This is a genomic window from Terrabacter sp. NPDC000476, from assembly GCF_040300125.1.
Lineage (GTDB): Bacteria > Actinomycetota > Actinomycetes > Actinomycetales > Dermatophilaceae > Terrabacter.
Window position 1 is genome coordinate 1,570,879 of the sequence record NZ_JBEPDF010000001.1, and the last position, 56,608, is coordinate 1,627,486.

Annotated in this window: 51 protein-coding genes and 1 tRNA gene (2 of these 52 running past the window's edge); 23 read left to right on the plus strand and 29 right to left on the minus strand. The window is 74.3% G+C overall.

What is annotated here, in order from left to right; all coding sequences use genetic code 11:
* Nucleotides 1-935 carry the 3' portion of a coenzyme F420-0:L-glutamate ligase gene (gene cofE / locus ABT295_RS07270; RefSeq protein WP_352393728.1) on the plus strand. The gene continues 109 nt to the left of window position 1, outside the view, so 935 of the gene's 1,044 nt are visible here — the last part of the coding sequence; the start codon falls outside the window, past its left edge; the stop codon is at nt 933-935.
* A 36-nt stretch (nt 936-971) separates the two neighbouring features.
* Here the strand turns inward: cofE and ABT295_RS07275 are convergent, their stop codons facing one another.
* Nucleotides 972-1,946: a zinc-binding dehydrogenase gene (locus tag ABT295_RS07275; RefSeq protein ID WP_352393729.1), complete on the minus strand. Its 975-nt coding sequence runs from the start codon at nt 1,944-1,946 to the stop codon at nt 972-974.
* A gap of 90 nt (nt 1,947-2,036) precedes the next feature.
* Here ABT295_RS07275 and ABT295_RS07280 point away from each other — a divergent pair, with 90 nt between their 5' ends.
* From ABT295_RS07280 to ABT295_RS07290, 3 genes are read left to right on the plus strand one after another with little or no spacing between them, the layout of a single operon-like run.
* Entirely contained in the window at nt 2,037-2,705 is a 669-nt protein-coding gene (locus tag ABT295_RS07280; protein WP_352393730.1) for a biotin transporter BioY, read from the plus strand.
* Nucleotides 2,702-3,412 (plus strand): energy-coupling factor ABC transporter ATP-binding protein, encoded by a 711-nt coding sequence (locus ABT295_RS07285; protein ID WP_352393731.1) that lies wholly within the window; start codon nt 2,702-2,704, stop codon nt 3,410-3,412. Before ABT295_RS07280 ends, ABT295_RS07285 begins: the two co-directional genes overlap by 4 nt.
* Entirely contained in the window at nt 3,409-4,032 is a 624-nt protein-coding gene (locus ABT295_RS07290; RefSeq protein ID WP_352393732.1) for an energy-coupling factor transporter transmembrane component T family protein, read from the plus strand. The genes ABT295_RS07285 and ABT295_RS07290 overlap by 4 nt, the downstream gene beginning before the upstream one ends.
* Before the next feature lie 18 nt (nt 4,033-4,050).
* Here ABT295_RS07290 and ABT295_RS07295 read toward each other — a convergent pair whose 3' ends face one another.
* The 3 genes from ABT295_RS07295 to ABT295_RS07305 form a co-directional block, all read right to left on the minus strand.
* A complete protein-coding gene (locus tag ABT295_RS07295; RefSeq protein ID WP_352393733.1) occupies nt 4,051-5,256 on the minus strand; it encodes an NAD(P)-dependent malic enzyme in 1,206 nt (401 codons plus the stop codon).
* Nucleotides 5,257-5,473: 217 nt separating this feature from the next.
* Nucleotides 5,474-6,769: an HD-GYP domain-containing protein gene (locus ABT295_RS07300; RefSeq protein ID WP_352393734.1), complete on the minus strand. Its 1,296-nt coding sequence runs from the start codon at nt 6,767-6,769 to the stop codon at nt 5,474-5,476.
* Nucleotides 6,766-8,082: an HD-GYP domain-containing protein gene (locus ABT295_RS07305; protein ID WP_352393735.1), complete on the minus strand. Its 1,317-nt coding sequence runs from the start codon at nt 8,080-8,082 to the stop codon at nt 6,766-6,768. The genes ABT295_RS07300 and ABT295_RS07305 overlap by 4 nt, the downstream gene beginning before the upstream one ends.
* Before the next feature lie 453 nt (nt 8,083-8,535).
* On the opposite strand from ABT295_RS07305, the gene ABT295_RS21165 reads away from it, so the two are divergent.
* The gene (locus ABT295_RS21165) at nt 8,536-8,610 is read left to right on the plus strand and encodes a 50S ribosomal protein bL37 (RefSeq protein ID WP_369791897.1); all 75 of its coding nucleotides are present in this window, start codon (nt 8,536-8,538) and stop codon (nt 8,608-8,610) included.
* Nucleotides 8,611-8,717: 107 nt separating this feature from the next.
* On the opposite strand, the gene rsrA is transcribed toward ABT295_RS21165, so the two are convergent.
* The 4 genes from rsrA to ABT295_RS07325 are packed head-to-tail and all read right to left on the minus strand — an operon-like array spanning nt 8,718 to nt 11,315.
* Complete coding sequence (gene rsrA, locus ABT295_RS07310; RefSeq protein WP_345507504.1) at nt 8,718-8,996, minus strand: mycothiol system anti-sigma-R factor; 279 nt, start codon at nt 8,994-8,996, stop codon at nt 8,718-8,720.
* Nucleotides 8,993-9,826 (minus strand): sigma-70 family RNA polymerase sigma factor, encoded by an 834-nt coding sequence (locus ABT295_RS07315; protein WP_352393736.1) that lies wholly within the window; start codon nt 9,824-9,826, stop codon nt 8,993-8,995. Before ABT295_RS07315 ends, rsrA begins: the two co-directional genes overlap by 4 nt.
* 17 nt (nt 9,827-9,843) lie before the next feature.
* Nucleotides 9,844-10,485, minus strand: a complete 642-nt coding sequence (locus ABT295_RS07320) for an alpha/beta hydrolase family protein (RefSeq protein WP_352393737.1) — start codon at nt 10,483-10,485, stop codon at nt 9,844-9,846.
* Entirely contained in the window at nt 10,482-11,315 is an 834-nt protein-coding gene (locus ABT295_RS07325; protein WP_352393738.1) for an SOS response-associated peptidase, read from the minus strand. The genes ABT295_RS07320 and ABT295_RS07325 overlap by 4 nt, the downstream gene beginning before the upstream one ends.
* Before the next feature lie 152 nt (nt 11,316-11,467).
* Here ABT295_RS07325 and ABT295_RS07330 point away from each other — a divergent pair, with 152 nt between their 5' ends.
* From ABT295_RS07330 to ABT295_RS07350, 5 genes are read left to right on the plus strand one after another with little or no spacing between them, the layout of a single operon-like run.
* On the plus strand, nt 11,468-11,998 hold the full coding sequence (locus ABT295_RS07330; RefSeq protein ID WP_345507500.1) for a DoxX family membrane protein: 531 nt from the start codon (nt 11,468-11,470) through the stop codon (nt 11,996-11,998).
* A 31-nt stretch (nt 11,999-12,029) separates the two neighbouring features.
* Complete coding sequence (gene aroA, locus ABT295_RS07335; protein WP_352393739.1) at nt 12,030-13,367, plus strand: 3-phosphoshikimate 1-carboxyvinyltransferase; 1,338 nt, start codon at nt 12,030-12,032, stop codon at nt 13,365-13,367.
* Nucleotides 13,364-14,407 carry a ribosome small subunit-dependent GTPase A gene (gene rsgA, locus ABT295_RS07340; RefSeq protein ID WP_352393740.1) on the plus strand — a complete coding sequence of 348 codons (1,044 nt, stop codon included), beginning with the start codon at nt 13,364-13,366 and terminating at the stop codon, nt 14,405-14,407. Before aroA ends, rsgA begins: the two co-directional genes overlap by 4 nt.
* A gap of 35 nt (nt 14,408-14,442) precedes the next feature.
* Nucleotides 14,443-15,231: a histidinol-phosphatase gene (gene hisN / locus ABT295_RS07345; protein ID WP_352393741.1), complete on the plus strand. Its 789-nt coding sequence runs from the start codon at nt 14,443-14,445 to the stop codon at nt 15,229-15,231.
* A gap of 21 nt (nt 15,232-15,252) precedes the next feature.
* Nucleotides 15,253-15,804, plus strand: a complete 552-nt coding sequence (locus ABT295_RS07350; RefSeq protein WP_352393742.1) for a GNAT family N-acetyltransferase — start codon at nt 15,253-15,255, stop codon at nt 15,802-15,804.
* Between the two features lie 45 nt (nt 15,805-15,849).
* Here the strand turns inward: ABT295_RS07350 and ABT295_RS07355 are convergent, their stop codons facing one another.
* Nucleotides 15,850-17,238: a M16 family metallopeptidase gene (locus ABT295_RS07355; RefSeq protein ID WP_352393743.1), complete on the minus strand. Its 1,389-nt coding sequence runs from the start codon at nt 17,236-17,238 to the stop codon at nt 15,850-15,852.
* On the minus strand, nt 17,235-18,539 hold the full coding sequence (locus ABT295_RS07360) for a M16 family metallopeptidase (protein WP_352393744.1): 1,305 nt from the start codon (nt 18,537-18,539) through the stop codon (nt 17,235-17,237). The genes ABT295_RS07355 and ABT295_RS07360 overlap by 4 nt, the downstream gene beginning before the upstream one ends.
* A gap of 116 nt (nt 18,540-18,655) precedes the next feature.
* Here ABT295_RS07360 and ABT295_RS07365 point away from each other — a divergent pair, with 116 nt between their 5' ends.
* The 3 genes from ABT295_RS07365 (at nt 18,656) to ABT295_RS07375 (ending at nt 21,776) form a co-directional block, all read left to right on the plus strand.
* Nucleotides 18,656-19,054: a hypothetical protein gene (locus ABT295_RS07365; protein ID WP_352393745.1), complete on the plus strand. Its 399-nt coding sequence runs from the start codon at nt 18,656-18,658 to the stop codon at nt 19,052-19,054.
* Nucleotides 19,055-19,137: 83 nt separating this feature from the next.
* The gene (locus ABT295_RS07370) at nt 19,138-20,835 is read left to right on the plus strand and encodes an aminotransferase class V-fold PLP-dependent enzyme (protein ID WP_352393746.1); all 1,698 of its coding nucleotides are present in this window, start codon (nt 19,138-19,140) and stop codon (nt 20,833-20,835) included.
* Between the two features lie 68 nt (nt 20,836-20,903).
* Entirely contained in the window at nt 20,904-21,776 is an 873-nt protein-coding gene (locus ABT295_RS07375) for a helix-turn-helix transcriptional regulator (RefSeq protein WP_352393747.1), read from the plus strand.
* 18 nt (nt 21,777-21,794) lie between these two features.
* Here ABT295_RS07375 and ABT295_RS07380 read toward each other — a convergent pair whose 3' ends face one another.
* From ABT295_RS07380 to ABT295_RS07390, 3 genes are all read right to left on the minus strand, one after another.
* Complete coding sequence (locus ABT295_RS07380) at nt 21,795-22,550, minus strand: SDR family NAD(P)-dependent oxidoreductase (RefSeq protein WP_352393748.1); 756 nt, start codon at nt 22,548-22,550, stop codon at nt 21,795-21,797.
* A 205-nt stretch (nt 22,551-22,755) separates the two neighbouring features.
* A tRNA-Met gene (locus tag ABT295_RS07385) sits at nt 22,756-22,832 on the minus strand.
* 138 nt (nt 22,833-22,970) lie between these two features.
* Complete coding sequence (locus ABT295_RS07390; protein WP_352393749.1) at nt 22,971-26,009, minus strand: UPF0182 family membrane protein; 3,039 nt, start codon at nt 26,007-26,009, stop codon at nt 22,971-22,973.
* 221 nt (nt 26,010-26,230) lie between these two features.
* Between ABT295_RS07390 and ABT295_RS07395 the strand changes: the two genes are divergently transcribed.
* The gene (locus tag ABT295_RS07395; RefSeq protein WP_352394697.1) at nt 26,231-26,779 is read left to right on the plus strand and encodes a PPA1309 family protein; all 549 of its coding nucleotides are present in this window, start codon (nt 26,231-26,233) and stop codon (nt 26,777-26,779) included.
* 18 nt (nt 26,780-26,797) lie between these two features.
* On the opposite strand, the gene ABT295_RS07400 is transcribed toward ABT295_RS07395, so the two are convergent.
* Both ABT295_RS07400 and ABT295_RS07405 read right to left on the minus strand, forming a co-directional pair.
* Nucleotides 26,798-27,913 carry a YlbL family protein gene (locus ABT295_RS07400; RefSeq protein WP_352393750.1) on the minus strand — a complete coding sequence of 372 codons (1,116 nt, stop codon included), beginning with the start codon at nt 27,911-27,913 and terminating at the stop codon, nt 26,798-26,800.
* Between the two features lie 14 nt (nt 27,914-27,927).
* Nucleotides 27,928-28,386: a molybdenum cofactor biosynthesis protein MoaE gene (locus ABT295_RS07405; protein WP_352393751.1), complete on the minus strand. Its 459-nt coding sequence runs from the start codon at nt 28,384-28,386 to the stop codon at nt 27,928-27,930.
* 119 nt (nt 28,387-28,505) lie between these two features.
* Between ABT295_RS07405 and ABT295_RS07410 the strand changes: the two genes are divergently transcribed.
* Together ABT295_RS07410 and ABT295_RS07415 are read left to right on the plus strand one after the other, a co-directional pair.
* On the plus strand, nt 28,506-30,311 hold the full coding sequence (locus ABT295_RS07410) for a zinc-dependent metalloprotease (protein WP_352393752.1): 1,806 nt from the start codon (nt 28,506-28,508) through the stop codon (nt 30,309-30,311).
* The gene (locus tag ABT295_RS07415; protein ID WP_352393753.1) at nt 30,308-30,940 is read left to right on the plus strand and encodes an NUDIX hydrolase; all 633 of its coding nucleotides are present in this window, start codon (nt 30,308-30,310) and stop codon (nt 30,938-30,940) included. Before ABT295_RS07410 ends, ABT295_RS07415 begins: the two co-directional genes overlap by 4 nt.
* Before the next feature lie 187 nt (nt 30,941-31,127).
* Here ABT295_RS07415 and ABT295_RS07420 read toward each other — a convergent pair whose 3' ends face one another.
* Nucleotides 31,128-31,679: a M48 metallopeptidase family protein gene (locus ABT295_RS07420; RefSeq protein WP_352393754.1), complete on the minus strand. Its 552-nt coding sequence runs from the start codon at nt 31,677-31,679 to the stop codon at nt 31,128-31,130.
* Nucleotides 31,680-31,857: 178 nt separating this feature from the next.
* Here ABT295_RS07420 and ABT295_RS07425 point away from each other — a divergent pair, with 178 nt between their 5' ends.
* The 3 genes from ABT295_RS07425 (at nt 31,858) to ABT295_RS07435 (ending at nt 34,985) form a co-directional block, all read left to right on the plus strand.
* Nucleotides 31,858-32,019: a DUF5679 domain-containing protein gene (locus ABT295_RS07425; protein WP_020143053.1), complete on the plus strand. Its 162-nt coding sequence runs from the start codon at nt 31,858-31,860 to the stop codon at nt 32,017-32,019.
* Between the two features lie 214 nt (nt 32,020-32,233).
* The gene (locus tag ABT295_RS07430; RefSeq protein ID WP_352393755.1) at nt 32,234-33,457 is read left to right on the plus strand and encodes a hypothetical protein; all 1,224 of its coding nucleotides are present in this window, start codon (nt 32,234-32,236) and stop codon (nt 33,455-33,457) included.
* A gap of 196 nt (nt 33,458-33,653) precedes the next feature.
* Nucleotides 33,654-34,985: an ABC1 kinase family protein gene (locus tag ABT295_RS07435; protein WP_352393756.1), complete on the plus strand. Its 1,332-nt coding sequence runs from the start codon at nt 33,654-33,656 to the stop codon at nt 34,983-34,985.
* A gap of 12 nt (nt 34,986-34,997) precedes the next feature.
* Here ABT295_RS07435 and ABT295_RS07440 read toward each other — a convergent pair whose 3' ends face one another.
* The 6 genes from ABT295_RS07440 to ppk2 form a co-directional block, all read right to left on the minus strand.
* On the minus strand, nt 34,998-35,231 hold the full coding sequence (locus ABT295_RS07440; RefSeq protein ID WP_352393757.1) for a hypothetical protein: 234 nt from the start codon (nt 35,229-35,231) through the stop codon (nt 34,998-35,000).
* A gap of 134 nt (nt 35,232-35,365) precedes the next feature.
* Nucleotides 35,366-35,500 carry a hypothetical protein gene (locus tag ABT295_RS07445; RefSeq protein WP_345507481.1) on the minus strand — a complete coding sequence of 45 codons (135 nt, stop codon included), beginning with the start codon at nt 35,498-35,500 and terminating at the stop codon, nt 35,366-35,368.
* A 74-nt stretch (nt 35,501-35,574) separates the two neighbouring features.
* Nucleotides 35,575-35,862, minus strand: coding sequence for a WhiB family transcriptional regulator (locus ABT295_RS07450; protein WP_345507480.1), 288 nt, complete (start codon nt 35,860-35,862; stop codon nt 35,575-35,577).
* Between the two features lie 294 nt (nt 35,863-36,156).
* On the minus strand, nt 36,157-36,417 hold the full coding sequence (locus ABT295_RS07455; RefSeq protein ID WP_352393758.1) for a hypothetical protein: 261 nt from the start codon (nt 36,415-36,417) through the stop codon (nt 36,157-36,159).
* Between the two features lie 143 nt (nt 36,418-36,560).
* Entirely contained in the window at nt 36,561-38,702 is a 2,142-nt protein-coding gene (locus tag ABT295_RS07460; protein WP_352394698.1) for an ATP-dependent DNA helicase UvrD2, read from the minus strand.
* Nucleotides 38,699-39,538, minus strand: a complete 840-nt coding sequence (gene ppk2 / locus ABT295_RS07465) for a polyphosphate kinase 2 (protein WP_502991077.1) — start codon at nt 39,536-39,538, stop codon at nt 38,699-38,701. The genes ABT295_RS07460 and ppk2 overlap by 4 nt, the downstream gene beginning before the upstream one ends.
* Before the next feature lie 92 nt (nt 39,539-39,630).
* On the opposite strand from ppk2, the gene ABT295_RS07470 reads away from it, so the two are divergent.
* Nucleotides 39,631-39,900: a mycoredoxin gene (locus ABT295_RS07470; protein ID WP_345507477.1), complete on the plus strand. Its 270-nt coding sequence runs from the start codon at nt 39,631-39,633 to the stop codon at nt 39,898-39,900.
* A gap of 62 nt (nt 39,901-39,962) precedes the next feature.
* Here ABT295_RS07470 and nudC read toward each other — a convergent pair whose 3' ends face one another.
* Nucleotides 39,963-41,072 carry an NAD(+) diphosphatase gene (nudC, locus tag ABT295_RS07475; RefSeq protein ID WP_352393759.1) on the minus strand — a complete coding sequence of 370 codons (1,110 nt, stop codon included), beginning with the start codon at nt 41,070-41,072 and terminating at the stop codon, nt 39,963-39,965.
* Nucleotides 41,073-41,157: 85 nt separating this feature from the next.
* On the opposite strand from nudC, the gene ABT295_RS07480 reads away from it, so the two are divergent.
* Nucleotides 41,158-42,723 (plus strand): phosphotransferase, encoded by a 1,566-nt coding sequence (locus ABT295_RS07480; RefSeq protein ID WP_352393760.1) that lies wholly within the window; start codon nt 41,158-41,160, stop codon nt 42,721-42,723.
* A 45-nt stretch (nt 42,724-42,768) separates the two neighbouring features.
* On the opposite strand, the gene ABT295_RS07485 is transcribed toward ABT295_RS07480, so the two are convergent.
* Nucleotides 42,769-46,338, minus strand: coding sequence for an ATP-dependent helicase (locus ABT295_RS07485; protein ID WP_352393761.1), 3,570 nt, complete (start codon nt 46,336-46,338; stop codon nt 42,769-42,771).
* Entirely contained in the window at nt 46,335-49,556 is a 3,222-nt protein-coding gene (locus ABT295_RS07490; RefSeq protein ID WP_352393762.1) for an ATP-dependent helicase, read from the minus strand. The genes ABT295_RS07485 and ABT295_RS07490 overlap by 4 nt, the downstream gene beginning before the upstream one ends.
* A gap of 264 nt (nt 49,557-49,820) precedes the next feature.
* On the opposite strand from ABT295_RS07490, the gene ABT295_RS07495 reads away from it, so the two are divergent.
* Nucleotides 49,821-50,372, plus strand: coding sequence for a DUF1062 domain-containing protein (locus ABT295_RS07495; protein ID WP_352393763.1), 552 nt, complete (start codon nt 49,821-49,823; stop codon nt 50,370-50,372).
* Nucleotides 50,373-50,470: 98 nt separating this feature from the next.
* On the opposite strand, the gene katG is transcribed toward ABT295_RS07495, so the two are convergent.
* Together katG and ABT295_RS07505 are read right to left on the minus strand one after the other, a co-directional pair.
* The gene (gene katG / locus ABT295_RS07500; RefSeq protein ID WP_352393764.1) at nt 50,471-52,747 is read right to left on the minus strand and encodes a catalase/peroxidase HPI; all 2,277 of its coding nucleotides are present in this window, start codon (nt 52,745-52,747) and stop codon (nt 50,471-50,473) included.
* A 19-nt stretch (nt 52,748-52,766) separates the two neighbouring features.
* Entirely contained in the window at nt 52,767-53,264 is a 498-nt protein-coding gene (locus ABT295_RS07505) for a Fur family transcriptional regulator (RefSeq protein WP_352393765.1), read from the minus strand.
* A gap of 200 nt (nt 53,265-53,464) precedes the next feature.
* Between ABT295_RS07505 and ABT295_RS07510 the strand changes: the two genes are divergently transcribed.
* A complete protein-coding gene (locus ABT295_RS07510) occupies nt 53,465-54,802 on the plus strand; it encodes an FUSC family protein (protein ID WP_352393766.1) in 1,338 nt (445 codons plus the stop codon).
* On the opposite strand, the gene ABT295_RS07515 is transcribed toward ABT295_RS07510, so the two are convergent.
* Nucleotides 54,799-55,578 (minus strand): MGMT family protein, encoded by a 780-nt coding sequence (locus ABT295_RS07515; protein WP_352393767.1) that lies wholly within the window; start codon nt 55,576-55,578, stop codon nt 54,799-54,801. The two genes, ABT295_RS07510 and ABT295_RS07515, sit on opposite strands and share 4 nt — an antisense overlap.
* 10 nt (nt 55,579-55,588) lie before the next feature.
* Nucleotides 55,589-56,608, minus strand: the 3' portion of a protein-coding gene (moeB, locus tag ABT295_RS07520; protein WP_352393768.1) for a molybdopterin-synthase adenylyltransferase MoeB. The gene runs 159 nt beyond the window's last position; the window shows 1,020 of its 1,179 coding nt (coding positions 160-1,179); its start codon lies beyond the right edge, outside the window; the stop codon is at nt 55,589-55,591.

Below are 56,608 nucleotides of genomic sequence, written 5' to 3' on the forward strand. Positions count from 1 at the left end.
GCGACGTGCTCGTCGTCTCGAGCAAGATCGCGAGCAAGTCGCTCGGTCTCGTCACCGACGACACCGACAAGGACCGCGTCGTGCGCGAGCAGAGCCGGCGCGTCGTGGCCGAGCGCACGGTCGGTGACCGCGTGACCCGGATCGTCGAGGCGACCGCCGGCCCGGTCATGGCCGCCGCGGGGGTCGACGGGTCGAACACCGGCGACCGGGGCGGCTGGCTGCTCCTCCCCCACGACCCCGACGATGTCTGCGCGCGCCTCTGCGCGTCGCTGCGGGCCCGGCACGGCGTCGCCGTCGGGGTGGTGCTCAGCGACACCGCCGGGCGCCCGTGGCGCGTCGGCCAGGTCGACTTCGCGCTCGGCGCCCACGGGATGCACGTGCTCGACGACCTGCGCGGCGGCACCGACGCCGACGGCCGGCCGCTCGAGGTGACGAGCCGGGCCGTGGCCGACGAGGTGGCCGCCGCCGCCGACCTCGTCAAGGGCAAGGTCGCGGCCGTGCCGGCCGCGGTCGTGCGGGGGCTGCGTGGTGCGGTCCTCGACGGCGCCACCGACGGCGCCCCGGGCGGCCGCGACCTCGTGCGCACCGGCCCCGGCGACTGGTTCGGCCTCGGCCGGGTCGAGGCGGTGCGCGCCGCGCTCGGCGTGGAGCCGGGCAGCCCCGAGTCCGTCGCCGTCGGCATCGCGCCCGTGGCGCCCGACACGCGGGTGGCCGCCGTCTCGCGGGCCGTGCGCCTCGCCCTGCACGACCGCGAGGGCGCGACGGCCGACGTGGGACCCGACACGGTGACGCTGGGCGCCGACACGGCATACGACCTCGGGGCGCTCGTCACCCGGCTGCGGGCGGCGCTGTGGTGCGAGCGGCTCGTGGGTGAGCCGCGCACGCCCGCGGCCGACGGGCTCTCCGTCGTCGTGGGCGTCACCGAGCAGGCCTGACCGGCGCCCGCCGGCTACCCGCCGGCTACCCGCCGGCTACCCGCCGACGGTGAAGACGACCTTGCCGAAGACGTCGCCGTCGACCATCCGCGCGAAGCCGTCGCGGGCCTGCGCGAGCGGCAGCACCGAGTCGACGACCGGCTCGATGCCCGCCTGCCCGACGAACCGGGCCAGACGCCCGAGCTCCTCACGCGTGCCCATCGTCGAGCCGACGACGCGCAGCTGCTTGAAGAAGATCTTGGTCAGCTCGGCCTTGGCGGGCGCGTCGCCCGACGTCGCGCCGGAGATGACGATGGTGCCGCCCGGGCGCAGCGCGTTGACCGAATGCGACCACGTCGCGGCGCCCACGGTCTCCATGACGGCATCGACGCGGTCGGGCAGGCGCTCCCCCGAGGCGAAGACGCGGTCGGCGCCGATCGCGAGCGCGCGCTGGCCGCGGGCCTCGTCGCGCGAGGTCGCCCACATCCGGTAGCCGGCCGCGGCGCCGAGCTGGAGCAGCGCGGTCGCGACGCCGCCGCCGGCGCCCTGCACGAGCACGGTGCCCCCGGGCTGCACGCCCGAGTTCGTGAAGAGCATCCGGTATGCCGTCAGCCACGCCGTCGAGAGGCACGCCGCGGTCTCCCACGCCATCCCCTCCGGCTTGGGCACGACGTTGCCGGCGGGCACGAGCACCTTCTCGGCGAGCGTGCCGTCGTGCAGCTCCGAGAGCAGGGTGCGCCTCGGGTCGAGCGTCTCGTCGCCCTGCCAGCCCTCGGAGGGCACGACGGCGTGCACGATGACCTCGTTCCCGTCGGCGTCGACGCCTGCGGCGTCGCAGCCGAGCACCATCGGCAGCCGGTCCGCCGGCAGACCGACCCCGCGGAGCGACCAGACGTCGTGGTGGTTGAGCGCGGCGGCCCTCACGTCGACGAGGGTCCAGCCGGGGCGCGGCTGCGGGTCGGGGCGCTCCCCGACGACGAGGCCGGAGAGCGGGTCGGAGGCGGACTGACTGACGGCGTGGGCAGCGAGCATTCCAGCACCCTAGTGACCGGCGCGGTCGCACGGGCGGAGCGGGCGGGCGCGCGTCCGGCGGGTCGCGACACCCCCGGTAGGGTCCTGCCCGTGACCGACAACACCCACGTCCGCCGGGAGCCGACCGGCACCGCGACGGCTGCCGCACGACCGGGCCCCGGCGACGCGCGACGGTCGCGTGGCGTCGACCCCCGCTCGGTGGCGCTCGTCGCCGTCTTCACCGCCCTGCTCGTCGCCGCGGCGGTGGTGCCGGGCATCCCCGTCGGCGGGTTCGGCGTGCCGATCACCCTGCAGACGCTCGCCGTGCTGCTCACCGGGCTCGTGCTGGGCCCGGGCCGCGGCGGCGTCGCCGTCCTCGTCTACCTCCTCCTCGGCTTCGTGGGGCTGCCCGTCTTCAGCGCCGGCCAGTCAGGGCTGCAGGTGCTGAGCGGGCCGACGGCCGGCTACCTCCTCTCGTTCGTCGTCGCCGCCGTGGTCGTCGGCCTCGCGGCGCGCACGGTCGTCCGGCGCGCGCGCCGCTCCCTATGGGCGCCGCTGCTCGTCGCCGCGTCGGTCGTGACCTCGGTCGTCGTCGTGCACGCGCTCGGCGTCGCCGGTCTCATGGTCAACCTCAGGCTGCCGCTCTCGGCCGCGATCGGCGCCGACCTGCCCTTCCTGCCCGGCGACCTGCTCAAGGCCGTCGTCGCGGTCGTCGCGGCCGTCGCCGTGCACCGCGCCTTCCCCGACGTCCTCGTGCGCCCAGCCCGCCGCCGCGCGTGACGACGGTCCGGGTCGTCGGGGCGCGCGTCGACGTGCCGTCCGACGGCGCCCCCGACCGTCGCCCCCGCACCATCCTCGGACCGCTCGACCTCACGCTCACCGAACGCCGCGTCACTGTCGTCGGCGCCAACGGCTCCGGCAAGTCGACGCTGCTCCGCCTGCTCAACGGGCTCGTCGCGCCCACGTCGGGCCACGTCACGGTCGACGGGCTCGACACGGTGCGTGACGGCGCCGCCGTCCGCCGCCGCGTCGCCTTCGCGTTCACCGACCCGCTCTCGCAGCTCGTGCTGCCCACCGGCCGGGAGGACGTGGAGCTCTCGCTGCGCCGCGTGCACCGCGACCGCACGGCCCGCCGCGCCGCGGCCCGCGACGTGCTGGACCGCTTCGGCCTGACCGCCCTCGCCGACCAGAGCGTCTACGACCTCTCGGGCGGCGAGCGCCAGCTGCTCGCGCTCGCCGTCGTCCTCGCGACCGACCCCGCGCTGCTCGTGCTCGACGAGCCGTCGACGCTGCTCGACCGCCGCAACACCCTGCGGCTGCGGCGGGTGCTCGAGGCGCTGCCGCAGACGGTCGTGCTCGCGACGCACGACCTCGACCTCGCGCTCGTGGCCGACCGCACCCTCGTCGTCGACGGGGGCGCGGTCGTCTTCGACGGCGACCCGGCCGACGCCGTCGACCACTACCGCGGCCTGGTCGACGAGCCGTGACCGCACCGGGGCTCTTCACCACGCACGTGCCCGGCACCTCGGTCGTCCATCGGATGCCGTTGTGGCCCAAGCTCGCCGGCGTGGTGGTCGTGGGACTGCTGCCGTGGTTCGTCTCGTCGCCGTGGCCGCTGGCGCTCGTCACCGCCGCCCTCGCGGGGGTCGTCGTCGTCGCGCAGCTGCCCGTGCGCCGGCTGCTCCGCTCGATGCGCGGGCTGGCCCCGGTGATCGTCGTCCTGCTCGCCTTCCAGTGGTGGTCGACGGGCCTGCCGTATGCCGTCCGCGTCGTGCTCGGCATCGTCAACGCCTTCGTCGCGGCCGGCGTCCTCACCGCGACGACGCCGGTGACCGACCTGCTCGACGGCGCGGTGCGGGCGGCCCGGCCGGCGCGTCGGTTCGTCGACCCGGAGGTCGTCGCCCTCACCCTCGGGATCGTCGTGCGGTCGGTGCCGTGGGTGCTCGGGTCGTTCTCGGCGGTGCGCGAGTCGGCCCGGGCCCGAGGGCTCGAGCGCGACCCGCGCGCCGTGGTCGTGCCGACCGTCGTGCACGTCGTCGGCTACGCCCGCGCGACGGGAGAGGCCCTCACGGCCCGGGGCCTCACCGACCCGGCCGAGGACGCCTGACGCGCGGCCGGGCGGACGTCACCGCACGGCATACGGCCCCGGACGGGAGGCTCCCGCCGACGACGAGGGCGCGAGGGCGGCGACTGCGGCGGCCACGGCGGGCGCCACCCGCTCGTCGAAGACGCTCGGCACGATCCGGTCGGCCGTCGGGTGCTCGACGAGCGCGGCGATGGCGGCAGCCGCCTCGAGCTTCATCGCCTCCGTGATGCGGCGGGCACCCGAGTCGAGGGCGCCGCGGAAGATGCCCGGGAAGGCCAGCACGTTGTTGATCTGGTTCGGGAAGTCCGACCGTCCGGTCGCCACGACCTCGGCGAAGCGCGCCGCCACGACCGGGTGCACCTCGGGGTCGGGGTTGGCCAGGGCCAGGATGACGGCACGCGGCGCCATCCGGATGAGGTCGCGCTCGGCGACCGTGCCACCGGACACCCCGATGAAGACGTCCGCGCCCGACAGCGCCTCGCCGAGCGCGCCGGTCACCCCACGCGGGTTCGTCGCCGCGCGCAGGTCGGCCTTGTGCGGCGCGAGCCCGTCCCGGTCGGGACCCAGCACGCCCTGCGAGTCGGTGACGACGACGTCGGTCACCCCGGCCGCGAGCAGGATGCGGCTCACCGCCACGCCCGCCGCGCCCGCCCCGGCCACGACGACGCGCAGGCCGGTCAGCTCCTTCTCGACGACGACGGCCGCGTTGCGTAGCGCGGCGAGGGCGACGATCGCCGTGCCGTGCTGGTCGTCGTGGAAGACCGGGATGTCGAGGCGCTCCTGCAGTCGGCGCTCGATCTCGAAGCAGCGCGGCGCGGAGATGTCCTCGAGGTTGATGCCGCCGTACGTGGGGGCGATCCGGGCCACGGCGTCGACGATCTGCTCGATGCTGCCGGTCTCCATGCAGACCGGCACGGCGTCGACACCCGCGAATTGCTTGAAGAGCACGGCCTTGCCCTCCATGACGGGCATCGCCGCGAGCGGCCCGATGTCACCGAGGCCGAGCACCGCGGTGCCGTCGCTGACGACCGCGACCGTGTTGCGCCGGCTCGTGTACGCCCGGGCCAGACCCGGGTCGGCGGCGATGGCGAGCGACACCTCGGCGACGCCGGGGGTGTAGAGCAGCGAGAGGTCGGCCGCGTCGCGCAGCTGCGAGGTCGCGTGCACGGCGAGCTTGCCGCCCTCGTGCACGCGGAAGACCTCGTCACTCGGGTCGAAGGGTCGGCGGGTCGGCAACGCACTCATGGGAGAGACACCTCGTTCGCGGAGGGAGGAAGGGCAGGGGCCCTGGCTGGTGGAACAGAGCCGGGGGTCTGGCCTGCGTGCTTCGGTCTCGCGACGGGGGTTGCCCGAGCCCCCACTCTCGCACGGCGGGGGTGCACCACGGCAAGGCCCGCAGGCCCGGTGTGACGGGCCTCTCACGGCCCGTCACACCGCGCAATCACACCGGGCCGGGGCGCCCTCAGGCGCTCGCGCCGGAGCTGCTCGTCGACTTGAGCAGCGCGTCGACGACCCTCGGGTCGTACTCGTAGCCGAGCCCGAGGTAGATCCGCTCGACCGCCGCCTCCCGGGCGCGGGCGCTGCGGGCTCCCGCGGTGAGGTCCTCGTAGGCGTTGGCGACCTTGACGATGCGGCTCGTCAGCGGGATCTCCTCCCCCAGCTCGCGCACCTGCCGATAGGGCGTCGTCTGGTGCTCGAGGATGTGCGCGACGCCCTCGAAGACGCCCGTCTCGCGGACGATGGCGACGGTGTCGGCCTCGATGCGGCGCTGGTCGGCCGGCGCGGCGAGCACCGTGGCACCGCCGGGGATGGGCTCGACGAGCGCCACCTGGCCGATGTCGTGCAGCAGCGCGGCGTACTCGAGGTCGAGCAGCTCACGCTCCGACAGTCCCAGCTCGCGGCCGATCCGCACGGCGAGCTCGGCGACCCGCTCCGAGTGCCCCGACGGGGTGTAGCCCGCAGCGTCGGTGAGGCGGGAGAGGGTTCGGATGCTCTGCAGGTAGGTCGCGCGGATGCTGACGTAGCGACGGAACGCGAAGAGCGTCAGCACGAGCGGCATGAGGAAGAGCGGCAGCGCCGCGATCCCGAGGGACGGCGCCGCGAGCGCGACGAGCACGCCGGTGACGGCGACCGCGGTCGACATGGCGAGGGAGGAGCGCAGCTCCTCGACGAGGGTGCGCCGCACGTTGGCCGTGGCCGAGACGGCGCGCAGCAGCGAGGTGAAGACGGCGTCGGCGAGCAGGGCCACGGCGCAGAGCGCGAGCATGAGCAGCGCCCGCTGCCACGGCACGAGCGCGTCGACGGGCGCGATCGCGCCCGGGGACTGGCCGAGGTGGACGCCGCGGTAGAGCACGGTGAGCACGGCGATCGCCACGAAGCGCCCCGTCGTCTCGACGATGCTCACCTCCCGACCGGCGAGCACTCGCGTGGCGGTCCCGAGCGTCATGGCGACGGCCGTGACGGCGAGCACGAAGGCACCGCCGTAGGCCACGCGCTGCCCGGCGGACACCTCGGTCGTCAGGGCCAGCGCGAAGGCCGCGGCAGCGGCGATGGGGGCCGAACCACGAAAGCCCGGAGCCGAGAGGTGGAACCACTCCCCGAGCACGATGGTCAGGGCGAAGACCGCGACCACCCCGAGACCGACCTGGTCGTCCATGCCCGGCACGTCTCCGGTGGCGACGGTGACGACGACCGACGTGACGAGGCCGAGCAGACCGATCCCCAGGGCGATCGGGTCGCGGCGCACGACGCCGTTCACGCGACCGCCTCCGTGGACAGCACGACCGACGGCCAGCCGTGCTTCTCGAGCACGGCCACGGTCGCGAGCACGACGGCGGGGTCGTAGCGCCCGACATCGGCCTGCAGGGCGCGGGCCACGTCGGCGACGAGCTCCTGGCGGTGGTCGGGCGTTCCGGCCCCGGCCACCTCCTCGACGGCCGCGGCGACGGCCACGACCCGCGCCGCGATGGGGATCTCGGTGCCGACGAGGCCGTCGGGGCGCCCGCCGCCGTCGAAGCGCTCGTGCTGGTGGCGGATGCCGGAGCGCGCGTCCTCGAGGAAGTCGATGCCCTCGAGCATGCGGGCGCCGAGCACGCAGTGCCGGTCGATCGTGCGCCGCTCGGCCGGGCTCAGCGCCTCGGGCGCGCGGCGCAGCAGGCGGGTCGGCACCCCGAGGTGGCCGATCTCGTGGAGGGTCGCGGCGTACCGCACCGTGCCGATCTGGTGCGGGCCGAGCCCCAGCTCCTCCGCGACCCACTCGGCGAGACCGGCCGCACGCCGGCTCCGGGCGATGGCGGGCGGCTCCTTGGTGCCCAGAGCGGTGACGAGGGTGTCGATGGTGCGCTCGTGCGACCGCAGCTCCTCGCCGTACTGGATGAAGGCCCAGCGCGCCGCGAGGAGCGGCACCATGACGAGCAGGGCGCTGAAGGCGCCGAGGTCGACGGGGTACCAGAGCACGACGAAGAGGAAGCCGATGATCCCGTAGCCGATGTAGGCCACCCCGGAGCTCGCGAGCACGCGGCGTGCGAAGACGCCGAACGGCACGCGTTCGGCCAGCGTGATGGCGCCGGCGAGCAGCACCGCGTTGGTCAGGCACTGGACGACGTCGGCCACGATGAGCGGCAACCCGACGAGCGCGATGATCGACCCGAGCCCCGACACCGACTCGAGGTTCTCGACGCCACCGACGAACATGTACGCGTACGCGCCCACGGCACCGATGGTGCTCGTCATCGCGAAGTTGAAGACGCGCTGGAACCAGCGCACCTTGCGATCGCGCTCGATGAGCTGCGACGCGAGGCCGACGCACCAGGCACCGAAGGGTCCGAGGATCGCACCCGACGCGAGCAGGATGATCGAGAGGAACGAGAACCCGATCCGGGTCGTGACGGTGGGCTCGCGCAGGTTGTAGCTGAGCACCCCCATCGCCGCGAGCAGGAGCAGCGGCGCGATCTGAGGGTGACGCCCGCCGAACCACGAGAGGACACCGAGAGCGATCGAGAGCAGGCCCACGACGCCGATGTAGTACGGCAGGAGCGGCGAGGCCGAGGGCTTCTCGAGAGGACTGGTCACGACCTATTCATGCCTGACAGCAGTTCGGTCCCGCAACCATGGAAGTGGCAGGACCGAACTGGGACGGGTCTGTGGGTGAGGTTCAGCTACCCCACGTCCAGGTGCTGGCGAAGTAGGCGACGGCACGCGTGGCGTAGTCGTTCGTGGCGAGGGCAGACAGCAGAGCAGCAAACATTGGGGGGCTCCTTGATACTCGGTGTTCCGGATGCGTGCGCCATGGAGGGGCGTGTTGCGGCAGCACAGAACGATTGAGGTTTCCCTCAGCGCGTAGCCTGCCTCACCGAGACATCGAGGAACAGCGGATATACCCCCGGGTGGGCATATCTATACCAAGATTTTAACGTCGCGAGCGTATCAGCGCAGCCGATTGGGTGGGAGCGAAGCGATGTGGAAGAATCTGTGTTTCGTGCCCGGACGGGCGCGATGCAACCGCAGGACCAAGGAGAGCCGACGATGAGCAAGCGCGCCCGCAAGCGCCGCTCCCGCAAGGGCAACGCCGCCAACCACGGCCGCAAGCCCAACGCCTGAGCCGCAGACGTCAAAGGCCCGCACCCGAGAAGCTCGGGGCGGGCCTTCGTCGTGTCCGGGGACGCGGGCGCCCTCCGACGCGGTATGCCGTCGTCCGACGCCGCCGGTCAGCCGCGGTCGACGCGGATGACCGTCGTCGAGATGCGCGACATGATCGTCAGCCGGAGCGTCTCGGGCGCCTGCTCGCTCCCGCACGAGCGCTTGATGAGCGACTTGAGCGTCGTGTCGAGGTCGTACTCCTTGAGGCACGGGCCGCACTCGTCGAGGTGCGCCTGGATCTTCGCGCAGTCGTCGGGGCCGAGCTCACCGTCGAGGTACTCGTAGACCCGCAGCAGCGCCTCGGAGCAGTCGGTGCGCGCGTCCGCACCCGTCGTCGGCTCGTTCATGACCGGGCTCCTTCCGTCCGTGCGCCGGACGCGCTCGCCGTGCTGGTCGCGTTCGTGGCTCCCGCGGCGACGAAGCCGCGGTCGGCGGCATACTCCGAGAGGAGCTCACGCAGCTGGCGGCGACCACGGTGCAGCCGGCTCATCACGGTGCCGATCGGCGTGTCCATGATCTCGGCGATCTCCTTGTAGGCGTAGCCCTCGACGTCGGCGAAGTAGACCGCGAGGCGGAACTCCTCCGGGATCTGCTGCAGGGCACGCTTCACGTCGCTGTCGGGCAGGTGGTCGAGCGCCTCGGCCTCGGCCGAGCGCAGGCCCACCGACGTGTGCGACTCGGCGCGCGCGAGCTGGTAGTCCTCGATCTGCGCGGCGTCCGACTCGAGCGGCTGGCGCTGCTTCTTGCGGTAGCTGTTGATGTAGGTGTTGGTGAGGATGCGGTACATCCACGCCTTGAGGTTGGTGCCGGGCTTGTACTGGTGGAAGGCCGCGTAGGCCTTCGCGAACGTCTCCTGGACGAGGTCCTCGGCATCGCTCGGGTTGCGCGTCGTGCGCAGGGCCGCGCTGTAGAGCTGGTCGAGGAGCGGCATCGCCTCGCGCTCGAACCGCGCGCGGCGCTCGTGCTCGGCCTCGGCCGTCACGTCGACCGTCGCGTCGCGCGTGGCGACGTCGTCGGGGTCGGCTGCGGGCGCGGCGGCCAGCACCGCGGCCGTCGGGTCGGTCTTCTTGTCCTTTGCCATCGCCTCCCAGCCTAGACCGGCTGGTTGCGGCACCGGACCCAGCCGGGACGGCGGGGTCGTCGCGCGCTCGGGAGCGGGGAGGGAGCAGGTGACCATGTGCGGTCCAACGACCCCTAGCCGGGCAGCATTCCCGCGACCTGCGTCACGGCGGCGGTGAGCGCGCTGCGCGCCCCCTTCGGGAAGCTGTGGCCGCCGGGCACCTCGATGAGGGTGGTGCCCGGCGCGAGGTGCTCGCGCAGCTCGGCCGGGGTGCCGAAGGCGTCCGCGGCGCCCTGCACGACCCACGAGGGGTCGGGGGCGAGGGCGAGCTCGTCGGCGCGCAGCCTCTCGGGCCGCGCCGGCAGGTGGAGCGGGAAGCTGAGGAGCAGGGCGGCATCCGCCTCGAGGGGGCCGGCCGTGCGGCACGCGACCCGGGCGCCCGCGCTGCGGCCGCCCACCACGAGCGGCCGCGGCAGCCGGCCCCGGCCCGTCACGAGGGACTCGACGATCGGCACCCAGGCGGCGTCGAGCGTCGGCGGTCGACCAGCCACACGGCGTCCGGCCACGAGCCACGGCTGCTCCACGAGGGCGACCGCCCACCCGGCGCCGACGAGCACCTCGCGGGCGATGGCGAGGTCGATCGCCCCGAGCCCTCCCCCGGCCCCGTGCCCGAGCACGACGGTGCCGCGGGGGTTGGGCGGGCGCTGCACGTGCACCCGCCCGGGGCCGCCGGGCGTCTCGACCTCCCGGACGGTCTCGCGGTTCGCGCCGCTCACGTGCCGATCACCTCACCCGTCATCGGGTCGACGACGCCCTCGAGCTCCTCCGCCGCCACGGGCTCGACGAGCCCCGGCCCGTTGTTGCGCGTCGCGCCCACGCCCCGGCCCACCGGGTGGGCCTCGAACCGCCCGGGGCTCGCGAACTCGAGCAGGTGCCGCACGACCTCGGGGTCGGTCTCCGTCGGGTCGAGCCACTGGTCCCACTGGTCGGGCTCGAGCACGAGCGGCTGCCGGTCGTGGATCCGGTCCATGCCGGGGTCGGCGGCCGTCGTGACGATCGTGAACGTCGTGAGCCAGGCGCCCGGGTCGTCCTCGGGCAGCTCGCGGTCCCGCCAGAACTCGTAGAGCCCGGCGAAGGCGACGGGGGCGCCGTCGGCGCGGTGGATGAAGAACGGCTGCTTGCGCGGCTTGCCCTTGGTGTCGACGGCCGTCGGCGACACCTGCCACTCGTACCAGCCGTCGGCCGGCACGAGGCACCGCCGCGACCGGGCCGCCCGGGCGAAGGCGCCCTTGCCGAGCACCGACTCGGCGCGGGCGTTCGTCATGCGCAGGCCCATCTTCACGTCCTTGGACCACGCCGGCACGAGGCCCCAGGTGAGCAGCCGCAGCTGGCGCCTCGGCTCGGCGTCGGCGTCGTCCCTCGGCGCCCGGGTCAGCACGACGGGCGCCTGCTTCGAGGGCGCCATGTTCCAGTCCGGGGCCCCGGCCGGTGGGTCCTGCGGGTTCTTGAGCACGCTGCGGGTCGGCTCGTCGGTGTGGTCCTCGTCCACGTCGAAGGCCTCGATGAGCTCGTCCGGCCGCGCACTCGCGGCATACCTCCCGCACATGCGCCACAGCGTATGCGGCGGGACGCCCGCCCGACGGCCCCCGACGGCGGGCGCCGACGCCCGCGCCCGGGGTATGTCGCTACCGTAGGTCCCCACTCGTCCACAGGGGCCCGGCGGACGCCCGTCCGCCGCCGGCCAGAGGAGGAACATCCATGATCGTCCGTCGTCTCGCCCGTCCGCTGCTCGCGTCCGTCTTCGTCGCGGCGGGGGTCGACGCGCTGCGCCACCCGGCCGAGCGCACCGACCAGGCCGCCCACCTCCTGCAGAAGGTGCCCGGCCAGGTGCCGGGCGCCGAGGTCGCCGCCAAGGACCCCGACCTCTTCGTCCGCGTCAACGGCGCCGCCCTGCTCGGCGGTGGCCTCCTGCTCGCCACCGGACGGATGCCGCGCCTCGCCTCCACGGTGCTCGCCGCGTCGATCGTGCCGACGACCGCCATCGAGCACGCGTTCTGGGAGGAGGGCGACCCGACGCGCAAGGCCGCGAGCCGCAGCCTCTTCCTCAAGAACGTCGGCCTGCTCGGCGGGCTGCTCCTCGCCGCCGTCGACACCGAGGGCAAGCCCGGCCTCGCCTGGCGCGCCCAGCACGCGACGAAGACCACGCGCCGCGAGGCCCGCCACGCCCAGCGCACCGCCAAGCGGGAGGCCCGCCTCCTCGCGCACCGAGCCCAGGACGTCGTGAGCTGAGTTGAGTCCCGCCGATCCATCGCCCCACCCCGTGCCCACCGACGCGGACTGGTCCGCCCCGCTGGCCCCCGGCCCGCTCGACGCGACGGTCGTGCTCCCCGGGAGCAAGTCGCTGACGAACCGCTACCTCGTGCTCGCCGCGCTGGCGAGCGACCGGTCCCGGCTCCGGTCGCCCCTCCGGTCGCGCGACACGCTGCTCATGGCGCAGGCCCTGCGCTCGCTGGGCGTCCGGATCGACGACGTCGCCCCGGAGGGTGAGGTGGCACCCGGGGCCGTCGCGGACTGGGTGGTCACGCCGCCCGAGGCGCCGGCGTCGCTCCGGGGCGACGTGACGGTGGACTGCGGGCTCGCGGGCACCGTGATGCGCTTCCTGCCGGCCGTGGCCTCCCTCGCCGACGGGCCCGTGCGTCTCGACGGGGACCCCCAGGCGCGCGTGCGGCCGATGGGTCCGGTCGTCGACGCGCTCCGCACGCTCGGTGTGACGATCGACGACGAGGACGGCCACCTGCCGCTCACCGTCGCGGGTCGGGGCCGGGTGCGGGGCGGCGCGGTGACGATGGATGCGTCGGCGTCCTCGCAGTTCATCTCCGCCCTGCTGCTCGCGGGCGCCCGCTACGACGAGGGCGTCACCGTGCACCACGACGGCACGCCCGTGCCGAGCGAGCCGCACATCCTCATGACGGTCGAGACCCTGCGCGACGCCGGGGCGATCGTCGACGACAGCGAGCCGAACACGTGGCGGGTCGAGCCCTCGGAGATCAACGCCCTCGACGTCTCGGTCGAGCCCGACCTCTCCAACGCCGGGCCGTTCGTGGCCGCCGCGCTCGTCGCCGGCGGCACGGTGCGCGTGCCGGGGTGGCCGCAGCACACGACCCAGGCCGGTGACCTGCTCCGCGAGATCCTCGACTCGATGGGGGCGGACGTGCGGCTCGACCGCTCGGGCCTGACCGTCGTCGGCGGCGACGAGCTCGTCGGCATCGACATCGACCTGCACGACGCCGCCGAGCTGACGCCGACCGTCGCGGCGCTCGCCGCGCTCGCGTCCACGCCGACGTGGATCCGCGGGGTCGCGCACATCCGCGGCCACGAGACCGACCGTCTGGCGGCACTCACCGCCGAGCTGAGCGGCATCGGGTCGGCCGTGACCGAGACCGAGGACGGCCTGCGGATCGCCCCGGCCGCCCTGCGCGGCGGTCGGTTCCGCAGCTACCACGACCACCGCATGGCGACGGCCGGCGCCATCCTCGGGCTGCGCGTGCCGGGGGTGCTCGTCGAGGACATCGGCACGACGGGCAAGACGCTGCCCGACTTCGTCGGGCTGTGGACCGGCATGCTCGAGGGCGCGGCACCGGTGGTGCCGGTCCGATGAGCTGGCGCGACCTCGACGAGGGTGACGTCCGGGTCCGCCCGAGCCGCAAGGGATCGCGGCCTCGCACGAAGGAGCGGCCGGCGCACGCCGACGCCGTCGTCGCGATGGTCATCGGCGTCGACCGCGGCCGCTACACCTGCCTCATCCCGAAGGGTTCGCTGGGCCGCAAGGAGCCCGAGCGCGTCGTCACCGCCATGAAGGCGCGCGAGATCGGCCGCACCCGGGTCGTCGTCGGCGACGACGTCGCGCTCGTCGGCGACCTCGCCGGTGGACCGGACGCCCTCGCCCGCATCGTGCGCATCGAGGAGCGGCGCTCGGTCCTGCGCCGGACGGCCGACGACACCGACCCCTACGAGCGGATCATCGTCGCCAACGCCGACCAGCTCGTCATCGTCACCGCCCTCGCCGACCCGGAGCCGCGCCCGCGCATGGTCGACCGCTGCCTCGTCGCGGCCTACGACGCCGACCTCGAGCCGCTGCTGGCCCTGACGAAGGCCGACCTCGTCGACCCCGCACCGTTCCTCGCCAACTACGCACCGCTTGAGGTCGAGCACGTCGTCACCTCGCACGCGGACGACCACTTCACCGGCCTCGAGCAGCTGCGGGAACGCCTCTCCGGCAAGGTCTCCGTGCTCGTCGGGCACTCCGGCGTGGGCAAGAGCACGCTCGTCAACGGCCTCGTGCCGGGCGCGCTCCGCGCCACAGGCGTCGTCAACGACACCACCGGACGGGGTCGGCACACGTCGACGAACGCCGTGGCGCTGCGGCTGCGCGGGCCCGACGGCGCCGACGACGGGTGGGTCATCGACACCCCCGGCATCCGCTCGTTCGGCCTCGCCCACATCGACGTCGACCGCATCATCGACCACTTCCCCGACCTCGCGGCCGGCACGGACGGCTGCCCGCGCGGCTGCACGCACGACGAGGAGGAGTGCGCCCTCGACGCGTGGGTGGCCGACGGCAGGGCCGGGGCCGCCGGCCCCTCGCGCCTAGCCTCGCTGCGCCGTCTCCTCTCGAGCCGGGCCGGCGAGGAGCACTGACCACGCGGCGCGCGGCGGTTCGCTAGGTTGACCGGGTGACCTCCTACGACGACGACCTCCGGCTGGCCCACGTCCTCGCGGACGCCGTCGAGCGCGTGACGATGTCACGGTTCCGGGCCGCCGACCTGGTCGTCGAGAGCAAGCCCGACCTCACCCCGGTCACCGACGCCGACCGGGCGGCGGAGGAGCTCGTGCGCTCGCAGCTGAAGCGCACCAGACCCCGCGACGCCGTGCAGGGCGAGGAGTTCGACACGACGGGCCACGGCCCGCGGCGCTGGGTCGTCGACCCCATCGACGGGACGAAGAACTTCGTGCGCGGGGTGCCGGTGTGGGCCACCCTCATCGCCCTCGTCGTCGACACGACGCCGGTGCTCGGCCTCGTCGCGGCGCCGGCCCTGCAACGCCGTTGGTGGGCCTCGACGGGCTCGGGCGCGTGGACCGGACGCTCGATCTCGTCGGCCCGGCGGATCTCCGTCTCGCAGGTGGGCCGGCTCGGTGACGCGTCGCTGTCGTACTCCTCCCTGTCCGGGTGGCGTGTGCGCGGCCGGCGGGACGACTTCCTCGACCTCATGGACGACTGCTGGCGCACCCGCGCCTACGGCGACTTCTGGTCCTACATGCTCGTCGCCGAGGGCGCGGTGGACGTCGCCGCGGAGCCCGAGCTCGCCGTCCACGACATGGCGGCGCTCGTGCCGATCGTCGAGGAGGCGGGGGGCCGGTTCACCGGCCTCGACGGGCGCGACGGGTGCTGGAGCGGCAACGCGGTCGCGACGAACGGGCTGCTGCACGACGAGGTGCTCTCCCGCATCGGGACGCGGTCGTAGGTGGGTGCGGCACCGAGGGACGTGGCTCCCGCTGCGGCGACCGTCAGGACGGCGACCGCCGACGACGTGCCGGCACTCGCCGACGTCGCCGCGCGCACCTTCGCGCTGGCGTGCCCGCCGTCGATGACCCCGGATCGCATCGAGGCGTTCGTGGCCGACGTGCTCTCGGCCGAGCGGTTCGCCGACCACGTGGCGGACCCCGGCCGACTCGTGCTCCTCGCGGAGTCCGGCACCGGGCCGCTCGGCTACGCGGTGCTCGTCGACGGCGAGCCGTCGGACGACGACGTGCGCCGGGTGATCCGGCACCGGCCCACGGTCGAGCTGTCCAAGATCTACGTCGTCCCCGAGGCGCACGGGTCGGGCGCCGCGCGGCTGCTCATGGAGGGGTCGCTCGCCTGGGCGCGCTCGCGGGGGGCCGCCGGGGTGTGGCTCGGCGTCAACCAGCAGAACGAGCGGGCCCAGCGCTTCTACGGCAAGAGCGGCTTCGAGCGGGTGGGCGTCAAGCGCTTCCTCGTCGGCGGCGCGTACGAGGACGACTTCGTTCTCGAGCGCCCGCTCGCCCTCGACGACTGACGAGCGACGACGGCCGACCCGGGAGGGCGGCCGGCCGGGTGCGCGTCAGGCGTCGGTCACGACGGTGACGTCGCCGAGGCCGAGGGCCTCCACCGCGGCCAGGTGCGCAGCCGCGTCGCCGACCATGACGACCGTCCACCCGGAGCCGGGCCCCGTCGCGCCCACCCCTGCACCGTCGGCGAAGCGGGCGTAGGCCGCTTCGACGCGCGCGCGGTCGACGGTGGCGAGGTCGCGCAGGTTCGTCGTCGTGAAGTCGGTCGTGCGGCCGTCCAGCGCCATGCCCACGGCCTCGTCGGCGATCGTGTCGGCCGTCGCGTAGCGGCCCGGGGCCGTCTTGGAGATGAAGTCGACACCAGAACGGATCTCCTTGTCGGAGAACCCTTCCCGGCCACTCTCGAGGATCTCGAGGAGCAGGCGCAGCGACTCCGCCGTGGAGTCCGCGCGCACGGAGCCCGACGTGAGGAAGACGCCACCGCGCCGCCGGGGGCGAAAGCTCGACCGGATGCCGTAGGTGTAGCCCTTCTCCTCGCGCAGCACCGCGTCGACCCGGGCGTTCGGCGAGCCGCCGAGCACGAAGCCGAGCACGGGGTAGGGCGCCCAGCCGCCCTCCACGGAGCGGTCGGGTCCGGGCGCGCCCACGACGAGCTCGGTCTGCACCGAGCCCGGCCGGGAGACGAGGACGATGCGGCCGCGGTCCGGCGCGAGCGCGGCCGCGTGGGTGAGGAAGTGGCCGCGGTCCTGCGGACCGGACGCCCACTCCCCCAGCGCGCCCTCGACGAGGGCTCGCACGTCGAGGCCCTCGAGGTCCCCCGCGACGACCATGGTGACGCCCGAGGCGACGACGTGCCGGGCGTGGAAGGCGACGACGTCGTCGCGGCTGATCGCCGAGACCGTCTCGCGCGTGCCCGCGGTCGGGCGCGACGACCGGTCGCCGGGGGCGTAGAAGGTGCGCACGAACTCGAGCCCGGCGCGGTGCGAGGCGACCGAGCGCTCCTGCTCGATCTCCGCGATCCGCGTGCGCACCTGCCGGGCCACCTCGGACTGCGGGAAGGCCGGCTCGGTGAGGATCTGGCGGAGCAGGTCGAGGGCCGGCACGACGTTGCCCTTGACGACGTCGAGGTCGATCGACAGTCCGGCGTCGGCCATCCCGGCACCGAAGCTCACGCCCTTGCGTTCGAGCAGCCGGGCGAACTCCTCCGCCGTGTGGTGCTCCGTGCCCTCGTCGAGGGTGCGCGCCATGATCGAGGCGACGCCCTCCCGCTCGCGCGGCTCGTCGCGCAGCGACACGGGCAGGCCGAGCCGCACCGAGAGGACGTACTGGCCGGGCACGTCGTAGGTGACGAGGCGCAGCCCGTTCGGCAGGTCGTGCGTCGTCGACGGCGGGAAGGCCCACGGCTCGGGCGGGGCCACGACGGGACGGTCGACGGCGGTCATGCGACCTCCTCCGGATCGGTCTGGTCGCCGCCGTCGGCGGCGAGGTAGCGCACGACGGCACGCGACCCCGGGTCGAGCCAGCGGGCCGCGGCAGCGCGCGCCTGCTCGGCCGTGACGGCCCGGATGCGGTTGACGAAGGTGTTGACGTAGCCCGGGTCGCCGGTGAGCATCGCGTGGTGGCTGATGTGGTCGGCGCGCTCCTCGATGCTCGCCAGGGCGCTGAGCCACGACCGCTCCGTGTCGGCGATGACCGACTCGAGCTCGGCGGCGTCGGGGCCCCCCGACACGAAGCGCTCGATCTCGTCGCACACGGCGGCCTCGACGGCGTCGACGTCGGCGCCCGCCGACACGTCCACGGTGATCGTGCCGAGGCCGACCCCGTCCACGAGCCCCATCGTCCAGCCCCCGACCGCGACCGCGGTCTCGTCGGTGCGGACGAGGCGGCGCATGAGCCGCGAGCTCGCCAGGCCGCCGAGCACGTCGACGGCGACCTGGCACGCGAGGTAGTCGGGGGTCGTGTCGACCGGCAGCCGGAAGGCGATGTAGAGACGGTCGTTGGGCACCTCGCCGAGGCGGTCCACGCGCAGGGGGCCGTCCAGCGGCGGCAGCTGGTCGTGCCGGGGCCGGGAGTCGAGCTCGATCGCGGGCAGCCCGCCGAAGTAGCGCTCGGCGGCCGCGAAGCCCTCCTCCGGCGTCACGTCGCCGACGAGCGAGAGCACGGTGTTGTTGGGCCCGTAGTGCGCGCGGTAGAAGGCGTGCACGTCCTCGAGCGTGGCGGCGTCGAGGTCCTCCATGGAGCCGATGGTCGGGTGGTGGTATGGGTGGTCCTCAGGGAACACCGTCGCGTAGATGTCGATGAGCGCCGAGCCGTAGGGCACGTTGTCGTAGCGCTGGCGCTTCTCCTCCTTGACGACGTCGCGCTGGTTGTCGAGGTTCTCCTGCGTGACCGCGTCGAGCAGGTGCCCGTGCCGGTCGGCCTCGAGCCAGAGCGCCAGCTCGAGCGCGCCCGTCGGCACCGTCTCGAAGTAGTTCGTGCGGTCGAACCACGTCGTCGCGTTGAGGCGTGCCCCCTCGTCCATGAGCGCCGAGAAGTGCTCCCCCGAGGCGACGTTGCGGCTGCCCTGGAACATCAGGTGCTCGAAGAGGTGCGCGAAGCCGGTGCGACCCGGCGTCTCGTGGCGCGACCCCACGCCGACCCACAGGTTCACGGCGACGTTGGGCACCGTGTGGTCCTCGCTGACGATGACGCGCAGGCCGTTGGCCAGCGTGCGCTCCGCGAGCGGGTAGGAGATCGCTGTCACGGGCTCGACCCTATGCGACCGGGGCCGGTCGTGAGCACGGACGGGTGTGCGTGCCGGTGGCGGCCTCGGCGAGAATGCGGGTCCACCCGTCCGCCGGAGCCCGAGGAGCCGCACCGATGAGCACACCCGCGCCGGGTCCCGACCAGCCGCACGAGCCTCAGGGGACGTCGGGGCCGCCCGGGACGTTCGCCCACCGGGTCGGCGCGGGGGCGCGCCGGTACGGGATCCTCGTCCTCGCCGTGCTCGCGTTCCTCGTGGTCCGGGCGCTCACCGACGACGACGGCACCGGTGACGTCCGCGTCGGCCAGTGCGTGGCGGCCGGCGACGGTGGCGACGTCCGGGTCGTCGACTGCTCGGACGGCTCGTCGGCGGGCCGGGTCGTGCTCGTCGAGCGCGACGTCTTCACGGACGAGACGAGGGTGCGCGCCCTCTGCGCCGCGCACGGCTCCGACCGGGCCTTCACCTCGGCCCTCGCCGCCGGCGACCGCGGGACGGTGCTCTGCGTGCGTCCGTGAGACAGCGCTCGCCGCCGTTCTCACGGCGATAACTTAAAGTTATCCAACTGCGGATTAGCATCATCCTGCGCTATGTTCGGGGCATGAGCGCACCTTCGAGCGACCTGCTGGCGATGATCCGCGCGAGCGTCATCGGCGACGACCAGGTGATGCACGGGCCCTACGGGCCGCGCCGGGTCACGTATGCCGACTACACGGCATCCGGCCGCGGGCTCGGCTTCATCGAGGACTTCATCCGCGACGAGGTGCTCCCCCGCTACGCCAACACGCACACCGAGAGCTCGGGCACGGGCCTGCAGACGACGCGCCTGCGCGAGGACGCGCGGCGCACCATCCGCGACGCCGTCGGCGGTGACGACGAGACCGTCGTCGTCTTCGCCGGCTCGGGGTGCACCGGCGCCATCGACAAGCTCGTCGGCATCCTGGGCCTGCGCGTCCCGTCCGCCTTCGAGGACCGCTGGCACGCCTCGCGGCTCGTCCCGCGCGACGAGCGGCCGGTCGTCTTCATCGGGCCCTACGAGCACCACTCCAACGAGGTGATGTGGCGCGAGTGCGTGGCCGACGTCGTCGTCATCCCCCAGGACCTCGACGGCCACGTCGACCTCGACGTGCTGCGCCGGCGCCTGGCCGACCATGCGCACCGCCCGCTCCTCGTCGGCTCGTTCTCGGCGGCCAGCAACGTCACCGGGATCGTCACCGACACCGACGCCATCTCCTCGCTCCTGCACGAGTTCGGCGCCCTCGCCTTCTGGGACTTCGCGGCGGCCGGCCCTTACGTCGAGATCGAGATGTACGGCCGCGGCGGGCGCGGGGTCGCCGACCCGACGGCCTACAAGGACGCGGTGTTCCTCAGCCCCCACAAGTTCATCGGCGGCCCCAGCACCCCGGGCGTGCTCGTCGTGCGCCGCGAGCTCATGACCAACCGCGTGCCCGACGTGCCCGGCGGTGGCACCGTCGCCTACGTCAACCCCGCCGGGCACGACTACCTCACCGACCCGGCGCACCGGGAGGAGGGCGGCACCCCGGCGATCATCGAGTCGATCCGGGCCGGCCTCGTCTTCAAGCTCAAGGAGGCGGTCGGGACCCCGACGATCCGCGCCCACGAGGACCGCTTCCTGCGCCGCGCCGTCGAGGCCTGGAGCGAGGAGCCGGCCATCGAGATCCTCGGCAACCTCGACGCGGAGCGGCTCTCGATCGTCTCGTTCGTCGTGCGCTCTGACCGCGGACGCCACCTGCACCACAACTTCGTCGTCGCCGTGCTCAACGACCTCTTCGGCATCCAGGCGCGCGGCGGCTGCTCCTGCGCCGGCCCCTACGGCCACCACCTGCTCGGCATCGACCTCGAGCGGTCGCACGAGTTCGAGCGCGAGATCGGCCGTGGCTGCGAGGGCATCAAGCCCGGCTGGGTGCGCGTCAACTTCAACTACTTCATCTCCGACGTCGTCGCCGACTACGTCATCGAGGCCGTGCGCCTCGTGGCCCGTGAGGGCTGGCGCCTCCTCGGCGACTACACCTTCGAGCCGGCGAGCGGCCTGTGGCGCCACCGCAACGGGCCGGTGGAGCCGCCCCTGCGCCTCGACGACGTGTCGTTCTCCGGCGGTCGGCTGACGCACCCGGCCCGCACCGAGGTGGCCGGCGAGGAGATCCTCGCCGAGCACCTCGCCGAGGCCCGGGCGGTCCTCGCGGCCGCGACGCCGGAGCGCTGCGACGCGGCGCACGTCAACGCCGACTTCGACCACCTGCGCTGGTTCGAGCTACCCGTCGCGAGCCTGTCGCGCTGAACCCGAGGCCTCGGGGCACACGACGGGGCGTTTCTCCCGCGCGGCCCGGGTGTCCAGCATCGGGAGACGTGAGCCGGACAGCACTCGGGGACTACCTCAAGGCCAGACGGGCCCGTCGCTCCCCCGACGACGTCGCCGTCGTGCAGCACGGCTCGCGCCGGGTGCCGGGCCTGCGGCGCGAGGAGGTGGCGATGCTGGCCGGCGTCAGCGTCGACTACTACACGCGTCTCGAGCAGGGACGAAAGCGCCACCCCTCCCCGCAGGTGCTCCGGGCCCTGGGCGGCGTCCTCGGGCTCGACGACGAGGCCCCGATGCACCTCTTCCGCGTCGCCGGTCTCGCCCCCGGCACGTGGCACGGCGACACGACCGAGAGGGTGGACCCACAGCTGTTGCGCCTGCTCGAGGCGTGGCCCGACCACCCGGCCATCGTGCTGGGCCGCGCCTACGACGTCGTGGCGGGCAACCAGCTCGCGCTCGCCCTCTTCGAGGGCTTCGGCCAGGGCCCCAACCTCATGCGGAAGATCTTCCTCGATCCCGATGCGCACACCTTCTACCGCGACTGGGAGCTCGTCGCGACCTACACGACCGCCGGGTTCCGCATCCTCCAGGGGCGCTCCCCCGACGACCCCAGGGTCACGGAGGTGCTGGCGTCGCTGCTGCGCGAGAGCCCGGACTTCGAGCGCCTCTGGGCGCAGCACGACGCCCGCGGAGAACGACTGCGCAGCAAGCGGTTCCGGCACCCACGAGTGGGTGACCTCGAGCTGGGCCTGCTCGCCTTCGACGTGAAGTCGGCGCCGGGGCAGGAGCTCGTCGTCTACCAGGCCGAGCCCGGTTCACCGAGCGAGGCCGCCCTCGACCGGCTGCGCGAGCTCGCCGTGGCCGGCACGCCGCCCGCGGACGGGGCCGCCGGCACTGGCGGCACGGCAGGCCCCGCCAGCTGAGCCCGACCGGCCAGGCGCTCACTGCGCGGTCCAGCCACCGTCCACGGCCAGCAGCGCGCCGGTGACGAACGACGACGCGGGCGACGCGAGGAACACCACGGCCTCGGCGACCTCCTCGGGCCGCCCGATGCGGCCGATGGGGTGGGCCGGGCCGAAGCTCGCGAGCATGGTGCGCCCGTCCTCGACCACGCCCTCCATGATGTCGGTGTCGATGACGCCCGGCAGGACCGCGTTGCTGCGGATCCCGTGCGGGCCTCCCTCCACGGCGAGCACCCGGGCCATCTGGACGAGCGCACCCTTGGACGCGGCATACGCCGTCTGGGTCTCGAAGGCGACGACCGAGGACACCGAGGCGATCGACACGATCGAGCCGCCACCACCGCGCTGCATGACCCGGAACGCCTCACGGGCGTGCAGGAAGTTGCCGCGCGCGTTCGTGGCCAGGATGCCGTCGAACTCCTCCACGCTCGTCTCCGTGACGAGCTTGTTGAGCGTGCGCCCCGCGTTGTTGACGAGGATGTCGAGCCGGCCGAACCGCTCGACCGCGAGGTCGGTCGTGGCGCGGGCCACGCGCTCGTCGGCGGCGTCGCCGACGAGCGTGGCCGTGCGTCGGTCCTCCTGCTCGCGCACGGCCTCCGAGACGTCGCTGGCGACGACGAGGGCGCCGCGAGACCTCAACAGGTCGGCCGTGGCCAGCCCGATGCCTCGGGCGGCGCCGGTGACGACGGCCACGCGGTCGGTGAGGTCGTGGGCGGGGACGGTGCTGGTCACCATGGTGACGGACTCCTTCGTTGCGGTGGTGCTGACCCCGCAACGATGCGGCGGCTCCCACGACCGGGGAAGGCCGCGCCGGTCCGGGGTGCAGCGCACCCACCCTCGGCGGGCTCACCGGCGACGTCGTGACCCCGCGGGCATGCAGAAACACCGATGGCCCCACATCTCTGTGAGGCCATCGGTGTCGATGTCTGCCGACATCATCTGGTAGCGGGGGCAGGATTTGAACCTGCGACCTCCGGGTTATGAGCCCGGCGAGCTACCGAGCTGCTCCACCCCGCGTCGGCAAGAGCAACGTTACGCGAAAGGGCGCGGAGGTCCAAATCGAGGCGCTCCGACCCACCCGAGCTCGGCGCGAACGACGAGCGGCAGCACGCGGATCGCGTGCTGCCGCAAGTCGATTCGACTCCTTGCCCTGGCTCAGTTGCCTGAGCCGGCCGAGCGCGGCGACGCCTCCACGGCCCGCTCGAGCGCCGCCTTGAGGCGCGTCTGCGCCTGCCCGTAGGCGGTGAAGTCGCCGCGCTTCAGGGCGGCCTCCCCCTCGGTGTAGGCCGACTGCGCGTCCTTCAGCGCCTGGGTGAGCGCGGCCGAGTTCGGGGTGCCCGTCGCTCCGGACGTCGGCGTCTGCGACGGCGTCGCCGACGGGGTGCCGCCCGTGCTGCCCGGGGTCGGCGTCGAGCCCGGCGTGGGCGTCGTGGGGGCCGACGCGCCGTTGTCGCCGGCCTGGGCGCCCGACGATCCGCCGAAGAGGTCGTTGAGCGCGGCGTCGAGCGAGCCCGCCCAGGCGATCTTGTCGCCGAAGGCGACCGCGACCGCCGACAGGCGCGGGTAGGTGCCCGACCCGGTCGACCGCGCCTGGACGTAGATCGGCTGCACGTAGAGCAGCCCACCGCCGACGGGCAGGGTCAGCTGGTTGCCGAAGATGACGTTCGCGCCGGTCGACGACGTCGTCGAGATGAACTGAGCGAGGGTCAGCTGTCGACCGAGCGAGGCGTCGTTCGACGTCACCGCCGAGGTGCGCATGTCGTTGTAGACCTGGCCCGGGCCGTTGACCGAACCGCCCGTCGTCTCGAGCAGCCGCATGGTCCCGTAGGTCGACGACCGCTTGCCGTCCGCGCTGCCGGCGTCGCCGTCGACGGCGAGGAAGCCGGAGAGGACGTTGCGGTCACCGGTGGGCATGAACGTCGACGTCAGCGAGAACGCCGGCGCGGGCTGGCCCGGCATGGCGAGCGACAGGTAGTAGGGCGGTTGGAGCAGGTCCGCGCCCTGCTGGGTCGGGTCGTCCGGCACGCGCCAGAAGTTCTGGCCGCCGTAGAACGAGGCGGCGTCGGTGTCGTGGTACTTCTCGAGCAGGCTGCGCTGGACCTTGAAGAGGTCCTCCGGGTAGCGCAGGTGCTCCATGAGCGAGCCCTTGATGTCGGCGAGCGGCTTGACCGTGCCGGGGAAGATGGACATCCAGGCCTTGAGCACGGGGTCGGTCTCGTCCCACTGGTAGAGGTTCACGGTGCCGTCGTAGGCGTCGACGGTCGCCTTGACCGAGTTGCGCACGTAGTTGACCTGCCCGCCCTGCACCGCGCGCACCGAGGTGCGCGTGCTCGTCACGGCGTCCTCGGTCGCGGTGTCGAGCGTCGTCATCTCGGAGTACGGGTAGTTCGCCGACGTCGTGTAGCCGTCGAGCACCCAGAGCACCCGGCCGTCGACGACGGCGGGGTACGCGTTGCCGTCGAGCGTCAGCCACGGGGCGACGCGCTGGACGCGGTCCCGCGGGGTGCGGTGGTCGAGGATGCGCGAGTCGTTGGTCACCGCGTCGGAGAGGAGGAAGTTGATCTCGCGGTACTTGACGGCATACGCGAGGCGACGGACGGCGTCGAGGGCCACACCGCCGGTGCCGGAGTAGCTGTAGGTGATCTGGCCCGTGCCCTGCGGGTCCGGGTAGTCGAACTCGCGCTTGCCGCCACCGACGACCGAGTACTCCGGCGAGCTCTCACCGAAGTAGATGCGCGGCTCGTACTTGCCGAGCGCGCCCTCGGTGCCGATCTGCGACTCGAAGAACGTCGGGCGCCCGTCGTCCTCGCGGGTGTTGCCCTTCGCCGCGACGACCCCGTAGCCGTGGGTGTAGACGGTGTGGTCGTTGAGCCAGTTGCGCTGGCCGTCGGGCACGCCCGTGAGGTCGAGCTCGCGGGCGGCGATGACGGTGTCCTGCGACGTGCCGTCGATCTTGTAGCGGTCGACGTCGAGCACGTCGGCGAACTGGTAGTAGCCCTTGCTCGCCTCGAGCTGCTTGAACGTGGGGCTGACGATGTTGGGGTCGATGAGCCGGATGCCGGGCACCGTCGCCGCGTCGCCGCGCAGCTGACCGGGCGCCGCCACCGTCTTCGTGTCGTAGGACTTCACGTCGATCTTGTCGAAGCCGTAGGCGGCTCTCGTCGCGTCGATGTTGCGCTGGATGTACGGGACCTCGAGCGACTTCTCCGACGGGCGCACCTTGAGCGACTGGATGAGCGCCGGGTAGATGCCGCCGACCGCGACGACGATGACCGCGAGCACCGCGACGCCGACGAGCGGCAGCCGCCAGGTGCGGGTCCAGATGACGGTGAGGAACATGATCGCGCACATGACGGCCGCGATCGCGAGGATGCCCTTGGTGGGGATGTCCGCGTGCGCCTGCGTGTACTGGATGCCGGTCATCCGCGTGGACTGGGCCGTGGCGAGGTTGTAGCGGTCGACCCAGAAGGCGACGGCGCGCACGAGCACGAGCCCGGCGGCGATGACCGACAGGTGGACCCGGGCGGCCTGCGTCGAGCGCATCTTCTGGCCCGCGACGATGCCGCCGTAGAGGTAGTGCGTGAAGGCGGCCGTGATGAAGCCGATGACGAGGATCATCGTGAGGAACGCGACGACGAAGTTGATCCACGGCAGGTCGAAGACGAAGAAGCCGAGGTCGAGGCCGAACTCGGGGTCGGTCGTGCCGAAGGGGCTGCCGTTGCGCCACAGCAGGAAGGTGTCCCACTGGGTGGCGGCCGAGAGGCCCGCGAAGAGGCCGACGGCGAGCGGCGCCGCCACGGTCGCCGTGCGGCGCATCGGCTCGACGAGCTGGCGGTAGTGCTCCATGGCCTGCGTGTCGGGCGACGGCGCGTAGATCGGCCGGCTGCGGAAGGCGAGGTGGATGCTCGACCACACCATGGCCGCGGTCAGCAGGCCCCCGACGACGCCGAGGAGCACCTTCGTCACGACCTGGGTGCTGAAGACGCCCGAGAAGTCGACCGACTGGTACCACAGCACCTCGGTCCAGAACTGCGCGGCGATGGCGATGACGACGAGGAGCGCCGCCGCCACCACGAGCGCCGTGACGAGCGGACGTCGCGTGGGCGGGAGCGCCACGGTGTCCGGTCGTCGGGGCCTGCCCGAGTCGTCGTCGTTGAAGTTGCCCGGAGGGGGGCCGAAGTTGCTGTCGCTCACGTGGAGTGCCTTGGGTGCTGGGGCGGGCAGGGGCTCAGATGGACTCGGGTGCTCGCGGGCCGGCCCGGGCGCTCGGGAGCGCTCGCAACGGACCCGGGGCGACCGCCGGTGGCCGCCTGCGGCAACCATAACCCGCGCCCGCACCGCAACCCCCGGCGCGATACCGCAACGTGACCCCCTCGGCCGTCCCATCCGGACCGGTGGCGAGCCGCAGCGCCCGGATGCGGCAGCATGGAGCCGTGAACGCGCAGCCCGTCATCGACCCCCTCGCCATCGCCGCCCTCGACACCGAGCGCCACGTCGCGGCCGCGGGCTGGGACCAGCCGGCCCGGCTCTTCGCGCTCGTGCGCACGGCCGACCTGCTCGAGCGCGAGCCGCAGCTGCGCGCGCAGATGGGTCCCTCGGACCTCGCCGAGGGGGCCCTGACGGCCATCGAGCAGGAGGGCCTGCAGGCGACGAGCTCGCTCGAGACCCTGCTCGGGCGGATCGCCTGGCCGGCGGAGGTCGACGGGTGCGCCTTCGCCATCGAGCGGATGGTCGTGCCGCCGGAGGCCGAGCGCGAGCTGCCCTCCCGGGGCGAGGAGGCGGTCGACCTGCTCGCCGCCCACCCCGACCGCAAGGACGTGCGCCTCGTCGTCGCCGTGCTGCGCGACGGCCGGTCGATCTGCCTGCTGCGCCAGCGCGAGCACGACTCCGACGACGCGGTGGCCACGGGCAAGGACATCGCCCCCGGCCTCGTCGAGGCGCTCCGCGCCACGCTCACCGACTGAGACGACCTGCTCGGCGGCTCAGCAGCGGGGCAGCGTGCCGGTCCGCCCGGCGGCGATGCCCTCGACGGCCGTGCGGGCCTCGTCGAACGTGCCGACCTTGAGCACGGTGAGCCCGTCCGGCTCGTGGCCGACGACCTCGTCGCAGTTGGCGGCGGGGGCGAGGAAGAAGGTGGCGCCGTCGGCGCGCGCCCCAGCGAGCTTCTGCCGGATGCCGCCGATGGGCCCGACCGCGCCGGCGTCGTCGATGGTGCCCGTGCCGGCCACCTCGTGGTCGCCGACGAGCGACCCGGGCGTCAGCTTGTCGTAGATGCCGAGGGAGAACATCAGGCCGGCCGACGGCCCCCCGATCGAGCCCGCGTCGATGGTGACCTTGGCCGGGAAGTCGTGGTCGAGGCCGAGGATCACCCCGAGCGCCGTGCGTCCCTCCGGACCGGTCACCGTCGGCACCTCGAGCGAGACGTCCTTGCCCGCCCGCGACACGACGATGGTGACCGTGTCGCCGGGCTCGGCCTTCTGCAGGGCGTCACGCACCGTCTGGGCGGACGTGATCGGCACGTCGTCGATGCGCTCGAACCGGTCGCCGGGCTTCAGCAGGCCCTTGGCCTTCGAGGTGTCGGCGAGGCCGGCCACGGCGATGTGGGTCGGCACGTCCTGGCCGATGGCGCGCAGGGCGACGGCCGTGGCCTCCTCCTGCGAGCCCTCCATCTGGATGGCGTTCTCCTCGGCCACCTGCTCCTGGGTCACCGCGGGGTCGAAGACGTCGTCCACGGGCAGGACGTCGCGGGCCGGGTCGATCCAGGCCTGCAGCAGGTCCCAGGCGTCGACCGGGTAGCCCGGGCCGCCCTCGACCCGCACGGTCGTGAAGCGCAGGGCGCCCTCGGTGGGGTAGGTCGGCAGGCCCGAGATCGAGATGACCGGGGTCTTCTTGCCGTCGGGCGAGGTGCCGAGGGTGTTCTGCGTCGGGCCGGGGCTCATGACGGCATACGGCAGGTGCACGAGCGAGCCGGCCACCATGATCGCGAGGAAGAGGAAGAAGACGGCGAGGACCGCCTTGTTGCCGCGGGTCAGGCGGGCCGACCGGGCCTCGGGTGCGCCGAAGGCGGCGGTGCCGGTCTCGGGTGACTGCTCGGGCACGCGCTTGATCGTCCTCACGGCAGTCCGACCCACTCGTCGGCGCCGTCGGCGAAGAGCTGGTGCTTCCAGATCGGCACCGTGGCCTTCAGCTCGTCGATCAGCTCGCGGCAGACGTCGAACGCCTCCGCGCGGTGCTCGGCGCTCACCCCGACGACGACGGCGAGGTCACCGACCTCGAGGTGCCCGACGCGGTGGACGAGCCCGATGCGCACGGCTCGCCCGTCCCCCGCGAGCCGCTCGGCGAGGGCGCGCGCGGTCTCGGCGGCCTGCGGGTGGGCGGAGTAGTCGAGGTGGGCGACCGGGGCGTCCGTCGGGTCGGCGCCGTCGACGTGCGCCGGACGGTCGTGGTCGCGCACGGTGCCGATGAAGAGGCACACCCCGCCCGCTCGGGGCGAGGAGACGCCGGCGAGCACCTCGTCGACCGACAGGGGTGTCTCGCGGATCTCGGCAAGGGTGACCGTCACGCCCGCCATCGTAGGCCGGGTCGCCCCGGGCTGCGTCGTGGGCCGGGAACCAACGGCGGTGATCCGTGGTTGTCTTGGTGTGTGGCCGTCCGGCCGCAGGTGACACGCACGAGTGGGGATGAGCAGGCATGGCCGACGACCGCGGACGCGGTGACGACAACCGCAGCGACCGGGACGACGAGCCCCGCGAGCCCGACACCTCGAGCGAGACCGGCGCCACGGGCGCCGGGGACACCGGGGACACCGGGGACACCGGGGACACCGGCGCGGGTGGGCCGCAGGGCCGCCGACCGGGCGAGTCCCCCTTCGGACTCCCCCTGGACCGCTCGGGGGCCGGCTTCGGTGCCGCGCCCGGCACGGGTGCCGGGCGCGGGTTCGGTGGTGGGTTCGCCGGCCTGCCCGACCTCGGCGGCATGGACGCCTCCGACCTCGGCGCGATGCTCGAGAAGGTGCTCGGAGAGGCCGCCGACAACCCCGAGCTCGCCGAGGCCATGCGCAGCATGGGCGTCGACCCGACCGACCCGGCCACCCAGGCCGCGATGCGCGCCCAGCTCGGCACCTTCATGGCGGCGCAGCAGTCGCCCACCGGCTCGCGCGACCTCGCCACCGAGGTGGCGCGCCGGCACGTGCTCACCGTCGACGGCAACGACGTGCACGACCCTGCGGCCGACCGCGTCGTCGCGGACGCCGTGGCCGTGGCCACGCTCTGGCTCGACGAACAGACCACCCTCGCCGCGCCCGCCTGGCGGGCGACGGGGTTCAGCCGCGCCGAGTGGGTCGACGCGACCATGCCGCGCTGGTTCGAGCTCATCGAGCCGGTCTCGGACGGGGTCACGCAGGCCACGTCCGACGCGATGCGCAAGCAGGTCGGCGAGCTCGGCCCGGAGGCGTTCGGCGAGGCGCTGCCCGAGGGGCTGCCGGCCGGCTTCGACCCGCGCGAGATGGTGGAGCAGTGGGCGCCGATGCTCGGCAACCTCAGCCGGCAGATGTTCTCGGCGCAGCTCGGCCAGGCCGTCGGCACCCTCGCCACCGAGGTCGTCAGCGGCACCGAGGTGGGCCTGCCCCTGACCGAGCCCGGCCTCGTCGCCCTCCTCCCCGGCAACGTGGCGCAGCTGGCCGAGTCGCTCGAGATCGACGTCGCGCAGGTGCGCCTCTACCTCGCGGTCCGCGAGGCCGCCCGCGTGCGGCTCTTCGCCGAGGTGTCGTGGCTCGGGCCGCAGCTGCTCTCAGCGGTCTCGGACTACGCCCGCAACATCACCATCGACACCGAGGCCATCGAGTCGGCGCTGTCGACGATCGACCCCTCGGACCCCGAGGCGCTGCGGGAGGCCTTGCAGGGCAACCTCTTCCGGCCCCAACCCACCCCGGCGCAGCGCGCTGCGCTCGGCCGGCTCGAGACCCTTCTCGCCCTCGCCGAGGGCTGGGTCGACCACGTGACCGATCGGGCCACCGCGCGGCACCTGCCGCAGTCCGCCGCCCTGGCCGAGACCATCCGCCGCCGCCGCGTGGGCGGCGCCGCGCAGAAGACCTTCGCCGGGCTCGTCGGCCTCGAGCTCAGCCCGCGCCGCCTGCGCGACGCGGCCAACCTCTGGGCCGCGCTCGAGAACGCCGGTGGGCCGGACCTGCGCGACGGCCGGTGGGCGCACCCCGACCTCGCGCCCACCTCGGCCGACCTCGACGACCCGATCGGCTTCGTCCAGCGCGCCGCCGGCGAGTCCTCGCCCGGCGCCCCGGACGGCTCGACGGGCTCGACGGACGCGACCGGTTTGACCGACGCGGCGAGCAGCGCGGGCGCCTCCGGCTCCACGGCCGGCGACGAGGACACGATCAGCGCCGACCTCGACGCCGTGCTGCGCGACATCCTCGAGGAGGCCGACCGCGAGCGCGGCGCCGGTGGTGAGCGCGGCGAGCGCCCCGGCGACGACCCGCGGTGACGGGCACCCCCACAGCCGCGTCGTCGCCGGAGCCGTCGCTCGAGCCGACGCTCGAGCGCGCGGCGGACGCCGGCGTGGCCTGGTCCACCCTGCACGCGGACGCCGTGGCCCGGCTCGAGTCCTGGCCGGCGCCGGACGCCCGCCAGGAGCAGCTGCGTCTCGACTTCCTCGCGCACCTCGCCGCCCACCCCGACGCCATGAGCAAGGCCGGGCCGCCGGCCCACCTCACCGGGAGCGTCATCGTCCTCGACGAGGACGGCGGGTCGGCCCTGCTGACGCTGCACCGGCGGGCGCGCGAGTGGTTCCAGTTCGGCGGCCACTACGAGCCCGGTGACGCGTCGGTGTGGCACGCCGCCACGCGCGAGGCGCGCGAGGAGTCCGGGATCGAGGACATCGCGGCGCTGCCCGAGATCGTGCAGCTCGACCGGCACGTGCTCGTCGGCGACTTCGGCACCTGCCGCGAGCACCTCGACATCCGGTTCGCCGCCGTCACGGCGCGCGACACGCGGGCGAGCGTCAGCACCGAGTCGATCGACGTGCGCTGGTGGCCCGTCGACGAGCTGCCCGTCGGCACCCGTGACGAGCTGGCGCCGCTCGTGGCGGCCGGCCTGCGGGCCACGCGGTCCTGACCGCCGCGTCCGGTTGGCGCGACCGCCGCTGCGGTCGTCGTCCGGTCGTCGTCCGGTCGTCGTCCTGCCGTCGCGCAGCCCTCGCCCGGCCCTCGCCCGGCCCTCGCCCGGCCCTCGCCCGGCCCTCGCCCGGCCCTCGCCCGGCCCTCGCCCGGCCCTCGCCCGGCCCTCGCCCGGGGCGACCCGCTCAGTCGTCGCTGAGGTCGAGGCCCGCCGTGGCGGACACTCCCTGGAGGTAGCCGCGTGCCCGCTCGAGCCGCGGGTAGCCCTGCAGCAGGGCCCAGAACTGCGGCCCGTGCCCGGGCTGCAGCAGGTGCGCGAGCTCGTGGAGCAGCACGTAGTCGACGACCCACGCCGGCATGCCACGGAGCTTGTCGGACAAGCGGATCGAGCCCTCGGCCGGGGTGCAGGAGCCCCACCGCGAGTTCTGGTTGGACACCCACCGCACGCTGGTCGGCACGGCCCGCCCACCGAGGTGCTCACGGGAGAGCGCGAGCGCCCGCTGCTCGAGGTCGCCGTCGGTGCGCCGGCGGCGCTGCTCCGAGGCGGCGACCCGGGCCACCATGGTGCGCACCCACTCGCCCTCCTCGGCCCGGCTCATGCGTGCAGGCACGAGCACAACGAGCCGCCCCTCCTGACGGTAGGCCGACACGGTGCGGCGGCGCCGGGCGCTGCGGCGGACCTCGACGGTCACGCCGTCGACCACCGTCTGCACCACCTCGCGCCGTTCCGTCGCCATGAGGGCAGGGTAGGCCCGGGCACCGACACCGTCGCGCAGCGCGGCCGCGCGCCCGCGGCATACCCCATCGGCGCGAGGCGCGCCAAGCGGGGATGAGCATGATTTCGTGCTCAGCGTGCTCTAGGGTTGAACGAGTCGAGGCACCCGTCGGATGGGTGCCAGCATCAAGGAGACACCAATGGCTGACGAGACCTACAAGGGCGAGTTCTACTGCGTGAAGTGCAAGGAGAAGCGCGAGGCCGAGGGCAAGGTTGTCGTTTCCGACAACGGCCGTCGGATGGCCAAGGGCCAGTGCCCCGTCTGCGGCACGAACCTCAACCGCATCCTGGGCAAGGCCTGACCAGGTCGTGACGGCGTCACCGACGCCGTCCATCGAGGGGGCGGGACCACACGGTCCCGCCCCCTCGTGCGTGCCCGGCCGCGTGCTCCCCCGCCGCCGGATGCCGGCCGCCCCCTCGGGCGGGGCTGTGGACGACGCGCTCGCGCCGTCACGCACGGTGCGAGCCTGACCTCGAGGGCGGCGCCCGCCGGGTGCCGCCGGGTCTGGAGGTCCCATGTCCGCTGCCCCCATCCCGCCGCACCCGAGGGTCCCCGTCTGGCTGCGGCCCCTCACCCGACGCCCGGGCGAGGTGCAGTTCGGCGTGCTGGCCGACGGTCCCGTCGTCTCCGGCATCGACACGGTCGAGGCCCTGCTCCTGCGCCGCCTCGACGGCGCCCTGCCCCTCGACGTCGTCGACCACCTCGCCCTCGACGCCGGGATCCCCCACGAGCGGTGGCGCACCCTGCTCGAGCTGCTGGCCGGCCTCGGCGTGCTGACCGAGAGCACGGGTCCCTACGCGCGCGACGCCGACACCCCGGCCCGCCCGGCGAGCCGGGCCACGCGCCCCCCGGCGAGTCCGGCAGCTCCCCCGGCGTCGGGCCCGGGCGCGACGCCGGCACGGCCGTCGGGGACGGACCTCGGAGCAGGCGTCCTCGCGACGCCCCCGGGGAGCCCGGAGGTTCCTGACGGGACCGGCCGGACGGGCGGGATGCCGCGCGTCGTCGTCGACGGCCGCGGGGCCGTCGCGTCCGAGATCGCCGCGGCCCTCGCCCGCAACGGTGTCCGGGTCGTGCACGGGCGCACTGCGGTCGACCGGGCCCTCGCCTCCCCCGACCGGCCGCGGCCCGACCTCGTGGTGCTCGTCGGCTCGCCGGTGGTCGACCCACGGCGCGCGGACCCGTGGCTGCGCCGCGGCATCGTGCACCTGCCGGTCACCCCGGCCGCTCCACGCACCGTCATCGGGCCGGTCGTCGACGGCTCCCCCTCGGCGCCGTGCCTCTGGTGCCTCGAGCACCACCGCGCCGACCGCGACGAGGCGTGGCCGACGGTGATGAGCCAGTTCGTGGCGACGGCCGCGTCGGCGACGTACCCGTGGGGCGGTCAGGGCCGCGCGTCGGCCCCGGCGCCCGGCGAGCCCATCGACACCGGGAACGGCCCGGACGCCGCCTACCCGGCACACGCGGTGGACCCGACAGACCGGACAGACCTGGCAGCCGGGGCCGACGCGGACGGCACGCCCGACGCGCTCGCACCGGGTCTGGCCCAGCTCGTCGTCGGCAGCGTCACGCTGCTCGTCTCGGGCGCGCTCCAGGGGCGGCTGCCCCCGCCGGGCGTCTCCGTGGAGGTGAGCCCGCCGTGGCCCCGGCTCGACCACCGGCGGTGGCCGGTGCACCCGCTCTGCACGGGCCACCTCGTCGCCCAACCCTCGACAACCGGGCCACGCGGGGAGCGCCCGTGACGTGGTGGGCCGGGCCGTGCGCATAGAGTCGGGTGAGCAGATCGAGGCGGGCCCGCCCGGGCCCTGCCCGTCCTGCCCGTGCTGCTGCCGTGCCACCACGAACGGCGCACGGGCCGGCGGGATCGCCGACAGCCACACCGCAGCCACACCGACAGCCACACCGACCGCCACACCGACGACCTGAGGAGGTGCCCCGATGACCGACCTGCCCCGCAAGGCCGTGGTGCGCTCCGCGCGGCTCGCCGCGGTGCCGCTCGGGTTCGCCGGACGCACCGCCCTCGGCCTCGGCAAGCGGCTCGGCGGGCGTCCCGCCGAGGTCGTCGCCGCCGAGCTGCAGGCGCGCACGGCCCAGCAGCTCTTCCAGGTGCTCGGCGAGCTCAAGGGTGGCGCGATGAAGTTCGGCCAGGCCCTCTCGATCTTCGAGGCGGCCCTGCCCGAGGAGCTCGCGGTGCACTACCGCACGACCTTGACCAAGCTGCAGGACAGCGCACCGCCGATGCCGACGAGCTCGGTGCACGGCGTCCTGCGCACGTCCCTCGGCACGCGGTGGCGCAGCAGGTTCGAGTCCTTCGACGACCAGCCGGTGGCCTCGGCCTCGATCGGCCAGGTGCACCGGGCGGTCTGGAAGGACGGGCGCGACGTCGCGGTCAAGATCCAGTACCCCGGGGCCGGGGCCGCCCTGATGAGCGACATCCGCCAGATCAGCCGCGTCGCGAAGGTCGCCGCGGGCTGGGTGCCGGGCATCGAGCTCGGGCCCATCCTCGACGAGCTGCGCGACCGCATGGCCGAGGAGCTCGACTACCGCCTCGAGGCCGACTCCCAGGCCACCTTCGCGGCCGCGTTCGCGGGCGACCCCGACTTCCACGTCCCCGAGGTCGTCGAGGGCCGTGAGCACGTCATCGTCTCCGAGTGGATGGACGGCGTGCCGCTGTCGCGGATCATCGCCGAGGGCACCCCGGAGCAGCGTGACCGCTCCTCGCAGCTCTACCTGCGCTTCCTGCTCGCCGGCCCGGCCCGGGCCGGGCTGCTCCACGCCGACCCGCACCCGGGCAACTTCCGGATGACCCCGGACGGCCGGCTCGGGATCATCGACTTCGGCGCCGTCAACCGCCTGCCCGACGGCATGCCGCCGGAGATCGGGCCGCTGCTCACGACGGGCCTCGAGGGCAGCGCCGAGGAGGTCCTCGAGGGACTGCGCGAGATCGGCTTCGTCAAGAACACCATCGACCTCGACCCGGAGCGGCTGCTCGACTACCTCGAGCCCTTCATGGCGCCGTTCCGTGACGACACCTTCACCTTCAGCCGCGACTGGCTCCGCGGGGTCTTCGCCCACATCAACGACCCCCGGCAGCCGAACTACGCGGTGGCCTACAAGCTCAACCTGCCGCCGGAGTACCTCCTCATCCACCGCGTGTGGGGCGGCGGCATCGGCGTGCTCAGCCAGCTCGGTGGAACCGTGCACGGCCGCGCGATCGTCGACGAGCTGCTCCCGGGGGCGGACCTCCCGCCGGTCGGCACGGCGGTCTGAGCCGACCGGGGCTCACCACCAGGCCGGGTCGAGCTTTCCCTCGATGGAGCGCAGGTGCTCCCGACTGCAGCGGTCGCAGGTCCAGCGGGAGCGTCCCCCGTCGCTGCCGCGGCTCCACGTCAGCCGCGCGGCCGCCTGCTGCCCCGGGGCGGGTGTGGCGCCGCAGGTGGCGCAGACGAGCTCGGCGTCGGGGCCGGCCTCGGGGTCGGGCGTGCGGCCCGTGGGTGGGGTGCTCGGGTCGTCCATCGCGTCTCCTTCCGCTGACTCGCAGTATCCGCCCGGACGGTCCCGGACATGCGAAACCGCGGGTGACGTGCGCGTCACCCGCGGCTCGCTCACTCGATTCAGTTGTCCTGCGGTGCGCCGCTCGGCGCTGTCGTTCACTTCTGGCTGTGGCGTCGACTGGCGCGGATCTCCTGCGCGATCAGGCGGGCGCTGCGGCGGATGCCGCTGCGGTCCTCGCGCTGACTGCGCTGGGTGATGCGCTCGCGAGCCAGCATCTCGAGCTGGTTCATGACGATCTCCTGGTCTGTGAAAAAGGTTGGTGTCGTTGGCTGCCCGCACGGGGGTCATGCGTTGTCACGCACGCTCAGGCAGCGACGGGGTGCTTGCGCGGACGTCCACGCGGGCGCTTCCGGGCCACGATGGCGCCCTGGACGAGCAGCTGCCCGCCCCACACGCCCCACGGCTCCTGCCGCTCGAGGGCCCCGGCGAGGCACTGGGTGCGTGCCGGGCAGAGCCCGCAGAGCGTCTTGGCGAACTCGACGTCCTCCGGGCGCTCGGCGAACCAGAGCTCCGCGTCGTAGTCGCGGCACGGAATGGTCTCGCCGACCTGCTCCGCCTCGGTCCTCATGTCGATCAACTCGCTCAGCTGCATCGTTCTCACCTCCGTCTCCAGGGCGCCCGTCGCGGGGTGCCCCTGCTCACTCGTGTCTGGCCTGGTCCGCAGACCGGCACCGGTGGTGCGCGTCTCGGTCCTGCTGCTCGGCATCCGGGGAGTCATGTCGTGTCCCTGTTCCCTGATCTGTCAGGCACCCGGTCGGGTGCTTCCTCTGCGGTGTGGTGCGTGCTGCGGGCGGAGCGGCGATCGGTGCTCAGACGGTGCTGGGGCACGAAAAAGGCCGCGGACCCGGTGATGTCGGGTTCGCGGCCTGTGAGGCGTCAGGTCTGGTCAGACCGGGGGCCTCCCAGGACGGGAGCGAACGACATCGGTGGTCTTGTACGAGGGGGCGAACGTGCGGTCGTCGACCGAGACGTCTCCCGTGGTCGGGGCGATGAAGGCGCCGAGGCGGCCGCCGAGGACGGCGGCGGACAGAGCGATCCCCTGCTCCGGAGCGTGCATGGCCGCGAGGCGGACATCGCCGGTGGTCGGCCGCAGACGCACGGAAAGGACGCAGGAGACTGCGTTCATCGTCATCGTGGTGTTGTCCATCAGGCCGACCTCCTCACTTCTGCTCACGGGCCCCAGCTGACCACCTAGGTCACTGGGCTTGACTTCGACAAGGGTACGCGTGCGCCTCCGAGCCGAACAACTCATTTACCGAAGATTTCCGAGACTTTTTTCCGCAGCCACCATCACGCGCCGGATTCCTCTGCAGCAGAACGGCTTTCGATCAGATCCTGCGGATCGGCGCCGCCGAGGATGGCGAGGATGGCGGCGCCGTACTGCTCGATCTTGCGTGCTCCCACACCGCTGATCACCGACAGCGCCCCCTCGTCGGCGGGGTCGTTCTCCGCGATCGCGGTCAGCGTCGCGTCGGTGAAGACGACGAAGGCCGGCACGCTCGCCTCGCGCGCGACCGCGAGACGCCACGTGCGCAACCGCTCGTACGTCGCCTCGTCGTACGTCGGCGGACAGGTGTCGCACCGGCCCGTCTTGCGCTGCGCCGCCGTCACCAGCTCGGCCCCGCAGCTGCGGCAGTGCGCGATGCGGGCCACCTTCGGGGCGGCGCGTCGCGACCCGGCCGACCGCGACTCGGTGCGGGCGCCCTGCCCGAGGATGCCGGCCGCGGGTGCGAGGAAGCGGGAGACCCGGCGGGTCGACCGCGCCCCGGGCGTGCGGGCCCCGGACCACGAGATGAACAGCTGGCGCCGGGCCCGCGTCAGGCCGACGTAGAGGAGGCGCCGCTCCTCCTCCACGGCGTCGGGGCCCTCGGCCATCGAGATCGGGATCAGCCCGTCGGAGGCCCCGACGAGGAAGACGGTGTCCCACTCGAGGCCCTTGGCGGCGTGCAGGCTCGCCAGCGTGACGCCCTGGACGGTGGGGGCGTGCTGCTCCGCCGCGCGGCGGTCGAGCTCCGCGACGAGCTCGGGCAGCCGGGCGTCGGGCACCGCCACCGCGAGGTCGTCGGCGAGGGTCGCGAGCGCGAGCAGCGACTCCCACCGTTCCCGGGTGGCCCCGGCCCCGGCGGGCGGCTCGTGCGACCAGCCGGCTCCGGTGATGACGTCACGGGCCAGCTCGCCCAGCGGCTTCTCGCCGTCGTCGCTGCGGGCGGCGCCGCGCAGCAGCAGGATGGCGTCACGCACCTCCTTGCGGGCGAAGAAGCGGTCGCCGCCCCGCACGAGGTAGGGCACGCCGGCGTCGGCGAGGGCCGACTCGTAGGCCTCGGACTGGGCGTTCGTGCGGAAGAGCACCGCGATGTCCCCGGCGGGGTGGCCCGCGGCCACGAGCGACCGGATGCGCTCGGCGACGGCCGCGGCCTCCGCCGGGTCGTCGGGGTGTCCGGTCAGCTCCGGCTCGGGCCCCGCCTCACCCTGCGCGAGCAGGCGCACGGCGCCGTCGCGGGCCGCCTGCGTGCCCGAGGCCACGATGGTGTTCGCGAGGGCCACGATCTGGGGCGTCGAGCGGTAGTTGCGCACGAGTCGCACGACGTGCGCCTTGGCGAAGCGCTGGGGGAAGCCCACGAGGTGCCGGGGGCTCGCGCCGGTGAACGAGTAGATCGTCTGGGCCGGGTCGCCCACGACGCACAGGTCGTCACGCTCCCCGAGCCACTGGTCGAGGAGGCGCTGCTGCAGGTCGTTGACGTCTTGGTACTCGTCGACGACGAACTGGCGGTACTGCCCCCGCACCGTCCGCGCGATGTCCTCGCGCTCGTCGAGGATGCCGACCGTCAGCAGGAGCACGTCCTCGAAGTCGATGACCCCGCGGCGCTGCTTGACGTCCTCGTACGCCTCGAAGAGGCGTGCCATGGCGGTGAGGTCGAGGCCGGGGGGCTCGCGGCGCTGCTCGCGGGCGCGGGCGGCGTACGACTGCGGCGTCAGCAGGTTGACCTTGGCCCACTCGACCTCGGCGGCGAGGTCGCGGATGGTGGTGCGGTCGAACTGCAGGCGCAGCCGGCTCGCCGCCTCGGCGACGGCCGGCGCCTTGTGGCTCATCACCTCGGGAGCGGCGCCGCCGATGGCCTGCGGCCAGAAGAAGTGCAGCTGGCGCAGGGCCGCGGCGTGGAAGGTGCGCGCCTGCACCCCTTGCACGCCGAGCCCGCGCAGGCGCGAGCGCATCTCGCCGGCCGCCCGGGCGGTGAAGGTCAGCGCGAGCACGCGCTGCGGCTGCTGCGCCCCGGAGTGGACGGCATACGCGATGCGGTGCGTGATGGCGCGCGTCTTGCCGGTGCCGGCCCCGGCGAGGATGCACAGCGGGCCGGGCGGCGCCATCGCGACCTCGCGCTGCTCAGGGTCGAGGCCCTCGAGGATCTGGTCGGCGGTCGGTGCGGCGCTCAGGAGCGATCACCCTTCGCGGCGGCGAGCACGCTCGCGGCGTGGTCGGGCACGTAGTTCTGGTCGGCCTGCGGCGGGCGCTCGTAGCCACGGGGCGCGGGCCGCGCGGGCACGGGCGGGACGTCGGGGCGGACCTGTTCGTGCGGGATGGACGCGAGCAGGTGGTGCATGACGTTGACCCGCGACCGGCGCTTGTCCTCGGACTCCACGACGTGCCACGGCGCCCAGTCGGTGCTCGTCGCGGCCATCATGACGTCCTTGGCCTCGGAGTAGTCCTCCCAGCGGGTGATGGACTCGAGGTCCATCGGCGAGAGCTTCCACTGCCGCATCGGGTCCTTCGCGCGCGAGCGGAACCGGCGCTCCTGCTCGACGTCGGAGACGCTGAACCAGTACTTGCGCAGGATGATGCCGTCGTCGACGAGCATCCGCTCGAAGACCGGCGCCTGCTCGAGGAAGCGCGCGTGCTGCTCGTCGGTGCAGAAGCCCATGACCCGCTCGACCCCGGCGCGGTTGTACCAGGACCGGTCGAACAGCACGATCTCGCCCGCGGCCGGCAGGTGGGCCACGTAGCGCTGGAAGTACCACTGCGAGCGCTCGCGGTCGGTCGGCGCCGGCAGGGCCGCGATGCGGGCCACGCGGGGGCTGAGGTACTCGGTGATCCGCTTGATCGCCGAGCCCTTGCCGGCCGCGTCACGCCCCTCGAAGACGACGACGACGCGCTGGCCCGTCGTGCGGACCCACTCCTGGAACGCGACGAGGTCGGCCTGGAGCCGTCGGACCTCCGCCTCGTAGACGGCGAGGTCCATCTTGGGGGATCGTTTTGCACCGCGCGTCGCCATGGAGTCATCCTTGCACCGAGGGGAGACGCCCGGAGGGGGCGTCCCCACCGTCCGGCCCCGCACGGCCGGACGACCGGACCACGAGGAGCACCATGCCCGCCACGCCCGACGTCACGCCCGCGGAGGGCTCGGTCACGATGTTCACGACGTCGTGGTGCGGCTACTGCGCACGGCTCAAGGGCCAGCTGACGCGCGAGGGCGTGCCGTTCACCGAGATCGACATCGAGGGCAGCCCCGAGCACGTCGACTTCGTCGAGCAGGTCAACGGGGGCAACCGCACCGTGCCCACCGTCGTCTTCCCCGACGGCAGCGCGGCGACGAACCCCTCGCTCGCCGAGGTGCGCGCCCGCCTCGCCGGCTGACGACCGGGCCGACGACCCGGCCGACGACCCGGCCGACGACCCGTTCGGCGGCCGGCGCGGGATCAGGGGCGGCGGTCGCCCGGCCCCGCTGCCGCTGACTCGACCGTCTCGCCGAGCCAGTGCTCGATGATGCGCTTGGCGATGGAGATGCCGCTCGGCGTGCGCACCGAACCGTCGCGCAGCGCGGCGCGGTACTGCGCCCGGGTCACCCAGCGCGCCTCGGCCATCTCGAGGGGGTCGAGCGTCAGCTCGGTCTCGGTCGTCCGGGCGGCGAAGCCGATCATCGCGGACGACGGGAACGGCCACGGCTGGTTGCCGAGGTAGCGCACGTCGTGCACGGCGACGCCGACCTCCTCCGCCACCTCGCGGGCGACCGCCGCCTCGAACGACTCCCCGGGCTCGACGAAGCCGGCGAGCACCGAGAAGCGGCCCTCCGGCCAGTGCGCACCGCGCCCGATGAGCAGGCGGTCGTCCGGGTCGACGACCGACATGATGACCGCGGGGTCGGTGCGCGGGTAGTGCTCGGTGCCGTCGCGCTCGCAGCGGCGCACCCAGCCTGCCTGCGTGGCCGTCGTCACCGACCCGCAGCGGGGGCAGTGCGCGTGGGTCGCGTGCCAGTTGGCGAGGGCGAGCACCGTCGTGAAGATCCCCGCGTCGAGCGGGCCCAGGCCCTCCCCCGCCTGCCGCAGCGCGAGCCAGCGGCGCGCGCCGGCTCCCCCGTCCGCCGCGGCCTCGCCGTCCGGTTCGTCGTCCGGTCCGTCACCGACGACGCCGACGTATGCCGTGCCGTCGGGTCCGCGGCCGAGGTGCAGGGCCAGCCGGGCCGCGTCGGCCGCCTCGGGGGCCCGCAGCACGAGGGTCAGCCTGCCGTCCCCGGCGGCCCCCTCGGACGTGACCTCGAGGCGGTCGCCCCGCACCTCGGCCACCCGGGTGGCGGGATCGGCCAGCAGGGCGGCGAGCACGTCGGGCCGACGGCGCTCGTGGGCCACGCGGTCGAGCGACGGCCGGGCGAGGGCCAGGTGCGCGAGGGGCGCGGCGGAGATCGGGTCCGGCGCGGCGCCCGTCCCGGATGCCGCGTCGACCGGTCCCGTGCCGCCGGCAGGTCCGTGGCGGGTCGGGTCGGTCGGGCTCGTCGTGCCGGTCGTCTCGGACGTCTCGTCGGTCAGGGCCACCCGATCAGACTAGGACGGCGACGAACGGGACCGGCACGGGCGTCGCCTCCCACGCTCGGCACGCCGTGCCGCATACGGTGGAGGGGTGACCCGCAGCCCGCTTGTCCTCGCCGCGCTGGCGAGCTCGGCCGTGCCCGGGCTCGACCCGGTGAACGTCGAGGGCGTGGTGACCCGGCCCGGCGACCTCTTCGAGATCGCCTACGTCCAGGACAGCCAGCACCGCCGGTGGGTCGTCAAGGCCCCGCGCACGCCCGCGGCCGGGGCGATGCTCGACGACAGCGTCGCGCTCGGGGCCCTCCTCGGGCGCCGTCTCGACGTCGCGATGCCGATGGTCCGGGGGCACGCCCCGGTGCCGGAGGGCCGGGCCGCCGTCTATCTCCGGCTGCCGGGCCGTCCGCTCGACTTCGCGGGTCTCACGCCCGGGGCCCTCGCCGACGACGTCGGCCGCGCCCTGGCGCACATCCACAACGTCGAGCACCTCGTCTTCGAGGAGGCCGGGCGCCCCACCTACGACGCGGAGTCGCACCGGCGCCGGCAGCTCTCCGAGCTCGACCGCGCCGCGGCCACGGGGCACGTGCCCACCGGGCTGCTGACGCGGTGGGAGCACGCCCTGGAGGACGTCTCGATGTGGCGCTTCGCGCCGACCGCGGTGCACGGCACCTTCACGGGCGAGAACGTGCTCGCCTCGTTCGACGACGACGAGGACGCCTCCACCGGTCGCGTGCGCGGCGTGCTCGGCTGGGAGGAGAGCCGCGTCGGCGACCCGGCCGACGACTTCGCCGAGCTCGCCGAGGTCGCCGCGCCCGCCGCGCTCGACGCCGTGCTCGAGGCCTACGCGCGCTCGCGCGTCGAGCGCCCCGACGCCTCCCTCGTGCGCCGGGCCCGCCTTGCCGCGGAGATGACGCCGTTGCGCGTCCTGCTCCGGGCGCTCGCCGCGGGCCAGATCGAGGTCGTGGAGCGCACGGCCGAGCAGCTGCGCGCCCTCGACGCGCGGGTGGATGACGACGACCGCCGCCGCGCGGCCGAGGACGCCCGTCGCAGCGAGCGCACCCGGCTCGCGCAGGAGCAGGCAGCCGCAGCGGCGTCCACCCCCGCTGCCGGCGCCCAGGCCGCTGCGGCAGCCACGGGAGCCGGCCCGGGTGCCGACGACGAGCGCCGTGAGCCGGAGCTGCCCTGGGACGCCACCGCGCCGCACGTGCCCTTCCCGATGCTCGGCGAGACCCAGGCGGTCTCGATGGTCGACGAGCTGGCGGACGGCGACCCGTCGACGCCCACCACCGCGACGGGGTCGGACGACGCCCGCCCGGTCGGCCACTCGGACGGCCCGACCTCGACCCCGCAGACCCACGAGACCCACGAGGCTCACGAGGCTCACGAGGCCCACGCGGCTCCCGCGGACCCGGCCGCTCCCGCCGCGGAGCCCGAGGAGCGCGAGGAGCACACCGCAGACGAAGAGCCCACCGCGGACGAGGAGCCCACCGCGGAGGAGTCGCAGCCGGTCCCGGTGGTGGCCGCGGACGCCGACGACTCCGCCTTCGAGATCGACGAGGTCGAGGCGCTGCCCGAGGAGGCCGACGGCGTGCTCGACCTGCACGAGGGCGCCTCGGACTTCGTGCCCGTCACCCCGGCCGAGCACCCGAAGGACCGCTGAACCCGCCCACCCCACCGAACGGCGGTGCCCTCTCGACGGGGCGGGTCAGTCGGGAAGGGTCCGGAGCAGCTCGACGAGCGCTGCCTCGCCCGGCAGGTCGGGGCGCACGGTGACGCCCTCCGCCGCGTAGTAGAAGGCGGCGTCGACGAGCGCGGCATCCACCCCGCGCAGCCGGGCGAACGCCACGGCATACGCCCCGAGCTGCAGCGCGCGGACCCGGGCGTCCCGGCCGCTGGGACGGGCGCCGGTCTTCCAGTCGACGACGGTCCACCCGCCGTCGTCGCGCGGGAAGACCGCGTCGACGCGGCCCCGGACGGCGATCCCGTCGAGAACGGTCTCGATCGACAGCTCCACCTCGTCGGGCCTGCGGTCGGCCCACTCGCTGTCGAGGAAGCGCTGCTTCATGGCGTCGAGGTCGGCGTCGTCGGCGGCACCCTCGTCGGCGCTGCCCGGCAGGTCGAAGAGGTCGACGATCGCCGCGCGGGCGTAGTGCTCCTCGACCCACGCGTGGAACGCGGTGCCCTGCCGCGCCGCGACCGCGGGAGCGCTGGGCATCGGGCGTCGCAACGACATCGCGAACGCCTCGGCGTCGCGGGCGAGCGACACCACCGCGGACGCGGAGAGGTGCCGTGGCACGTCGACCACCGGCTCGCCGCGCGACCGACGCGCGGCCTGTTCCGCCAGCAGCAGCCGCAGGTCGTCGACTCGTGGGTCCCCTTGCGGCACCGTCGGGCCCGCCTCGACGAGCGCAGCGACGCGACGGTGCGCCTCGAGCAGACCCGCGCGCCGTTCGCCCATCGGGTCGTGGGGCCAGAGCTGCGAGACGGGCACGGCGAGGTGGGGGTTGGAGGGCGCCGACGCCTTGCCCTTGGCGTCGACCACCGGCTCGGGGTCGGGCGCCCACACCGTGCGCCGCACCGTGTGGGGCAGCGCGGCCTCCACCTCGCTGAGGAAGCGTGACGGCACGGAGAGCGTCTTCTTGGACGCGCCCCACAGGTGGGTCGTCAGCAGCATGGCGGTGCGCGCCCGGGTCAGCGCCACGTAGGCGAGCCGGCGCTCCTCGGCCACGGCGTGCCGGCCGCCGTCGCGCACGAACGCCTCGATGGCGACGCTCAGGGCCTTGCGGTCCGCCACGCCGCGCCAGTCGAGGTGCGGCAGCCCCGCCCGGTCGCCGCGCAGGTCGTAGGGCAGCGAGTCGAGCCCGACGAGCCAGCCCTTGTCCTTGACCTCACCGGCGCAGGCGTAGGCGGGTGGGTCGCTGTCGGCGACGGGCGCCACGGCGGTCGCGCCGTGGGCCGGGAAGACACCCTCGACGAGGGTCGGCACCGCCACGACGTCCCACTCGAGGCCCTTGGCGGCGTGGACGGTGAGCACCTGGACCGCGTCGGCATCCGACTCGACGTGGCCTGCGTCGAGCCCGCGCTCCTGGTCGCGCGCGGCGTCGAGCCAGCTGAGGAAGCCCGAGAGGGTGGGGCGGTCGGCGCTCGTCGCGTACCGCGCGGCGACGTCCGCGAAGGCATCGAGGTGCACGCGCGCGGTCGAGGCCGTGTGCTCGGCGCGCGAGAGCACCTCGACGTCGAGGCCGATGGCGACCTCGGCCTCGGCCACGAGGTCGACGAGGGGCAGCGCCGTCAGCCGGCGCAGTCGCCGCACGACCTCACCCAGGCCGTGCAGGCGGGCCAGCGCCTCGTCGCCGATGCTCGCGCCGTCACGGCCCACCCAGCCCGGCCGCGGGAGGTCGTCGAGGGCCTCGACGAGGGTCGCCGTGTCTGCGCTGTCGGCCGCGAGGTCGCAGCCGCGCCGGTCGGACGACGCGTCGGCCGTCACCAACTCCGAGTCACCCGCCGCAGCACCGTCGCGATCGCCGTCACCGTCGCGGTCGCGGTCGCGGTCACCGTCGCCGGTGGCGCTCGACCCCGCGCTGGCCGTGCCCGTCGGGGGCGTGCCCACGTCCGCGGGCGCCGGGCCACCGTCGCCGGCCGAGCTCGCCCCCGCCGCCCCCGCCACCCCGGCCGCGGCCGCACGGGTGACGCGCGTGTGCAGCTCGCGCGCCCAGGCCCAGAGGCCGGCGAGGTCGGCCGCGCCGAGGCGCACGACCGGCCCGGTGAGCAGGCGCATCAGCTGGTCGCCGCGCGTCGGGTCCTGGACCACCCAGAGCGCCGCGACGAGGTCGCTCACCTCCGGCGTGACGAGCAGGCCGCCCAGCCCGACGACCTCGACCGGCAGCCCCTGCCGGCGCAGCGCCTCGAGCACGAGCGGGAAGCTCGAGCGACGCCGGCACAGCACCGCCGCGCTGCGGCCCGTGCGGCGGCCGCTCGGGCTGAACCAGTGCCCGGCCACCCATGCGGCGAGGTGGTCGGCCTCCGCCTCGGCGGTGTCGAGCCGCGCCGTCTCGATCGTCCCCTCGCCCGCACCGGGCCGGGACCGGAGCGGCACGACGTGCTCGGTGGCGAGCGGCGCGGCGACGACGTTCGCGGCCTCGAGGACGAGCCGGTCGTTGCGCCAGCTCGTCGACAGCGGCAGCACGTCCGCCGGGCCCTCGTCGCCCGCGAACTCGGTCGGGAAGCGCAGCAGTGTGGTCGCGCTCGCCCCGCGCCAGCCGTAGATGGACTGGTTGGGGTCGCCGACCGCCGTCAACGCGACCCCCGGGTGGTGGAAGAGCGAGCGCAGCAGCTCGAGCTGGGCCTCCGAGGTGTCCTGGAACTCGTCGAGCAGCACGGCGCGGAACCGCTCGCGCTCGATGTCCCCCACCGCCGGCACCGCACGGGTGAGGCGCGCCGCGATCGCCATCTGGTCGGCGAAGTCGAGCGACTCACGCTCCCGCTTGAGGGCGAGGAAGGCCTCGACGATGGGCAGCACGGTGCGACGCTCGCGCAGCACGGCCACGGCCTCGCGCGCGGCGGTGAGCGAGCCGCGCCCCTCGCCGTCGGGCAGGGTCTCTAGACGGTCGAGCACGGCGTCCAGGTGCGCAGCCACCTCTCCGGGCGTGCGCACGTGCTCGGCCATCTCACCGGCGAGCGCCATGACGGCCTGGATGACCGTCGCCTCGCTCTTGACGACGTCGTCCATCGGGCCGTCCCAACGCGAGACGGCCTCGGCCGCCAGCTGCCACGCCCCGGCCTCCGTGAGGACCCGGAACTCCGGCTCGATGCCGACGCGCAGGGCGTGCTCGCGCACGAGGCGGCCGGCATACGCGTGGTAGGTCGAGACGGTCGGCGTCCCGCCCAGCACCTCGGCGCCCGTGCCGTCGTCCGCGGGCGGCGTCCAGATGCCGGCGCGCTCGAGCCCCCGCAGGCGCTTGGCGATGCGCTGGGACAGCTCGGCCGCGGCCTTGCGCGTGAAGGTGAGGCCGAGCACCTGGTCGGGGTCGACGAGGCCGTTCGCGACGAGCCAGACGACGCGGGCGGCCATCGTCTCGGTCTTGCCCGAGCCCGCCCCCGCGACGACGAGGAGCGGACGGGCGCCGGCCTCGATGACGGCGGCCTGCTCGTCGGTGGGCGGCGGCATCTCGAGCGCCACCGCGATGTCGAGGGCGCTGTGCTTCGGGGGCGACCCCGGCGCCGCCGGCGACTCCCCGGCGGCGGCCCGCGCGACGCCGACGGTCCCGGTGCTCACAGCGCGTCCCCCTCGGGCTGGACGGGGCACGACGAGCGCACCGGGCACGTCTCGCACGCCTTGCCCTGCGAGGCCCGGAACTGCGCGCCGCCCATTCCCTCGGCCGTCTGCTCGACCAGGGCGCGGGCCCAGCCGGGGTCGTCGCTGCGGGCGAGCGGCGGCTGCGGCAGGACGCCCGGCTTGAGCCCGGAGAGGCCGCCCTTGCCGATGAAGACGAGCGCGGCACCCGCGCTGCGATCGCCGAGGCCGGCGAAGCCACCCTCCTCGACCGCGACCTGGTAGGCGCCGAGCTGGCCGTGCTCCGCGAGCTCGGCCCGCGTCGGCTTGCTCTTGCCGGTCTTGAGGTCGACGATGCGCAGCCCGCCCTCGGCGTCGCGCTCGATGCGGTCGACGCGCCCTGCCACGACGGCGCGCCCCACCTCGACGCGGAAGGGGGTCTCGATGCCCACGGGCTCCCACTCCCCCGCGCTCCCGTCGCGGTAGGCCGCGAAGCGGGCCACCATGTCGTGCGCCTCCCCGCGGGTGCGCTCGGTGACCCACCCGGGGCGCAGCCCGAGCCGGCCCCAGCGCTCGTCGACCTCCCGGCGGAGCACCTCGAGCGGAGCGTCGGGCAGCTCGGCCACGATGTCGTGCACGAAGGTGCCGACCGACGCGGCGCCGAGCGAGACGCCCTCGCCGCCGACCGAGGTGAGGAACCAGCGCAGCCCGCACTCCGAGAAGTAGGTGACCTTCGACGGCGACACGGGCACGGGCTCGTCGGGGCGGCGCACCGGCCGGTCGCTCGTCACCGGACGCAGGGCCCACCACGTCGCGGGATCGGCTCCGCGCACGCCGGCGCGGGCGGCCGCGGCGAGCAGGTTGAGGGCGGGCTCGGCCACGCCGGGGTCGGGGCTCACGACCTCGCGGCGCAGCTCGCCGACGAGTCCCGGCAGCGTCATCGTGCGCGCCACCTCGGCGTGGGGGCGCACCTCGTCGGCGAGACGGGTCGTCGCGGGCGGGTCGACGAGGTCGAGGTAGACCGAGGGCTGCTCGTCCTCGTTGCCGACCGCGGTGACGAGGAGCCGCTCCGTCGCCCGGGTGACGGCGACGAGGAAGAGCCGGGTCTCGTCGTAGCGCACCGCGGCCTGCGCGGCGCGGAAGCCGAGGGGGCGCCGGGCCACGACGTCGACGAGGTCCTCGGAGCCGAGCACCGAGCCGCGCAGCCGCAGGTCGGGCCACACGCCCTCCTGCACACCGGCGACGACGACGAGCCGCCACTGCCGGCCGGCCGCGGTCTGGGGCGTGAGCAGGGCGACCCGCCCACCGGACTGGCCACCGACGAGCAGGGTGTCACCCGGCACGTCCTGCCCCTGGATGTGCTCGAGGAACTTGTCGGGGCCCGCCGTCGGCAGCCGGTCGACGAAGGCGCCCGCGGCGTCGAACAGCGCGAGGACGGCGTCGAGGTCGCGGTCGGCCCGCTCGCCCGAGGTGCCGCCCGCGAGCGCCTGACGACGCCACCCCTCGGCCACGCCGGCGCCCTCCCAGATCGCCCACAGCACGGACTCGGCCGTGACGCCGCGCGCCCACCTCCCGTCGTCGGCGACGCGGGCCGCGGCCACGCCGGCCGCGAGCGCTGCGGCGACCCGGGCGGCCGGACGGGCCGTGGTGCCGAGCAGCGCGGCGCGTGCGGGGTGCTGCAGGAGCTCCGCCAGCAGCTCGTCGCTGGATCGCCCACCGCCCGAGGCGAGCTCGTCCTGTCGCAGCGACCGCCGGAGCCGGCGCAGCGCCACGGTGTCGGAGCCGCCGACGGGTGACAGGACGAGGTCGGTCGCGCGCACGGGATCGAGCACGTGGACCTCGCCGCGGTGCTCGGCGCGCGCGACGGCGATGGCCTCCTCGAGCAGCACGAGGAGCGGTCGCACCGCGCTCTCGTCGCGCACGGGCGCCTCCGCCGAGCCCGCCTCCACCGGCACGCCGGCCTGGCCGAGCAGGCGCCGCATCGTGTCGGCGCGGGCCGAGCCGCGCACCACGACGGCCATGTCGGTCCACGGCAGGCCCTCGACGAGGTGCGCGCGACGCAGCACGGCCGCCACGTGCGCCGTCTCCTGCGTGGCCGACCGCAGCAGCGCGACCTCGACCGAGCCCCGCGTCGCCGCCGGGACGAACCGGCGCTGCTCGCCGCCGCCCAAGGCACCGATGCGCCGCGAGACCCGGTCGGCGACGCCGGCGAGCGCCGCCCCGAAGCGGTGCCCGCGGTCGAGCACGACAGTCTCGCTGGCGTCGCTGTCGTCGAGCAGGTCGAAGAGGCCACCGGCGAGCCGGGGGTCGCGGCCCGCCGTCGCCAGCTCCGTCCAGCCGTCGGCGAGGAAGCGGGGGTCGGCGCCGCGGAAGGTCTGCACGGCGGCGTCGGGGTCACCGAGCAGCACGATGCGCGGACCGCCGGGCCGCGCGACGACGCGCAGCAGGCGTGCGGCGGCGGAGGTCAGCTCCTGGGCGTCGTCCACGACGACGAGGCGGATGCGGTCGTGGAGCCGGTCGAGCGCCGTGGGGTCGTCGTCGAGCAGCTCGGCGACGGCGGTCAGCACCCAGGCCGGGTCGTAGGACCCGTGACGGCTGAACGCGGTGACCTGGTCGTACTCGCGCAGCACGTGGGCGGCCGCGGCCCACTCCGGCCGGGAGTGCTCCACGGCCAGCCGGTCGAGCTCGTCGGGGCCCTGCCCCAGCTCGACCGCCCGCATCAGCAGGTCGCGCAGCTCGTTGCGGAAGCCGCGCGTCGTCAGCGCCTCGTGCAGCCCCACCGGCCACGCCGGCCCGGGCACGTCGCCGGCGGCGTGCCCGGCGAGCAGGTCGCGCAGGATGACGTCCTGCTCGGGGCCGTTGAGCAGCCGTGGTGGCGGGTCACCCCGGAGCGCGGCCTCGGCCCGGAGCACCCCGAAGCCGAACGCCTGCCACGTCCGGGCGAGCGACTCCGTCGAGGTGCCGCCGAGGCGGGCGGTGACCTCCTGGCGCAGGCGGGCGGCCGCGCTGCGGCTGGACGTGAGCACGAGGCACGCGTCGGCGCGCAGCCCCTGGCGCCGCACCGCGTCGACGACGAGCTCGACGGCCAGGGTCGAGGTGCCCGTGCCCGGGCCACCGAGCACGCGCAGCACGCGCGCCCGGGAGTCGAGGGCGGCCTGCTGGCGCTCGTCGAGCCGCACCGTCGCCGGGGCGAGGGCAGGGGCGCGACGCAGGATGACCACCCCCGGATTCCATCACGCCCTGCCGACACCCGCCGACACCCGCCGACACCCGCCGACACCCGCGCCTGCTCCCCGGCCGCGACGGAAAAGGGGTGGGGCGCCGGAGTCCGGCGTGGCTACGGTGCTGCTGCCCCCAGCCGCTGCGTCCCGAGGACCTGCCGATGCACCACCTGTGAGACCCCTCGACCGCTGAACCGTCGCACGGCGCCCGCGCGCCGTGCTCCTTCTGCCTTCGAACTCCTCACAGGAAACCGGTGCCTCTCCGTGCCCACTCACTGGGCCGTCGTGCCCACCTGCCTGCCCAGGGTCGTCCGCCGGTGCCACGCGTGCACCGGGGATCGCTTCCGCACGACCGGCAAGTTCCGCGTCAACGCCAACCACAAGCTCCTCGACGCCTGGCTCCTCGCGCTCTGCGAGAGGTGCGGCGACACGACCAGGCTGACGGTCTTCGAGCGGACCCACGTCCGCTCCGTCGGGCACGAGCTGCTCGACCGCCTGCACGACAACGACCCCCGTCTCGCGGCGGAGGTGCTGCAGGACGGGACCGTCCGGCGGCGCAACCGCATCGCTCTCGACTGGGACGGTGCCTGGCGGCTCGACACCGGCCCGCCGCAGCACCGCGATCCCGCCGCCTGCGTCGACGTGCGGGTGCGCTTCACCGCACGCATCCCCGTGCGGCCGGTGCGGCTCGTCGCCGAGGGCCTCACGCTCCCCCGGGCCGAGGTGGTGCGCCTGCTCGACGCGGGCGACCTCGTGCCGTCGGTCCCGCTGCGCGCCCGGCGCGCGAGCGACTTCGCCTTCACGTGGAGGCGGTGAGCACGGGCCTCGGGCCCAGCCCCGCCGGGAGCCCGCGGGCGCGCGTCGGGCCCGGGACGGCATACCTGCTCGTCCCGGGCCCGATCGGCGTGCTCAGCTCACGACAGGTCGAAGCGGTCGGCCTCCATGACCTTCGTCCACGCGGCGACGAAGTCGTGGACGAACTTCTCCGTCGCGTCGGAGCTCGCGTACACCTCGGAGAGCGCACGCAGCTGAGAGTTCGAGCCGAAGACGAGGTCGACTGGTGTCGCGGTCCACCGCAGCTCGCCCGACTTCACGTCGCGGATGTCGTAGACGTTCTCCTCGGTGGCCGACGCCTTCCACTGCGTGCCCGCGGACAGCAGGTTGGTGAAGAAGTCGTTGGTCAGCACGCCGGGACGGTCGGTGAGCACGCCGTGCGCCGTGCCGCCGACGTTGGTGCCGAGGGCACGCAGGCCGCCCACGAGCACCGTCATCTCGGGGGCCGAGAGGCCGAGCATGTATGCCCGGTCGACGAGGAGCGTCTCCGGCTGCAGCTTGACGCCCTCCCGCAGGTAGTTGCGGAAGCCGTCGGCGCGCGGCTCGAGCACGGCGAAGGACTCGACGTCGGTCTGCTCCTGGGTGGCGTCGGTGCGCCCGGCGTGGAACGGCACCGTGACGGGCACGCCGGCGTCGCCCGCGGCCTTCTCGACGGCGGCCGAGCCGGCGAGCACGATGAGGTCCGCGAGGGACACCTGGGCGCCACCGGCGGCGTTGAAGTCACGCTGGACGCCCTCGAGCGTCTCCAGCACGGATGCCAGCTGCTCGGGCTGGTTGACCGTCCAGCCGCGCTGCGGCTCGAGGCGGATGCGGGCGCCGTTGGCTCCACCGCGCTTGTCGGTGGAGCGGAACGTCGCGGCCGAGGCCCACGCCGTGGAGACGAGCTGGCTCACCGACAGGCCGGAGGCGAGCACCTTCTCCTTGAGCGTCGCGACGTCGGCGTCGGAGACGAGCTGACCCTCCACGGGCGGCACCGGGTCCTGCCACAGCTGCGGCTCCGGCACCCACGGGCCGAGGTAGCGCGAGACCGGGCCCATGTCGCGGTGGAGCAGCTTGTACCAGGCCTTGGCGAAGGCCAGCGCGAACTCGTCGGGGTGCTCGAGGAAGCGGCGCGAGATCTTCTCGTACTCCGGGTCGAACCGGAGCGCGAGGTCGCTCGTCAGCATCGTCGGCCGGCGCTTCGGCGATTCCGGCGTCGGGCCGGGGATGACGGCCTCGGCGTCCTTGGCCACCCACTGGTGGGCGCCGGCCGGGCTCTTCTCCAGCTCCCACTCGTGCGCGAAGAGGAACTCGAAGTAGTCGTTGCTCCAGCGGACCGGGGTGCGGGTCCACGTCACCTCGAGGCCGGAGGTGATGGCGTCCGCGCCCTTGCCGGAACCGAACTCGCTCTTCCAACCGAGGCCCTGCTGCTCGAGCGGGGCGGCCTCGGGCTCGCGACCGACGAGGTCGGGGTCGCCGGCGCCGTGGGTCTTGCCGAAGGTGTGGCCGCCGGCGATGAGGGCGACGGTCTCCTCGTCGTTCATCGCCATGCGGGCGAACGTGTCGCGGATGTCGCGCGCCGAGGCGACGGGGTCGGGGTTGCCGTTGGGGCCCTCGGGGTTGACGTAGATGAGCCCCATCTGGACGGCACCGAGCACCTCGTCGAGCTCACGCTCGCCCGCATACCGCTCGTCGCCCAGCCAGGTGTCCTCCGGCCCCCAGAAGATCTCCTCCGGCTCCCACACGTCACGGCGGCCGAAGCCGAAGCCGAACGTCTCGAAGCCCATGTCCTCGAGCGCGACGTTGCCGGCGAGGACGAGCAGGTCGGCCCACGAGATCTTCTGGCCGTACTTCTGCTTGACCGGCCACAGCAGGCGGCGGGCCTTGTCGAGGTTGGCGTTGTCGGGCCAGCTGTTGAGGGGGGCGAAGCGCTGGGCGCCGTCGCCCGCGCCGCCACGGCCGTCGTAGATGCGGTACGTGCCGGCCGCGTGCCAGCTCAGGCGGATGAAGAGGCCGCCGTAGTGGCCGAAGTCGGCGGGCCACCAGTCCTGGGAGTCGTGCAGCACGTCGACGACGTCCTGCTTGAGGGCGTCGAGGTCGAGCTGGGAGAACGCCGCGGCGTAGTCGAAGTCGGCGCCGAGCGGGTTGCTCCGCGGCGAGTGGGCGCGCAGCACCGTGAGGTCGAGCGAGTCCGGCCACCAGTCCTTGAGGCCGTGCGGGCGACCGCCGGACTTGGGGGTGGGCGCGTCGATCGCCGGGTTCTCGCTCTCGCTGCCGCTCGCGGTCGCGGAGTCGTGCATGACCGGGCAGCCGCCCTCGGCCTTGCGGTCCACCCCCTGCGGGCTCTCGGGTGCGACGTCGTTCGGGCTGTCGGTCATGGATGGGTCCTTCCGGGTGTCACTCGGGGTCAGGTACGGGTCGGTCGGTTCGGTGGGGTGTCGGGGCCGGTGCGGCCGGAGGTTCGTCGAGGCGGTCGAGGGCGCTCCGGCAGGCCGGGCAGGTGCCCCAGTAGGTCACCTCGGCCTCGTCGATCACGAAGCCACCGTTGTCGGATGCCGTGAGGCAGGGGGCGTCGCCGACCGCGCAGTCGACGTCGGCGATGGCGCCGCAGGAACGGCACACGACGTGGTGGTGGTTGTCGCCGACGCGCACCTCGTAGCGGGCGACGGAGCCGGTCGGCTGGATGCGGCGCACCAGCCCGGCGTCGGTGAGGGCCCGCAGCACGTCGTAGACGGCCTGGTGCGACACGTCGCCCGCCACCGCCCGCACCCGGCGGATCACCGTGTCGGTGTCGGTGTGCGGGTGGTCGTGGAGCACGGAGAGCACGGCCACGCGCTGGCGCGTCACCCGCAGGCCGGAGCCGCGCAGCGCCGTCTCCAGGTCCGTACCGCTCATGCCGCGAGTCTTCCGATCTTTCTGGAACAAATCAAGTCTTGTGGGTGGACTCGCCGGGACCGTGGGCCGACGGGTCCACCTGCCGGAGCGGGGTCTCGCCTCGTACGATGCGAGGAGACGGCCTGGGACGGGGGTGGCCGCGTCGGGGTCGGGCCGGCCGCCCGACGGACCGCCTCGAGCGCAGCACTCCGGGGGCAGCGATGGCACGAGCGAAGCGCACCGGCGTCCCGACGTGGGACCAGCTGGCGACGTGGGCCTGGCCGAGCCGGCCCTCCCGGTGGGGCGAGGTCCCGGCCCGTCTGCGGCCCACCCTGGCCACCGTGCTGCGCCTCACGGCCGCGGCCGTCGTGGCCTACCTGCTCTCCCAGGCGGTCACGGGCGGCACCCGCGACCTCACCGGCCCGCTGACGGCGCTGCTCGTCGTCCAGGCCTCGGCCTACTCGACGATCAAGATGGGCACGGTGCGCGTGGGTGCCGTCCTGTGCGGCATCCTCGTGGCCACCCTGCTCTCCACCTGGAGCGGCCTCACGTGGTGGAGCCTGGCCGCCGCCATCGCCGCCTCGCTGCTCCTCGCGAAGGTGCTCCGGCTCGGCGACCAAGCGCTCGAGACGCCGATCAGCGCGATGCTCATCCTCGGCGTCAGCAACCACGACATCGCGTCCGAGACGCGCATCGTCAACACGCTCGTCGGCGCCGCCGTCGGGGTCGCCTTCAACCTGCTCTACCCGCCCGCCATGCCGATCGCGGCGGCCCGCCAGGCGTTGCTGCGCGTCTCGGAGGCCGCCGCCTCCGCCCTCGGCGCGGCGGCCGGCGCGCTCGCGTCGGGGCCGGTGAGCCGACGCGAGGTGGGCGAGTGGATCGACCGCGTGCGATCGGCGAACCGCGAGGTGGCCCGGGCCACCGAGGCCATCGGGCGCCTCGACGACAGTCGCCGCTTCAACCCGCGCGCGCTGGGCACGCCCGACGTCGGGCCGGTGCTCTCCTCGGCCCTCGACACCTTCGAGCACTGCCTGCTCGCCATCCGGGCGCTCTTCGCGGTGCTCCTCGCCGAGCTGCCTCCCCGGGACGCGCCCGACGACCCGTACGGCGACGAGCTGCGCCAGGCGTTCGGGGTCGTCCTGACCGACACGGCCGACTGCGTGCGGGCGTTCGCCGGGCTCGTGCTCGCCGAGGCGGACGGGCGCGAGGAGGACACCGAGCAGGCGCTCGCGCAGAGCCTCGACATCCTGCGCGAGACGCAGGCCATCCTCACCGAGCTCATCCTCGTGCGCACCCGCGAGGACGCGTCGTCGTGGCTGCTGCGGGGCTCCATCCTCGCCGCCGTCGAGCAGGTGCTCGCACGGCTCGACCTCGAGGACCGCGCCCGCGTGCACGAGCAGTGGAAGGAGCAGCAGCGCCGTCGCCGGCTCGCCCAGCTCCCGCGGATCGTCGACGACGTACTCCTGCACCCCGACCGCCCGTACCCCCGAGGGGTCGAGCGCGGGCGCGCCCGCCGTTCGGACCGTCGGGCCGGTCGTCGGGCCCGGGGTCGTGCCTAGCGCGCGGCCGCCGGCTCCTCGGCGACCAGCTCCACCTCGAACCCCTCCCCGCTCTCGAGGTAGGCGGCGTAGTGCTTCGGACCACCGGCATACGGGTGCGTGTCGGGGAACATCAGGGTCCACCCGCCGGCGCCGCAGGCGTCGACGAGCGCGTCGACCTCGGCCCGCGAACCACCATGGAAGGCAAGGTGGTTCAGCCCTGCGCGCGTGCGCTCGTGACGGCCCGCGACGACGTCCGGGCCGGCCTCGACGACCACGTAGAGCGAGCCGAGCTCCCAGGCCTGGCCGTGCCCCCAGTCGTCGCCCAGGTGGTAGCCGAGCCGGGCGAGCAGCCAGCCCCACTCGCGCTTGGCGGCCGTGATGTCGTCGACCCAGATCTCCACGTGGTGGAGCCCACCCCGCCGTGCCGGACCACCCCCGCCGGTCACCCCGCCGGTCACCCCGCCTGGTGCGGACGTCGCCGGGCTCCCGCCGAAGTCCCAGCGCGCGCGGGACATGTCGGCACGGCCGCCGTCGACGAGCCCGCGCACCATGGGCGTGCCCTCGGCCCGCCAGTGCTCGAGCGCCTCGTCCTCGAGGCCTTGCGGCGGGCGTCCGTCCGACCGGATGACGCGCCACCAGGGCACCTCGGAGCCGTAGCGGCTCATCACCGTTCCGACCGTGCGCGGACCCATGCCGCCCAGGTGGCCGGCGATGTCGCCGTAGGCAAGCACCCTCCCCTCGGGGATCGTCGCGACGAGGTCGAGCACCCGCCCGGCGTGGTCCTCCAGCGGCACGGCGGTCCTCTCAGTACTCGGGCTGGCTCGGGTCGACCTCCCGCAGGTACGCGAGTATGCCGCCCTCGACGTTCGCGACGTCGGTGAGGCCCGCGCGCAGGGCCAGTCGCGTCGCCTCCGCCGAGCGTCCGCCCACCTTGCAGTGGATGAGCACCCTTCTGTCCGTGGGCAGCTCGTCGAACGCCTCGCCGGAGCGGAAGCGGTCGAGGTGGATGGCCACCGCGCCGGGGATCGACGCGATGGAGCGCTCCTCCTCGCCGCGGACGTCGACGAGCAGGGGCGGCTGCGGGGCCGCGAGCTCGTCGACCATCTCGAGGACGGTGACGCTCGGCAGGTCCCCCTCGTGGGCGGCCCCGGCGCCGGGGACGCCGCAGAACTCGACGTAGTCGACGAGCTCCGTGACGGTCGGGTCGTCCCCGCAGACCGGGCACTGCGGGTCGGCGCGGACGGTGAGCGAGTCCCAGGTCTGGCGGAGCGCGTCGTGCACCATGAGGCGCCCGACGAGCGGCTCACCGATCCCGAGGAGGAGCTTGATCGCCTCCGTCGACTGGATCGACCCGATGGCCGCGCACAGCACGCCGAGCACGCCGCCCTCCGCACAGCTCGGCACCGAGCCGGGAGGCGGCGGGTCGGGGAAGACGCAGCGGTAGCAGGGCCCGTGGCCGGCCCACCAGACCGACACCTGCCCGTCGAAGCGGAGGATCGAGCCCCAGACGTGCGGCTTGCCGAGCAGGACGCACGCGTCGTTGACGAGGTAGCGCGTCGGGAAGTTGTCGGTGCCGTCGACGACGAGGTCGTAGCCGGCGAGGATCTCGAGCGCGTTGGAGGAGTCGAGCGCCACGTCGTGACGGACGACCTCGACGTGCGGGTTGACGCGGTGGACGGCGGCCTCGGCTGACTCGGTCTTGGGGCGACCGATGTCGACGTCGGAGTGGATCACCTGGCGGTGCAGGTTCGTCAGGTCGACGACGTCGGCGTCGACCACGCCGATGGTGCCGACGCCGGCCGCGGCGAGGTAGAGCAGGGCCGG

Excerpts from the sequence above, each read along its gene's own strand:
- ABT295_RS07275 (WP_352393729.1), bottom strand. The coding sequence starts at position 1,946 with ATGCTCGCTGCCCACGCCGTCAGTCAGTCCGCCTCCGACCCGCTCTCC.
- ABT295_RS07295 (WP_352393733.1), bottom strand. The coding sequence starts at position 5,256 with ATGAGTGCGTTGCCGACCCGCCGACCCTTCGACCCGAGTGACGAGGTC.
- rsrA (WP_345507504.1), bottom strand. The coding sequence starts at position 8,996 with ATGAACGAGCCGACGACGGGTGCGGACGCGCGCACCGACTGCTCCGAG.
- ABT295_RS07315 (WP_352393736.1), bottom strand. The coding sequence starts at position 9,826 with ATGGTCACCTGCTCCCTCCCCGCTCCCGAGCGCGCGACGACCCCGCCG.
- ABT295_RS07325 (WP_352393738.1), bottom strand. The coding sequence starts at position 11,315 with ATGTGCGGGAGGTATGCCGCGAGTGCGCGGCCGGACGAGCTCATCGAG.
- ABT295_RS07330 (WP_345507500.1), top strand. The coding sequence starts at position 11,468 with ATGATCGTCCGTCGTCTCGCCCGTCCGCTGCTCGCGTCCGTCTTCGTC.
- rsgA (WP_352393740.1), top strand. The coding sequence starts at position 13,364 with ATGAGCTGGCGCGACCTCGACGAGGGTGACGTCCGGGTCCGCCCGAGC.
- ABT295_RS07355 (WP_352393743.1), bottom strand. The coding sequence starts at position 17,238 with ATGACCGCCGTCGACCGTCCCGTCGTGGCCCCGCCCGAGCCGTGGGCC.
- ABT295_RS07365 (WP_352393745.1), top strand. The coding sequence starts at position 18,656 with ATGAGCACACCCGCGCCGGGTCCCGACCAGCCGCACGAGCCTCAGGGG.
- ABT295_RS07370 (WP_352393746.1), top strand. The coding sequence starts at position 19,138 with ATGAGCGCACCTTCGAGCGACCTGCTGGCGATGATCCGCGCGAGCGTC.
- ABT295_RS07380 (WP_352393748.1), bottom strand. The coding sequence starts at position 22,550 with ATGGTGACCAGCACCGTCCCCGCCCACGACCTCACCGACCGCGTGGCC.
- ABT295_RS07395 (WP_352394697.1), top strand. The coding sequence starts at position 26,231 with ATGCGGCAGCATGGAGCCGTGAACGCGCAGCCCGTCATCGACCCCCTC.
- ABT295_RS07405 (WP_352393751.1), bottom strand. The coding sequence starts at position 28,386 with ATGGCGGGCGTGACGGTCACCCTTGCCGAGATCCGCGAGACACCCCTG.
- ABT295_RS07410 (WP_352393752.1), top strand. The coding sequence starts at position 28,506 with ATGGCCGACGACCGCGGACGCGGTGACGACAACCGCAGCGACCGGGAC.
- ABT295_RS07420 (WP_352393754.1), bottom strand. The coding sequence starts at position 31,679 with ATGGCGACGGAACGGCGCGAGGTGGTGCAGACGGTGGTCGACGGCGTG.
- ABT295_RS07425 (WP_020143053.1), top strand. The coding sequence starts at position 31,858 with ATGGCTGACGAGACCTACAAGGGCGAGTTCTACTGCGTGAAGTGCAAG.
- ABT295_RS07430 (WP_352393755.1), top strand. The coding sequence starts at position 32,234 with ATGTCCGCTGCCCCCATCCCGCCGCACCCGAGGGTCCCCGTCTGGCTG.
- ABT295_RS07435 (WP_352393756.1), top strand. The coding sequence starts at position 33,654 with ATGACCGACCTGCCCCGCAAGGCCGTGGTGCGCTCCGCGCGGCTCGCC.
- ABT295_RS07440 (WP_352393757.1), bottom strand. The coding sequence starts at position 35,231 with ATGGACGACCCGAGCACCCCACCCACGGGCCGCACGCCCGACCCCGAG.
- ABT295_RS07445 (WP_345507481.1), bottom strand. The coding sequence starts at position 35,500 with ATGAACCAGCTCGAGATGCTGGCTCGCGAGCGCATCACCCAGCGCAGT.
- ABT295_RS07450 (WP_345507480.1), bottom strand. The coding sequence starts at position 35,862 with ATGCAGCTGAGCGAGTTGATCGACATGAGGACCGAGGCGGAGCAGGTC.
- ABT295_RS07455 (WP_352393758.1), bottom strand. The coding sequence starts at position 36,417 with ATGGACAACACCACGATGACGATGAACGCAGTCTCCTGCGTCCTTTCC.
- ppk2 (WP_502991077.1), bottom strand. The coding sequence starts at position 39,538 with ATGGCGACGCGCGGTGCAAAACGATCCCCCAAGATGGACCTCGCCGTC.
- ABT295_RS07470 (WP_345507477.1), top strand. The coding sequence starts at position 39,631 with ATGCCCGCCACGCCCGACGTCACGCCCGCGGAGGGCTCGGTCACGATG.
- katG (WP_352393764.1), bottom strand. The coding sequence starts at position 52,747 with ATGACCGACAGCCCGAACGACGTCGCACCCGAGAGCCCGCAGGGGGTG.
- ABT295_RS07505 (WP_352393765.1), bottom strand. The coding sequence starts at position 53,264 with ATGAGCGGTACGGACCTGGAGACGGCGCTGCGCGGCTCCGGCCTGCGG.
- ABT295_RS07510 (WP_352393766.1), top strand. The coding sequence starts at position 53,465 with ATGGCACGAGCGAAGCGCACCGGCGTCCCGACGTGGGACCAGCTGGCG.